We start from the raw sequence: 54,922 nt of genomic DNA, 5'->3' as shown, positions 1-54,922 counted from the left end.
GACCGATCTCGCCACCTTGCGTATCGCGGCGACACACGATTTCGGATTTGCGCCGACGGAGCGCGCCATCGCCGAGACGTTCAGGAAAAAGCTCGCGACGTTTGGATCGGCCTTCCGCAGTCTCGAATGGACCCATCCGGATTGCAGCCATGCCGACGAGGTGTTCCGGGTTTTGCGCGCGGTCGCATTTCTGGGGCGTCACCGGGAGCTTGCCGAGAAATATCCGGACAAGGTGGGGCCCAATATTCGCGACAACGTGGCCGAGGGGCTCGGCTATTCCGCCCTCGACGTGGCGCGTGCGCTTTCGCTGCAGACCGCGCTCTACCGGAGTTGGCAACAATTCTTCGGCGAACATGATTTTGTCATTGCGCCTGCGGTCACGATCAGCCCGCGGCCGTGGTCGGAGCTCTACCCGGCCACGATCGACGGCACGCCGACCAAAAGCTATTTCCACTGGCTGGCGCTGGCCTATGCCGTGACCAATGCCGGACACCCGGTGGTGGCGGTACCGGCCGGCCGCGACAGCGCCGGATTGCCGTTCGGTATCCAGATCATCGGCCCGCGCGGCGGCGATGTCGTGACGCTTTCAGTTGCCCGAGAGATCGAGGCGCTGCTTGGCGCCAATCCGGAGACGGCCCGCCCCGTCCCCGATCTCACCTGGCTGCGCCGCCAGCCACCGATGTCCTCCCGGCCGGGTTTCCTGGATTTCGACTGAGGCCGCAAAGCGAGCTCGACCGCTTCCTGCTTCCCCTCAACCCGCACGGGCACGGCAACGAGAGCGCCGTCGTCCGCCAGCTCCGCGTCCGCCTCTGCCCGGCTAGAGACCGGGACCGCGCCATCGCCATCCGGCCGCCGGCGGGTCGACCGGGACGTGCGATTTCCCCGGCAGTTTGGCAACGGTACAGGCTCACGGAGCCTTGAGTTCCAAACCTCGAAGAATTTGACGATCCTCACGGTCGGAACGGCCGCGTACGTCCGCGCCGTCCCTGGCACTTGTTCATGAAAGTTAAATCTGCGGGTGAAGCCGTCCGGAACCGGCACCTCTAGCAACGAACTTCACCCCAATGTGTTGAACGGATGTTGGTTTCAGGAAAGGAGTGGTCCATGAGGAAGGCACCTTTGGCTCTGGCCGCAGCGGCGGTCCTGGGCTTGACGGCAGTAGCAGCACCTTCGCCGGCGCATGCTTGGCGCGGAGGGGGCTGGGGCTGGGGCGGGGCTTTGGCTGGCGGATTGATCGCGGGCGCGGTGATCGGCGGCATTGCTTCGAACGCTTACGCCTATGGTCCGGGCTACGGTTACGGTTACGGCCCGGGTTACGGATACTATGGCGGCTATTCGCCGGCGTATTACGGAGGCTATGGAGGGTATTATGGCGGCGGGTATGCGCCGGCCTACTATGGCGGATATTACGGCGGCTCTTATCCCGTGGTTCGCTATCGCCGCGTAATTCGCCCAGCGTACGCCTACTATGGCGGTCCGCGATTCTATGGTCCGCGGTATTACGGCGGCTACTATCGTCGCTGGTGATCCAGCGAAATGAAAAGGGCCGCCCGACTGGCGGCCCTTTTTGCTTGGCGCCACGAGAGCACCTTAGTCGATTTCATGCACCACCGTGCGGGTGCCGGGATCGACCAGCATCACTCGGTTGCCTGAATAGACGTAGCGATACTTCGTCACCGACGGACCCCAATCCGAAGGCACTGCCGTGAGTTCGACGTCGGTCGGCACCTTGGCGCCAACCACAATTCTTTCCCGTGTCTCCACCGGGCGGATCTTCTGCTCGGTGACATAGCTCTTGATCCGGGTGCGATATTCCGGCTCGATCCGGACTGTCGCGCCGGCGGCGCCGGTCGTCGTCTCGACGGTCGTGGTCTGAGCGTTGGCCATCGTCGCAACCAGCGACGCTGCCGCCGTAATCATGAATAGCTTCTTCATCTGGTTCCTCCTCAAACCGCATCAGCGCGGCTGCAGGAAAAACAGATTTTTCACGCTCTTGTTCCGAGAAGAATTCAGCACCGCAGCACGTTGAATGCGCAACGATATGACGCGATGCTTTCTGCACGGCGTTCCATTGCAAGCTCAAACCGGCGCAACACCCTCAACGAAGATCAGCCGCCGATCCAGTGCAGTCCGCCGCAGTTTCAGCGCCTCAGCGTATTCCGGCGAGGCGTACCATTCGCGCAAACGTTCCATGGTCGGAAATTCGACGACGATGATGGTCTTCGGCGGCGGACCGCCTTCGATCACGCTTGCTGTGCCACCGCGAACCAGATAGCGACCGCCGTATTTCGCAATCGTCTCGGCTGCGATGGTGCGGTAGGCCTCGAACCCCGCGGCGTCGCGCATCTCGACTTCGGAAATGGCATAGGCCGACATCTCTCACCTCACGCGATGGTCTGAATCAGTCCGCCTTCTGCCCGCAGCGCGGCGCCGTTGGTGGCGGAAGCCTCTTTCGAACTGACGTAGATCACCATATTGGCGATCTCCTCGACGCTGGCAAAGCGCTGGATCAGCGATCCCGGGCGATGCTGCTTGATGAACTGCGCGGCCGCATCCTGCTCGGACTGGCCGTTCTGCCTGGCGAGATCGGCAACGAAAGTCTCGACGCCTTCGGACATGGTCGGCCCCGGCATCACTGAATTGACGGTAACAGCGGTACCCCGGGTCAATTCGGCAAGGCCGCGCGAAACTGCGAGCTGCGCCGTCTTGGTCATGCCGTAATGGATCATCTCCTTGGGAATCATCAGCGCCGACTCCGAGGCGATGAAAACGATACGGCCCCAATTGCGCTTCAGCATGCCCGGCATGTAGGCGCGCGACAAACGGATGCCGGACATCACGTTGACATCGAAAAAGCGGCTCCACTCCTCATCCGGAATATCGAAGAAGTTCTTGGGTTCGAAGATGCCGGCGTTATTGATGAGAATGTCGACATCAGGCAGCGCCGCAACCAGGGCCTTGCATCCTGCCGCCGTCGAGACATCAGCGGCAACACCCCGCACCTTGCCGCCGGCCTTATCAGCAGTCTTGCCGAGCGCGGCGGCCACGGCATCGACCTTGGCTTGCGTCCGGCCATTGATCACCACGTCCGCGCCTGCAGCAAAGAGGCCCTTGGCAATTGCGTGGCCGATACCGGAGGTGGAGCCAGTCACCAGCGCCGTCTTGCCCGAAAGATCGATTTTCATCCGTCATCTCCATCGTTGATGACAGCGATATCGGGAGCGGCGGGTACGACCACAATTGCAGCCAGCGCGCGTCAGATGCGCAAATAAAAAACGGCGCCCCCGGGGGCGCCGCTTTCGAAACGAACGTAGACGGAGCTTACGCCGCTTCGGCTTCCTTCTCCTGCACCGGGCCGGAATCCTTGCCCTTGGCATCGACGTCGCGGTCGACGAACTCGATCACGGCCATCGGCGCATTGTCGCCGTAGCGGAAGCCGGCCTTGATGATGCGGGTGTAGCCGCCCTGGCGGTCCTTGTAGCGGGGCGCCAGCGTATCGAACAGCTTCTTGACCTGATCCTTGTCGCGCATCTCGGAGATCGCCTGGCGACGCATGGCCAGCCCGCCCTTCTTGCCGAGGGTAACCAGCTTCTCCACGATCGGGCGAAGTTCCTTGGCCTTCGGCAGCGTGGTGACGATCTGCTCGTGCTTGATCAGCGCGGCGCACATGTTGGCGAACATCGCTTTGCGATGCTCGGCGGTGCGGTTGAGCTTACGATGAACCTTGCCGTGACGCATTGAACTATTCCTTCTATTCGTCGCGACGGTTCGTCGGACTTGTTGCTCAGGTGGGCTGCCTGCGTTCGCCCGTTAAAAAGCGCGATGAAACATCATCGCGCTCTGACTTGTTGTTCGATCAGTAGTGATCTTCGAAGCGCTTGGCGAGCTCGTCGATGTTCTCCGGCGGCCAGCCCGGCACTTCCATGCCGAGATGCAGACCCATCTGGGCCAGCACTTCCTTGATCTCGTTCAGCGACTTGCGGCCGAAGTTCGGGGTGCGGAGCATTTCCGCTTCCGACTTCTGCACGAGATCGCCGATGTAGACGATGTTGTCGTTCTTCAGGCAGTTGGCCGAACGCACCGACAGTTCGAGCTCGTCGACCTTCTTGAGGAACGCCGGGTTGAAGGCGAGATCGGGGATGATCTCCTGCGCGACTTCCTTGCGCGGCTCTTCGAAGTTCACGAACACGTTGAGCTGGTCCTGCAGGATGCGGGCGGCATAGGCCACCGCGTCTTCCGGCGAGATCGCGCCGTTGGTCTCGATCGTCATGGTCAGCTTGTCGTAGTCGAGGATCTGGCCCTCGCGGGTGTTCTCAACCTTGTAGGAGACCTTGCGCACGGGCGAGAACAGGCTGTCGACCGGGATCAGGCCGATCGGCGCGTCCTCGGGCCGGTTACGCTCGGCAGCGACATAGCCCTTGCCGGAAGCGACCGTGAACTCCATGCGGATTTCCGCACCCTCGTCCAGCGTGCAGATCTGCAGGTCGGGATTGAGCACCACGACGTCGCCGACAGTCTGGATGTCGCCGGCGGTGACGGCGCCCGGGCCGGACTTCTTCACGACCATGCGCTTGGGGCCTTCGCCCTGCATCTTGATCGCGATGTCCTTGATGTTGAGCACGATGTCGGTGACGTCCTCGCGAACGCCCGCGATGGAAGAGAACTCGTGCAGCACACCGTCGATGTGCACCGACTGCACGGCGGCGCCTTGCAGCGACGACAGCAGGATGCGGCGCAGCGCGTTACCGAGCGTCTGCCCGAAGCCGCGCTCGAGCGGTTCGGCGACCACGGTCGCAAACCGGGTCGCATCGGTGCCCGGCGTTACCTGCAGCTTGTTCGGTCGAATAAGTTCTTGCCAATTTTTCTGGATCGTCACTTTGTCACCCCTTCGGGTCAATAGACCGGCCAGTCGATTTGCCTTCAAATCACCGGCGTTGGAGATCCGCGGATCTGTCCGCGGCAGTCAAAATTCCAAAAACAATCGCTAAGGCGGCGCGAGCCGCCCGCGACCAGACGTCAGACGCGCCGGCGCTTGCGCGGACGGCAACCATTGTGCGGGATCGTCGTCACGTCACGGATCGACGTCACGGTGAAGCCCGCCGCCTGTAGCGCACGAAGCGCCGATTCACGGCCCGAACCGGGACCGGCAACTTCCACTTCCAGCGTGCGCATGCCGTGTTCCTGCGCCTTCTTGGAAACGTCTTCGGCCGCGACCTGCGCGGCATAGGGGGTCGACTTGCGCGAGCCCTTGAAGCCCATCGTGCCGGCCGAGGACCAGGCAATGGTGTTGCCCTGCGCGTCGGTGATGGTGATGGTCGTGTTGTTGAACGACGAATTGACGTGCGCGATGCCCGAGGCGATGTTCTTGCGTTCGCGACGGCGTACGCGGGTGGCTTCCTTGCCCATTCCAAAACCTTCCTGTGATCTCAAACGCCGCCGTACTGCCAGCGGCTACACCTGAGCAACGAGCGGCGTACATGGACGCCGCCCCTGCTCTCGAATCGAAAATTACTTCTTCTTGCCGGCGATCGACTTGGCCGGGCCCTTGCGCGTGCGCGCGTTGGTATGGGTGCGCTGGCCGCGCACCGGCAGGCCGCGGCGATGACGCAGGCCGCGATAGCAGCCGAGGTCCATCAGACGCTTGATGTTGATACCGGTCTCACGGCGAAGATCGCCTTCGACGAGGTAGTCGCGGTCGATCACTTCGCGGATCTGCAGGACTTCCTGGTCGCTCAGCTGGCTGACGCGACGATCCGTCGGGATCTTGACCTTCTCGACGATCTCGGCCGCGTTCTTCTGGCCGATGCCATGAATGTACTGGAGCGCGATCAGGACGCGCTTGTTGGTCGGGATATTCACGCCGGCAATACGGGCCACGGACTTCTCTCCTGTCGCCGATCCCTCATGGACGGCTCTAAGTTCTTGCTATCTCGGGCAGGTGTCCGCAAACGCGAACACGACGCCCTTCCCCTCATCTGCTTCGGGGCCCGGCATCGTCATAAAACTATCCGACTTGGATGCGGGGCTTATTAAAGGATTCAACTCGGTTTCGTCAACCGCCTCTATCGCTTAGCTCGCTTTTTCGTGACCTTTTTCGAGGCCTTCCGAACGGCCTTTTTTGCCGCCTTTTTGGCCGTGCCGGCAGCCCTGCCCTTGGCCGCCGGGGCGGCCTTCCGACCGGCCCCCGTCACCCTTCCGGCCTTGCTGGATGTGGTTTTCTTGCCCTTTGGAGCCGCTTTGGCGGCCTTCTTGGCGGTTTTGGCAACCTTTTTGCCCGCCGGCTTCGCGGTCTTCCTGGCGGCTCCCACGGCCTTTTTGGCCGAGACCACCTTGGGTTCCACCGCCCCGATCGCGGCCAGGATCCGGTTGATCTCCCGGGTGACGTGCTCGATGGTCATCATGCCGTCGACCGTCAGGAGCTTCCGCCGCTCCGAATAATAGTGAATCAGCGGCTCGGTCAGCGTGCGGTAGTTGGCCAGCCGCTTCGACAGCACCTCCGGGGTATCGTCGATTCGCACTTCCTCGCCGCGCGCCCGCATCTCGGCAACACGCGTCTCCACGCGGTCCAACAGCGCGCTCTCGTTGACGCGCAGTTCGACCACGGCGTCGAGCTTGATGTGCTTCTTCTTCAGGAGTTCGTCGAGGGCTGCCGCCTGCGGCACCGTGCGGGGAAAGCCGTCGAGGATGAATCCGTTCTTCATGTCGGGCTGGTCGAGGCGGTCGGAGATGATCCCGATCACAATCTCATCCGGAACCAGCGAGCCGCTGGCCATGACGTCCTTGGCCTGCAGGCCGACCGGCGTTTCGGCCGCAACCGCCGCGCGCAGCATCTCGCCGGTCGAGAGCTGGACGAGGCCGTACTTCTGAACCAGCCGCTGCGCCTGGGTCCCCTTGCCCGCGCCCGGCGGACCCAAAAGGATCAATCTCATGACTTTTCGCCCCCCGGCTTGGTGAGCGAAACGCCGCACACCCTGTATTGGATTTCAGGCCACAGCCTGCCGCCCGTCAGCGGCGGCGGCCCCTCAGCTTGGATTTCCTGATCAGCCCCTCATACTGATGGGCCAATAGATAGCCCTGCACCTGCGCCACCGTATCCATGGTCACGCTGACGACGATCAGGAGCGAGGTTCCGCCGAAGTAGAACGGCACCGAAGCATAGGAAATCAGGATCTCGGGAATCAGACAGACGATCGCCAGATAGATCGCGCCGAGCACGGTAACGCGCGACAGCACGTAATCGATATATTCGGCGGTGCGCTCGCCCGGGCGGATGCCCGGGATGAAGCCGCCATGCTTCTTTAGATTGTCGGCGGTCTCGGTCGGGTTGAACACGATCGCGGTGTAGAAGAATGCGAAGAACACGATCAGGCTCAGGTAGAGGATCAGGAACAGCGGACGGCCGTGGCTGAGCTGCGTGTTCAGCCACTGGAACCATTCCGGGCCCTGGCCGGCATTGAAGTTCGCGACGGTCGCCGGCAGCAGCAACAGCGACGAGGCGAAGATCGGCGGGATCACGCCCGAGGTGTTGAGCTTGAGCGGCAGATGCGAGGACTGGCCCTCGAACATCTTGTTGCCGACCTGTCGCTTCGGATACTGGATCAAAAGCCGCCGCTGCGCGCGCTCCATGAACACGATGAAGGCGATCACCACGACCGCCATCACGATCACGACCAGGATCAGGCCGGTCGAGAGCGCGCCCTGGCGTCCCAGTTCCAGCATATTGGCGAGAGCAGACGGCAGCTCGGCAACGATGCCGGCCAGAATGATCAGCGAAATACCGTTGCCAATGCCGCGCGAGGTGATCTGCTCGCCGAGCCACATCAGGAACATGGTGCCGCCGGTCAGCGTGACCGTCGTGGAGAGCAAGAAGAACATGCCGGGTTCGCTGACGACGTTGCCGGCGCCCTGGAGGCCAACGGCGATGCCGTAGGCCTGGAACGTGGCCAGGATTACCGTCAGATAGCGGGTGTACTGGTTCAGCGTCTTGCGGCCAGCCTCGCCTTCCTTCTTCAGCGCTTCGAGCTTGGGCGATACCGTGGTCAACAGCTGGATGATGATCGATGCCGAGATGTACGGCATAATGTTCAGCGCGAAGATCGCCATGCGGTTGATGCCGCCGCCGGCGAACATGTTGAACATGCCGAGGATGCCGCCGGCCTGCGACTTGAACACCTGCTCCCAGGCCGCGGGATCGATGCCGGGCAGCGGGATATAGGTGCCGAGCCGATAAACAAGCAGCGCACCCAGTGTGAACCAGATGCGCTTCTTCAGTTCGTCGGCTTTCGCCAGTGCGCCGAAGTTGAGGTTTGCCGCAAGTTGTTCTGCTGCTGAGACCATGTTCAGGCTTTCTCCCGCCGTCCCTCAGGCCGCCGCCCCTGGCGGGGCGATCGGCAGACGCCGGACATTATTTGGTGCTCGGCTACGATAAGTCCATCATCCTATCGTGCGGATTGCCCGCGACAAAACGGGCAATGACGCAGATGTTACGCCGCCTCGCCTTCGTCCTTCTTGGCCGGGGCCAGGATCTTCACCGTGCCGCCAGCCTTCTCGACCGCCGCGACCGCCGATTTCGAGGCGCCGTGCACCTCGATCGCGAGCTTGGCCTTGAGTTCGCCGCGGCCGAGCAGCCGCAGGCCGTCCTTGGCGCGACGGATCACGCCGGCCTTCACCAGCGATTCGACGGTGACGGTTTCCTTGGCGTCGACCAGCTTGGCGTCAATCGCCTCCTGCAGCCGGTCGAGATTGATCTCGGCGAAGTCGAGCCGGAAGATGTTGTTGAAGCCGCGCTTCGGCAGGCGACGATGCAGCGGCATCTGGCCGCCCTCGAAGCCCTTGATGCGCACGCCCGAACGCGCGGTCTGGCCCTTGCCGCCGCGGCCCGAAGTCTTGCCCTTGCCCGAACCGATGCCACGGCCGACGCGCATGCGCTTCTTGCGCGAGCCGGCGTTGTCGGCGATATCGCTGAGCTTCATCGTTAGTTTCCTTTATCCTTGGAGCATGATCTTGACCGAAAACCGGTACCCACTTTTCGGGATCATGCTCCGAACTTACTTCTCGCCGACGATGCGGACGAGATGTTGAACCTTGGCGATCATGCCGCGAATCGCAGGCGTGTCCTGCAACTCGGTGACACGACCGATCTTGTTGAGCTTGAGGCCGATCAGCGTCGCGCGCTGCGAGTGATGGCGGCGGATTGCGCTGCCGGTCTGCTCGACCTTGATCATCTTTGCGGCCTTGGCCATCGTCTTAACTCCAAAGAGCGCTTAAAAATCGCGCCGGTTATTCAGCCACCACTTCGGCATCGCCGCCGACGCGGCGCGACTGCAGCGTGGACACCTTGATGTTGCGGCGTGCGGCCACCGAACGCGGCGAATCCTGATGCTTCAGCGCGTCGAAGGTGGCGCGAACCATGTTGTAGGGATTCGACGAGCCGATCGACTTCGCCACCACGTCCTGGATGCCGAGCGTTTCGAACACCGCGCGCATCGGGCCGCCGGCGATGATGCCGGTACCGGCCGGAGCCGCGCGCAGGTAGACGCGGCCGGCGCCATGGCGGCCGGCGATGTCGTGATGCAGCGTGCGGCCTTCGCGCAGGGCGACGCGCGTCAGGTTGCGCTTGGCCGACTCGGTCGCCTTGCGGATCGCCTCGGGAACTTCGCGCGCCTTGCCGTGACCGAAACCGACCCGGCCCTTCTGGTCGCCGATCACGACCAGCGCCGCAAAGCCGAAGCGCTTGCCGCCCTTGACGACCTTCGCCACGCGATTGATGTGGACGAGCTTGTCGACGAACTCGCTGTCGCGCTCCTCGCGATCCCTACTCCGTTCGCGTCCGCCGCGTTCGCGTTCACCTGCCATGGTGTTTTCCAATCTTTAGGGGAGTAAAGCCCCTGTCCTCGTAATTATCCAAAACGGTTCGTTAGAAGCTGAGGCCGCTCTCGCGGGCCGCATCCGCAAGCGCCTTGACGCGCCCGTGGTAGAGATAGCTGCCGCGATCGAACACCACTTCCTTGACGCCGTTCTTCACGGCACGTTCCGCCAGCAGCTTGCCGACGGCCTTGGCCGCATCGATGTTGGCGCCAGTATTGCCGCCCTCGCGCATCGTCTTTTCCAGCGACGAGGCGGAAGCCAGCGTTTCGCCCTTCAGGTCGTCGATGACCTGGGCGTAGATGTGCTTCGACGAACGAAACACCGACAGACGCGGACGTCCATTGGCGGACCGGCGCAGCGAGTTGCGCACGCGCTGCTTGCGCCGGGCATTCGTGACCTTGAGTGACATGACCGGCTCCGTTACTTCTTCTTGCCTTCCTTGCGGAAGATGAATTCGTTGGCGTACTTCACGCCCTTGCCCTTGTAGGGCTCCGGCGGACGGTAGGCGCGGATTTCCGCGGCGACCTGGCCGACGCGCTGGGAATCGGTGCCCGTGATCGTGATCTCGGTCGGCTTCGGCACCACGATGGTGATGCCTTCCGGGATCGCGTAGACGACGTCGTGGCTGTAGCCGAGCGCGAGCTGCAGGTTCTTGCCCTGCAGCGCGGCACGGTAACCGACGCCGGTGATCTCGAGCTTCTTCTCGAAACCCTTGGTGACGCCCTCGACCAGGTTGGCGACCTGCGCGCGCGCAGTGCCGTACATCGCCTGGGCGCGATTGGTCTCGAGCTTCGGTGCGACCTTGACCGCGCCGTCCTCGAACTTCACTTCAACGTCGTCATGCACGACGAACTGAAGCTGGCCCTTCGGCCCCTTCATCTTGACGGTCTGTCCCTCGACGGTCGCCGTCACACCGGACGGGATCGCCACAGGCCGTTTGCCAACACGTGACATGGCTCTAAATCCTTCCTCAGAACACCGTGAAGAGAATTTCGCCGCCCACATTCGCGTCTCGCGCGGCGTGGTCAGCCATGATTCCCTTCGGCGTCGACAACACCGAAATGCCGAGACCGTTGTTCACCCGCGGCAGGTTCTTCACCGAGGCGTAAACCCGACGGCCCGGCTTGGAGACCCGCTCGATCTCGCGAATGACGGGCTCGCCGTCGAAATATTTCAGCTCGATCTCGAGCTCGCTGCGGCCCGAAGCATGTTCGACGCTGGCGTAGCCGCGGATGTAGCCCTCGGACTTCAGCACTTCGAGCACGCTGGCGCGCATCTTCGAGCCCGGGGTCGAGACCTTGGACTTCGAACGCATCTGCGCATTGCGGATGCGGGTGATGAGATCGGAAATCGGATCGTGCGTTGACATCTTGACGACCCTCCTTACCAGCTCGACTTCACGAGCCCGGGAACCAGGCCCTTGGAGCCGAGTTCACGCAGCGCGATACGGGAAAGCTTGTTCTTGCGGTAGTTCGAGCGCGGACGACCGGTCAGCTCGCAGCGGTTGCGGATGCGCGTCGCCGACGAATTGCGCGGCATCTGGGCGAGCTTCAGCGTCGCCGCGAACCGCTCTTCCATCGGCCGGGTCTTGTCGGCGATGATCGCCTTCAGCTTCGCACGCTGCGGGGCGGCGTTCTTCGTCATCCGCTTGCGCCGGTTGTTCTTCTCGATCGAACTCTTCTTTGCCATGCTTGGCTCCTGGGTTTCCGCGTTTGAGAGGCTTTAACTGCGTCTCACTGCCGGAACGGGAAATTGAATGCGGTCAACAAGGCACGCGCCTCGTCGTCGGTCTTCGCCGTGGTGCAGACCGTGATGTCCATGCCGCGGGCTTCCGAAACCTTGTCGAAATCGATTTCGGGGAAAATGATGTGCTCCTTGAGGCCGAGCGAATAGTTGCCGCGGCCATCGAAGCTCTTCGGATTGAGGCCACGGAAGTCACGCACGCGCGGCAGCGCCACGTTCACCAGGCGATCGATGAACTCGTACATCTTGGCCTTGCGCAGCGTGACCTTGCAGCCGATCGGCTGGTTTTCACGCAGCTTGAAGGTCGCGATCGCGACGCGCGAATAGGTCACGATCGCCTTCTGGCCGGCGATCTGCGTCAGTTCGCCAGCCGCGGTCTCGGCCTTCTTGCGGTCGTTGACGGCATCGCCGACGCCCATGTTGAGCACGACTTTTTCCAGCCGCGGCACCTGCATGACGTTGGCATAGCCGAACTTTTCAGTCAGCTGGCCACGAATGCTCTTGTCATACTCCGCGCGCAGGCGCGGTGTGTAAGCGGTATCAGCCATCGATCTCTGCTCCCGAGCTCTTGGCAATGCGTACCTTCTTGCCATCAGCCTGAATCTTGAAGCCCACGCGGGTCGGCTTGCCGTCCTTGCCGACATAGGCGACGTTGGACAGGTGGATCGGCGACTCCTTGGAGATGATGCCGCCTTCCTGGTTCTGGGTCTGCTTCTGGTGACGCTTCACCATGTTGACGCCGCGCACCAGCGCCTTGTTCTCGGCGGGGCGGACCTCGAATACTTCGCCGGTGCGGCCCTTGTCGCGGCCGTTCAGCACGATGACCTTGTCACCTTTCCGGATCTTGGCAGCCATCACAGCACCTCCGGCGCAAGCGAGATGATCTTCATGTGGTTCTTGGCGCGCAGCTCGCGCGGCACGGGCCCGAAGATACGGGTGCCGACCGGCTCCGACTGGTTGTTGATCAACACGGCGGCGTTGCGGTCGAAGCGGATGACCGAGCCGTCGGCGCGGCGGATGTCCTTGCGGACCCTCACCACGACGGCCTTCATCACGTCGCCCTTCTTCACCTTGCCGCGAGGAATCGCTTCCTTGATCGACACGACGATAACGTCGCCCACGGTTGCATAGCGGCGCTTGGAGCCCCCCAGCACCTTGATGCACATGACACGGCGTGCGCCTGAATTATCGGCCACGTCGAGGTTGGTCTGCATCTGAATCATTGATGCACCTCGTCCTCTTTCTGATGCGCTCGAATTAGCGCCTAAAATTATTCCTGATTACTCATCCGGCCAAGCCGAACGAATCTCAGGCCGTTTTCTTCTGCTCGCCCCGGACCACGGTCCAGCGCTTCAACTTGGAGATCGGCTTGCTCTCCTCGATCCACACCATGTCGCCCGGCTTGAACTCGTTGTTCTCATCGTGCGCGTGGTAGTTCTTGGAGCGGCGGATCGTCTTCTTGTAGATCGGATGGGTGAAGCGGCGATCGACGCGCACCACCACCGTCTTGGCTTGCTTGTCGCTCACGACCACGCCCTGAAGGGTTCGTTTCGGCATAATACGGCCTCTTACTTCTTCTTCGCGCGCGTTTGCGCGGCGATGGTCTTGATGCGGGCGATATCGCGGCGGGCTTCACGCAGCCGCGAGGTGTTCTCCAGCTGCCCGGTGGCGCGCTGGAAACGCAGGTTGAAACGCTCCTTCTTCAGATTGAGGACGGCGTCCTCCCTCTGGTCGTCGCTCATCGCGCGGATGTCTTCAACTTTCATCGGGGCCATGACGGTTACTCCGCAATGCGCGCGACGAAGCGCGTCTTGATCGGCAGCTTGGCGGCGGCGAGCGAAAGCGCTTCCTTCGCGGTCTGCACCGTGACGCCGTCGATCTCGAAAATCACGCGGCCGGGCTTGACCCGCGCCACCCACAATTCCGGCGTACCCTTGCCGGAGCCCATGCGGACTTCGGCGGGCTTCTTCGACACCGGCAGGTCCGGAAACACGCGGATCCAGACGCGGCCGGCGCGCTTCATGTGACGGGTCAGCGCGCGGCGCGCGGCTTCGATCTGGCGGGCGGTGATGCGCTCGGGCGCCATCGCCTTCAGGCCGAATTGACCGAACGACAACGTCGCACCCGAAGTCGCAACGCCGTGGATACGGCCCTTATGCGCCTTCCGGAACTTCGTTTTCTTTGGTTGCATCATGGCTTTAAGCCCTCAAACCTTCTCTAATGTCTCACGCAGCGTCGCGGCGCGGCCGTGTGTTGTCGCCTTCGGCCATCTTCTTGTCCTGGGCCATCGGATCGTGCTCGAGGATCTCGCCCTTGAAGATCCAGACCTTGACGCCGCAGGTGCCGAACGTCGTGAACGCGGTCGCCACGCCGTAGTCGATGTCGGCGCGCAGCGTGTGCAACGGCACGCGGCCCTCGCGGTACCACTCCATGCGCGCGATTTCGGCGCCGCCGAGACGGCCCGAGCAGTTGATACGAATGCCTTCGGCGCCGAGACGCATCGCCGACTGCACCGCCCGCTTCATGGCGCGGCGGAAAGCGACGCGGCGCTCGAGCTGCTGGGCGATCGATTCGGCGACCAGGGTAGCGTCGAGTTCGGGCTTGCGGATTTCGACGATGTTGATGACGACGTCGGAAGCCGTGATGTCGGCAACCCGCTTGCGCAGCTTGTCGATGTCGGCGCCCTTCTTGCCGATCACCACACCCGGACGCGCCGAATGGATCGTCACGCGGCACTTCTTGTGCGGACGCTCGATCACGATGCGGGCGACGGCCGCCTGCTTGAGTTCCTTGTGCAGGATCTCGCGGATCTTGACGTCTTCATGCAACAGCTTGCCGTACTCGTTCTTGCCGGCGAACCAACGGGAATCCCACGTGCGGTTGATGCCGAGACGCAGTCCGATTGGATTGATCTTTTGACCCATCGTTTTCTCCCGCGCCCTTAAGCGCCAGCCTCGGCCTCGACCTGACGAACCACGATGGTCAGGTGCGAGAACGGTTTATATATACGTCCCGAACGGCCGCGGCCGCGCGGTGAAAAACGCTTCATCACGATGCCGTTGCCGACATGCGCCTCGGCGACGACGAGATCGTCGACTTCGAGGTCGTGGTTGTTCTCGGCGTTCGCGATCGCCGATTCCAGGCACTTCTTGACGTCGACCGCGATCCGCTTGCGCGAGAACTGCAGGTCGGCGAGCGCAGCAGACGCCTTCCGGCCGCGGATCAGCTGCGCGACAAGATTGAGCTTCTGCGGGCTGACGCGCAGCATCCGGGCAACTGCCTTGGCCTCGTTGTCCGCGAGGACACGTTCGCGCTTTGGTTTGCTCATCGTCTATTCCTCAAGCCTTCTTGGCTTTCTTGTCGCCAGAATGGCCATGGAAGGTACGGGTCGGCGAGAACTCGCCGAACTTGTGACCCACCATTTCCTCGTTGATCGATACCGGCACATGCTTCTGGCCGTTGTAGACACCGAACGTCAGGCCGACGAACTGCGGCAGGATGGTCGAGCGGCGGCTCCAGATCTTGATGACGTCGTGACGGCCGGACGCGCGCGCAGTATCTGCCTTCTTGAGCAGAGACGCTTCGACGAACGGGCCTTTCCAGACTGAACGTACCATGTCCGGCGTTCCTTACTTCTTCCGCTTGTGGCGGCTTAGGAGGATGAATCGATTGGTCGACTTGTTCGAACGGGTCTTCTTGCCCTTGGTCGGCTTGCCCCACGGGGTGACCGGGTGGCGGCCGCCCGAGGTGCGGCCTTCGCCGCCGCCGTGCGGATGGTCGATCGGGTTCATGACGACGCCGCGGTTATGCGGACGCCAGCCCAGCCAGCGGGTGCGGCCGGCCTTGCCGATCGAGATGTTCATGTGGTCGGGGTTCGACACCGCACCGATGGTGCCGCGGCAACGGCCGTGCACCAGGCGCTGCTCGCCCGAGTTCAGGCGCAGAATGACGTAATCCTGGTCGCGGCCGACGATCTGGGCGTAGGTGCCGGCCGAACGCGCGATCTGGCCGCCCTTCCCGATCTTCATCTCGATGTTGTGGATGATGGTGCCGACCGGCATGTTGCCGAGCGGCATGACATTGCCGGGCTTGACGTCGACATAGTTGCCGGCAACCACGGTGTCGCCCGCAGCCAGACGCTGCGGCGCCAGGATGTAGGCCTGCTCGCCGTCCTGATACTTGATCAGCGCGATGAACGCGGTGCGGTTCGGATCGTACTCCAGCCGCTCGACGACGGCGGGAACGTCGACCTTGTTCCGCTTGAAGTCCACCAGGCGGTAGGACTTCTTGTGGCCGCCGCCGCGGAAACGCACGGTGATGCGGCCGGTGTTGTTGCGGCCACCATTGCCGAGCTTGCCCTCGGTCAGCGCCTTTACCGGCTTGCCCTTGTAGAGCGCCGAACGGTCGACCATCACCAGCTGGCGCTGGCCCGGCGTCGTCGGATTGTATGTTTTCAATGCCATCGCTGTGTCGCCTTATAGTCCGGTAGTGACGTCGATGCGGTGGCCCTCTTCGAGGGTCACGACAGCCCGCTTCACGTCCGACTGCGAACCGAAATTGCCGCGGAACACCTTGGTCTTGCCCTTGCGGACCAGCGTGTTCACGCGCTTCACCTTGACGTCGAACAGCTTTTCGACGGCTTCCTTGATTTGCGGCTTGGTCGCCTTGCTGGCGACCCTGAACACGACCTTGTTGTGCTCGGACGCCACCGTCGCCTTTTCGGTGACGACAGGAGCTACGATCACGTCGTAATGGCGCGGATCGATGTTCTTCATTTGAAGCGCGCCTCCAGCGCATCGACTGCCGCCTTCGTCAGCACGAGCTTCTGACGACGCAGAATGTCATAGACGTTGATGCCCTGGATCGGCAGCACGTCGATATTCGGAATGTTGCGCGCAGCGGTCGCGAAACCGGTGTGCAACTCGGCGCCATCGATGATCAGCGCATTGGTCAGGCCGAGACCCGAGAAATGACCGACCAGCGCCTTGGTCTTGGCGTCCTTGATCTGCGCATTGTCGATCACGATCAGGCCGCCGTCCTTGGCCTTCGCCGAGAGAGCGTGCTTGAGCGCCAGCGCGCGCACCTTCTTCGGCAGGTCGGTCGCGTGCGAGCGAACCACCGGACCGAACGCACGGCCACCGCCGCGGAACTGCGGCACGCGGGCCGAGCCGTGACGGGCGCCGCCGGTGCCCTTCTGCTTGTACATCTTCTTGCCGGTGCGCCAGACGTCGGCGCGGCCCTGCGTCTTGTGCGTTCCGGCCTGGCGCTTGTTGAGCTGCCATTGCACGCAACGTTGGATGATGTCGGCACGCGGCTCGAGACCGAAGATCGCGTCCGAGAGCTGGACCGAACCAGCTTCCTTGCCTTCAAGGGTCGTGACTTTCAGTTCCATCTCACGCGCCCTCCTGCTCGGCCGGAGCCTGAGCCTGCTCGCCGCCGGCGACCTTGAACTTGCCGGGCTTCGGAGCATCCTTCGGCAGCGGCTTCTTGACGGCGTCGCGCACCGAGATCCAGCCGCCCTTGGAGCCGGGAACGGCGCCTTCGACGAGGATCAGGCCGCGCTCGACGTCGGTCTGCACCACACGCAGATTGAGCGTGGTGATGCGATCGACACCCATGTGACCGGGCATCTTCTTGTTCTTGAAGGTCTTGCCGGGATCCTGACGTCCGCCGGTCGAACCGATCGAACGATGCGAAACCGACACACCGTGGGTGGCGCGCAGACCGCCGAAATTCCAGCGCTTCATGCCGCCGGCAAAACCCTTACCGACCGAGGTACCGGTGACGTCGACGAACTGGCCGACCACGAAATGGTCCGCCTGAATCTCGGCGCCAACCGGGATCAGCGCGTCTTCCGACACGCGGAACTCGGTGACCTTCCGCTTGGGCTCGACCTTGGACACCGCAAACTGGCCGCGTTCTGCCTTCGGCAGATAGACGGTCTTGCGGGTGCCCGAACCGAGCTGCAGCGCGACGTAACCGTTCTTCTCGGTCGTGCGGTGGCCCAGCACCTGGCAATTGCCCAGCTTCAGCACGGTCACAGGGATATGTTCGCCGGTCTCCGTAAAGACCCGCGTCATCCCGACCTTTTGTGCGATCACTCCGGAGCGCATCGGCGTGCTTCCTGTTCTTTCTGTCCGCTAACTTCGGACGATCCTGAAAATCTTAGAGCTTGATCTCGACGTCGACACCGGCGGCCAGATCGAGCTTCATGAGAGCATCGACGGTCTGCGGGGTCGGATCGACGATGTCGAGAAGGCGCTTGTGGGTGCGCATCTCGAATTGCTCGCGGCTCTTCTTGTCGACGTGCGGTGAACGGTTGACGGTGAACTTCTCGATGCGGGTGGGCAGCGGGATAGGTCCGCGAACCTGGGCACCGGTACGTTTCGCCGTGTTCACGATCTCGCGGGTCGACGTATCGAGGATACGATGGTCGAACGCCTTGAGACGGATGCGAATATTTTGGCCGTTCATTGCCGTTGTCTCTTTCTTCGTCGCTTGATGCGAGTAGTGAGCGGCGAATAGCGAATGAAACCATTCGCTATTCGCTTTTCGTTTTCTCTTTACTCGATGATGGAGGCGACGACGCCGGCGCCGACGGTGCGGCCGCCTTCACGGATCGCGAAGCGCAGCTTTTCTTCCATCGCGATCGGCACGATCAGGTGCACTTCCATCGCGATGTTGTCGCCCGGCATCACCATTTCGGTGCCTTCGGGCAGATGCACGACACCGGTCACGTCGGTGGTGCGGAAGTAGAACTGGGGCCGGTAGTTGGTGAAGAACGGGGTGTGACGACCGCCCTCTTCCTTGGTCAGGATGTAGGCCTCAGCCTTGAACTTGGTGTGCGGCTTGACCGAACCCGGCTTGCACAGCACCTGGCCACGCTCGACTTCCTCGCGCTTGGTGCCGCGGAGCAGCGCACCGATGTTGTCGCCAGCCTGGCCCTGATCGAGCAGCTTGCGGAACATTTCGACGCCGGTGACGATGGTCTTCTGGGTGTCGCGAAGTCCGACGATTTCGATTTCCTCGCCGACCTTGACGATGCCACGCTCGACACGGCCGGTCACAACCGTACCGCGGCCCGAGATCGAGAACACGTCTTCCACCGGCATCAGGAACGGCTGGTCGATCGGACGCTCCGGCTGCGGAATGTACGCGTCGACCTGCTTCATCAGCTCGAGGATCGCGTCATGGCCCAGCGCCTTGTCCTTGTCTTCGAGGGCGGCCAGCGCCGAGCCCTTGATGATCGGGATGGTGTCGCCCGGGAATTCGTACTTCGAGAGCAGTTCGCGGACTTCGAGCTCGACGAGTTCGAGCAGTTCCGGATCGTCGACCATGTCGCACTTGTTCAGGAACACGACGAGCGCGGGAACGCCAACCTGACGGGCGAGCAGGATGTGCTCGCGGGTCTGCGGCATTGGGCCGTCGGCTGCCGACACGACCAGGATCGCGCCGTCCATCTGGGCTGCGCCGGTGATCATGTTCTTCACGTAGTCGGCGTGGCCCGGACAGTCGACGTGGGCGTAGTGCCGGTTGGTGGTTTCGTATTCGACGTGGGCGGTCGAGATCGTGATGCCGCGCGCCTTCTCTTCCGGCGCCTTGTCGATCTGGTCGTACGCCGTGAACGTCGCACCGCCGGTTTCAGCCAGCACCTTGGTGATCGCTGCGGTCAGCGAGGTCTTGCCATGGTCGACGTGACCGATGGTTCCGATGTTGCAGTGCGGTTTATTACGTTCAAACTTTGCTTTGGCCATTTGACTCTCCGTTCAGTCGTTAGCTTTGAACCAACGACAATCAGGCAAACTTCTTCTGGACTTCTGCCGACACGTTCGCCGGCGCTTCAGCGTAGTGATCGAATTGCATCGTGAAGGTCGCGCGTCCCTGGCTCATCGAGCGCAGGTTATTCACGTACCCGAACATGTTCATGAGCGGCACCATCGCGTTGATGACGTTGGCATTGCCGCGCATGTCCTGGCCCTGGATCTGGCCGCGCCGCGAATTCAGGTCGCCGATGACGGAACCGGTGTAGTCTTCCGGGGTCACCACCTCGACCTTCATGATCGGCTCGAGCAGAACGGACTTACCCTTCTGCAGCGCTTCGCGGAAAGCCGCGCGCGATGCGATTTCGAAGGCCAGCGCCGAGGAGTCGACGTCGTGATACTTGCCGTCGACCAGCTGGACCTTGACGTCCACCACCGGGAAGCCGGCAACCACGCCCGAGCCCATCACGCTGTTGAGGCCCTTTTCGACGCCGGGGATGTATTCCTTCGGCACCGCGCCGCCGACGATCTTCGATTCGAATTCGTAGCCCTTGCCGGGCTCGTTCGGCTCGACGATGATCGACACTTCGGCGAACTGACCGGTACCGCCGGTCTGCTTCTTGTGCGTGTACTTGACTTCAGCGCGCTTGGTGACCCGCTCGCGGAACGCCACCTGCGGCGCGCCGATGTTGGCGTCGACCTTGTAGGTGCGCCTGAGGATGTCGACCTTGATGTCGAGATGGAGTTCGCCCATGCCCTTGAGAATGGTCTGGCCGGACTCCTGGTCGGTCGACACGCGGAACGACGGATCTTCGGCGGCAAGCTTTGCCAGCGCGACGCCGAGCTTTTCCTGGTCGGCCTTCGACTTCGGCTCGATCGCGATCTCGATCACCGGCTCCGGGAATTCCATCTTTTCCAGGATCACCTGCTTGTCGGGATCGCACAGCGTGTCACCGGTGCGCGCTTCCTTCAGGCCCGCCAGCGCGACGATATCGCCGGCATAGGCTTCCTTGATGTCTTCGCGGTTGTTCGCATGCATCAGCAGCATGCGGCCGATACGTTCTTTCTTCTCACGGGTCGAATTGACCACACCGGTGCCGCTGGCAAGAACGCCGGAGTAGATGCGGCAGAAGGTGATGGTGCCGACGAACGGGTCGTCCATGATCTTGAACGCGAGCAGAGCCAGCGGCTCCTTGTCGTCGGCCTTGCGCACGACCTCGTTGCCGTCATCGTCGGTGCCCTTGATCGCAGGCACGTCGACCGGCGACGGCAGATAGTCGACGACGGCGTCGAGCAGCGGCTGCACGCCCTTGTTCTTGAAGGCCGAGCCGCACAGCACCGGATAGAAGGCGCCGGTCAGAACGGCTTTGCGGATCAGCCGCTTCAGCGTCGCCTCATCGGGCTCCTTGCCATCGAGGTAGGCCGCAAGCGCGTCGTCATCGAGCTCGACGGCGGCTTCCAGCATCTTCTCGCGATATTCCTTCGCCTTGTCGGCGAGGTCGGCGGGAATATCGATGTCCTTGAAGTTGGCGCCGAGCGCCTCGTCTTCCCAAACCACGCCCTTCATGCGGACGAGGTCGACCAGACCCTTGAAGTTGTTCTCGGAGCCGATCGGAAGCTGGATCGCAATCGGCTTGGCGCCGAGGCGGTCGACGATATCGTCGAGACACTTATAGAAATCGGCGCCTGTCTTATCCATCTTGTTGGCGAAGACGATGCGCGGAACCTTGTACTTGTCGCCCTGACGCCAGACGGTTTCGGTCTGCGGTTCAACACCCTGGTTCGAATCGAGCACGCACACCGCGCCGTCGAGCACGCGCAGCGAACGCTCGACTTCGATGGTGAAGTCGACGTGGCCGGGGGTGTCGATGATGTTCAGACGCTTGCCGTTCCAGAACGCGGTGGTCGCGGCGGAGGTGATCGTGATGCCACGCTCCTGCTCCTGCTCCATCCAGTCCATCGTCGCGGCACCTTCGTGCACTTCGCCGATCTTGTGGCTCTTGCCGGTGTAATAAAGGATGCGCTCGGTGGTCGTGGTCTTACCGGCATCGATATGCGCCATAATACCGAAGTTGCGGTAGTTCTCGATGGCATGAACGCGGGGCATGGGCTGTTCCTTAAATCCGTTCTTCGCCGTTACCAGCGATAATGCGAGAAGGCACGGTTGGCTTCCGCCATCCGGTGCACGTCTTCACGCTTCTTGACGGCGTTACCCCGGTTGTTCGACGCGTCGAGCAGCTCGGCCGAGAGCCGCTCCGTCATCGTCTTTTCGTTACGATCGCGCGCTGCAGTGATGATCCAGCGAATACCCAGCGCCTGACGGCGAACCGAGCGAACTTCGACCGGCACCTGGTAGGTGGCGCCACCGACGCGGCGCGAACGCACTTCGATGGTCGGCATGACGTTTTCCAGCGCCTGCTCGAACACCGGCAGCGGGCCCTGCTTGGTCTTGGCTTCGATCATGGCGAGCGCACCGTAGACGATGCTCTCGGCGGCGGACTTCTTGCCGTCGTACATGATCGAGTTCATGAACTTCGTGATGATGATGTTCCCGAACTTCGGATCCGGGTTCACTTCACGCTTTTCAGCAGAATGGCGACGAGACATCTGATCTGTTCCCGCTTACTTCGGACGCTTCGCGCCGTACTTCGAACGACGCTGCTTACGGTTCTTGACGCCCTGGGTATCGAGGACGCCGCGGAGGATGTGGTAGCGAACGCCGGGCAAGTCCTTGACGCGGCCGCCGCGGATCATGACCACCGAGTGCTCCTGAAGGTTATGGCCTTCACCCGGGATGTAGCCGATCACTTCGAAGCCGTTGGTCAGGCGCACCTTGGCGACCTTACGAAGCGCCGAGTTCGGCTTCTTCGGGGTCGTGGTGTAGACGCGCGTGCAAACGCCGCGCTTCTGCGGCGACTGCTGCAGCGCCGGCACCTTCTTGCGTGACTTCTGCACCGCACGCGGATTTGCGATCAGCTGGTTGATCGTCGGCATGTCAGCCTTCACCCTTTAGTTCGCGCGAAACCTTGAATGGCTTTCGCAAATTCTTCTCGGAACTAGCCGTTCCGTTCGGCCCCGCCTTACGCGAAAAAACTTTCACGCAAAACGAAATCGCGCCAACCACTCATTGCTGAGCGGAAAGCGCTTCGACACCACAGAGGACCGCGAGCCAAGGCCGATCAGCGTTCGCTGTTCAGCCCGTCATCGAGGTCATGCATCCGAGTTCACTCTCAAGAGAACTTGCTCAAGAGAACTAATATCGCCCTGGCATTGCCTAGCTATATGATCGACAGCGTTTGAGCGGCATTCGTCGAGGTTGGTGCCCGTCCCGGTCCTTTAGGAAACTTCCGTAAGGATTTGAAAGGGTGTTCCGTTCCGACGCTGGCGTTGCTCACCGCCTGTCGTTAAGTGGCCGTCTTCTATAAGCGGTGGATAGTTAAGTCAAGCGAAACGAGAACGCTGGAAACGCCTATGGCGTCTGCGGATTCAGTGCTTCCTGCGAATTCGGGAAGTCCGAAATGGCATCTCCACCCCTCGCCCTAGGGGTTTGAGTCGCCAACTCGCTCACTAATTATACCCGGGTAAATACAATCAGAAACATAATTCCCCGGCTGAGCGCAACCCAGCTAAGCCTTTATTTGCCTTTCCGGGTGCAAAAGTGTCGCACCCCGGCTGAGATTCCACATGAAATACACCGACATTGCGATCATTGGCGGCGGCCTTGCCGGCTCGACCGCGGCCGCCATGCTCGGGCGGGCGGGAATTCCGACGATCCTGATCGACCCGCACCAGGTCTATCCGTTCGATTTCCGCGTCGAAAAAATCAGCGGCGACGAGCAGCTCGGCCGCTTCTACCGAACCAGAATCGCCGATTCGGTACTTCGCTCGGCCACCCATGACGGCGAAAACTGGATCGCACGATTCGGCTACCTCCTCGACAAGAAGCCAAGCCGCCAATACGGCATCATGTACGACGCACTGATCGGCGCGGTCCGGGCGGAAATCGTAGCCCCCGCCGAGATCATCTACGCCAAGGTGACCGATGTCTCGACCAGCGCGGAACGGCAGAAACTCACGCTGTCCGACGGCGAAACCATCTCGGCGCGCCTGGTGGTGCTGGCCAATGGACTGAGTGTCGGGCTGCGGCGCAATCTCGGCATCGAGCGCCAGGTCCTTAGCGTCAGCCATTCCATCTCGATCGGATTTGACATGGTGCCGGTCGGCCGCCCGGCCTTCGAATTCCCTGCCCTTACCTATTTTTCGGAACGAGCCAAGGAGCGCGTCGCCTATGTAACGCTGTTCCCTGTCGGAAACCGGATGCGGGCCAACCTTTTCGTCTACCGCGAGGTCGACGATCCCTGGCTGCGCGAGATGCGGCGCAGGCCGGTCGAGACCATGAATGCCGCGCTGCCCAGGCTGCGCCGGATCACCGGCGAATACGGCGTTGCCGGCGACGTCAAGATCAGGCCTGCCGATCTCTATGTCTCAACCGGCCATCGCCAACCCGGCGTCGTTCTGGTCGGCGACGCCTTTGCGGCCACCTGCCCGGTTACCGGCACCGGCACCGACAAGGTGTTCACCGACGTAGCCCAACTCTGCAACGTCCATATCCCCGCCTGGCTTGCGACCGAGGGCATGGATGCGGACAAAATCGCTTCCTTTTACGACGATCCGGTCAAGCAGGCTTGCGACGCATGGTCGATGGCAAAAGCCGTCAGCTTCCGCAAGGTCACGATCGAGAACGGGCTATACTGGCGTGCGCAGCGCTGGGCGCGCTTCCTGGCGTGGTTCGGCGAAGGCTGCTTGCGGCGGATACGAAACGGGATCAGCGCGGGGTCAAACCACAGCGCTCACTCCTCGTCGTCATCCTCCTCATCATCGTCGTCTTCATTGTCGTCGTCGGCCTGACCGGCAGCGTTGTGCAGCGTGCGGCCCTGATCGTCCCAGAGCTTGCGATAGACGCCGTTGGCCGCGAGCAACTGCGCATGCGAGCCGCGCTCGATCGCCTTGCCGCCTGAAATCACGATGATCTCGTCCATCTCGACCACCGACGTCAGGCGGTGGGTCGACCAGATCATGGTGCGCCCCTCTGCAACGTTGAGAAGCGTGCGGTTGATCGCGGCTTCCGTGGTCTGGTCGAGCGCCGACGTCGCCTCATCGAGTAGCAGCAGCGAGGGATTGCGGATGATCGCGCGCGCGATCGCGATGCGCTGGCGCTGCCCACCCGACAGCGTGTCGCCACGCTCGCCGACCGGCGTGTCGTATTTCTGCGGCAGGCTCATGATGTAGCTGTGGATCTCGGCCTTGCGCGCCGCTTCCTCGACCTCCTCGTCGCTGGCGCCTTCCTTGCCAAGCCGGATGTTTTCCCGGAGCGACATGTTGAACAGCATGTTCTCCTGGAACACGACCGCCATGCCGCTGCGCAGGGATTCGCGGGTCACACGGCGGATGTCGACGCCGTCGATGGCCACCCTCCCCTCGTCCGGCGTGTAAAGGCGCAGGATCAGGTTGAGCAGCGTGCTCTTGCCCGAGCCGCTGGGACCGACGATCGCGATACGCTTGCCGACGCCTAGCTTGAGGGTGAAATTGTCGAGCACCGGCGTCTCGCTGCCTTCGTAGGCGAAGGTGACGCGGTCGAAGGTGATGTCGTTGGTGATGCGCGGTAAATCGGGCGCGCCCGGACGATCGGCGCCGCGCGTCGGCTCATCGAGCAGCTCCTGCATATGCCGCACCGCCGCCGCCGACTGGATCGACACCGGAATGAAATGCATCAGATGGGCGATGTTGTAGGACACCTCCCAGAACGCGCTCTCGAAGGTGACGAAGGTGCCGATGGTGATCTGGCCCTTGGTGGCGAGATACGCGCCGATCGCCAGCACCACGAGGTGCAGCAGCAATACCGAGATGGTGACGGTGCGCTCCACCATCGTGGAAAGGAAGACAGCCGATGCGGTCTTGATGCGCACATCCTGATTGCGCATGGTGAACCAGCCGAACGTGCGGCGCTGCAGGCTGAACGCCTTGATCACCGCCTGCGCCGCCACGTTTTCCTGCACCGTGCCGAGCAGCGCCGCTTCGTTGAGCTTCTGCTCGTAATTCGCCTGCACCGCCTTCGGCGTCAGAATCCGCGGCCCGATCAGGGTGATCGGGAATACCAGCAGGGCGACCGCCGCGAGCTGCCAGTTCAAAAACAGCATCAGAATGATGCCGGCGATCAGTTCCAGGAACGGCAGCGCTGCGCTGTTGGCGAAGGTTTTGACCGAGTTTTCGAAGGCCGCAAGGTCGATCGAGAAGCGCGAGAGAATCTCACCGCGCTTGGTGCGGGCGAAATACGACGCCGGCAGGTTCTGGACGTGTTCGAACAGCCGGCTCCGCACATCGGCAATGATGCCCGCCGCCAGCCGCGCATCCCAGCGCTCATACCAGACCGCGATAATCGAGGTGATGATGCCGGCGACCGCGAGCACGCCGAGGATCTTGTAGAGCGCCTGAAAGTCCTCTTCGCCGAGCGCGTCGTCGATCAGGAATTTCAGGCTGAGCGGCATGATGACGTTGAACAGCGTCTCAACGAGAACGCCGAAGGTCACGAAGGCGAGCAGCTTCCTGTAATTGCCCAGATACGGCCTGACGAAGCCGTAGATGGTCGCCATCGCGCCGGCGGCTTCCTTGGCGGTGAAGACGACGAGGTCCTCGTCATCATCATCGTCGTCAAGCTCGATCTCGTCCTTTTTGTCGTCCTTGGCATCGTCGGGGGGCGCGCCGGTCGCCTTGCCGCCGGAAAGCGGCGCGACAGCCTCCAGCACGCGCTTCTTCGTCAGCTCAGGATCGTCCGCTGGCGCGGGATTCTGATCATCCGAGGAAGGAGGCTTGGGCGCCATGAAACCAACCGATGCTGCACGGCCGGCATGACCGCAAATCGAACGCGGCAGCGGCGAGCGCTACCGCCTAGGATTCTATGCGATCGGGATGAATTCGGCAAACATTTGGCGCGACCGGCCCTGATTCATCGGAGCCGGTCACGCCTCATTACAACCGGTCGGACCTCAATCGTCCGATTCGACCTTGTCAAAGAACGAATAGCGCAGGCTGTCGGCGTCGGCGTACCACTGCCCCGGCCCCTTGTTGGCAGCCAATGTCGCCGCCCACACCGCGTCGGTGCAGTCGCGGCGGTGCATCGAGAGGTCGAATCCGTTGCCGAAGAACAATTCAGACCATTCCCACCAGGTGCCGAGCTTCTTCACGCCACGCAACAGGTCGTAACGGTCGATCAGTGCGGGAGCCATGTCCGACGTCACCGACCCGAACACCAGCCCGGTCTTCACGACGCGGTTGAGTTCGCGCACCGCCCGCGGGACCTGCTTTTCGGCGACATGACACAGGCTCGTCTCGAACACGAAATCGAATTCGTCGTCCTTGAACGGCATGTCGGCGATGGAGCCGAGCTTGTTGTACTTTTTCAGCGCCTTCGGCGTTTTGGCGTGGATCGCCTTGTTGTTTTCGATACCCCAGGCATCGATGCCGCGCTCGCGCAGCGCACCGACCAGTTCACCGCTGGCGGAGCCGGCGACGAGCAGCTTGTAGCCCCTGGCCCTGTTCCAGACGATCTTGATCAGGTCCGTCAGATAGGCCGGATCGGTAAACCGGCTCCAGACTTCGCTGTAGGGCCCGATGCCACGGTAATTCTCGAAATAGCTGCGGTCGATCTTGTCGGACGATACCTCACCCTGTTGCGCACGGGCGCGGCGCAGCCGCATCATCTCGGTCAGAATGATATCGGTGGCGGCGTCGGAGGAGTCGAGCAGACCGTTCAGCGTCGAATCGAACAGATAGTCGCCGACCACGACGATCCCCGGATGCTGCTTCGGATCCGGCCGGTGGTTGGTCATGACGTCACGCACCGGCAGGCCGCCCGGCAGCGCATTGACTGAAGACAGCCAGCGGTGGATCTTGCCTTCCAAGAAATGATCGCGCGCGTTGCCGAACGAAGCCGGCAGCGACTTGAGCGCGGCGTCGATCAGTTCCTGGTCGCTGAGATTGGCAAACGCCAGCGCGTCCGAGCCGGCGATCAGCCAGTTGAGCACGCCGTGCTTGCCGACGTCGTGGCGGGCGCCCTCGTTGTAGACGCAGCAGCCGCCGAACGCCTCCGACATGAACCAGGCGCCGGGGATCTTCTCGCCCCAGAACGGCTCGTCGAACAGGATCGAAACCCTCAGGTAATGCGCCGGACGGTCGAAATAAGAGACGTGCTTGACCATCGACTTGCGCAGTTCTTCGCCATCCCAGCGCATGGTGGCGAGCCAGGAATGTGGCAGGCACATCAGCACCAGATCGAAATCCCGCGTCTCCGGCCCCTTCCCGTTCATCATATTGAGCTGGTAGCGGCCAGAGTCGGTCTTGCCGACCTTGAGCACGCGATGGTTGAGCTGGATATCAGCATCGACTTCCGAGCGAAGGCACTCGACCAACTGCTCGTTGCCGTTCTGGATCGAGTACAGGCCGATATAGCCCTCGACATCCATCACGAAGTTCTTCAGCGCGTTCAGCCCGTTGGTGTTGTGGGCTTCGGTCGCGATATCGGAGCGGGCCATTACCTTGAAGAAGCGCTTGGCGGTGGGATCGTCGACCTCCTCGTCGAGCACTTCCTCGCAGGTCATGTAGGCCCAGGGGTGCTCATTGTCGTGGGCGCCGACGCCCTCGTAATATTCGATCGGCGACACCATGTCGGAACAGCGCTTGCGGAACGCCTCGATCGCAGCCGCGGTCTTCTCACCATACCTGCGGCGCATGCCCGGCACGTCGTTGAGCAGCTCGCCGTCGAGGTGCACCTGCTCGGCGTCCATCGGTATCGTCTGCAGGCCGAAATGCTGGATCAGTTCCCGCAGCGGATCCGGGCCGGTCATCGAATAATCGTAGATTTCGGCGACGCCTGCCTCGTACATCGCCGGCGCGGAATCGAATTTGCGCGAGACGATCTTGCCTCCGACGCGGTCGGACGCCTCGTAGATCGTAACGCGGCAGAGATCGCCGAGCTTTTTCTTCAAATACCAGGCACTCATCAGCCCGCCCGGGCCGCCGCCTACGATTGCAAGATCCAACATGTCTTTTCCGTCGCCCTCCCGGCCCCCCTGCCTTCGGGAAGCAGCCGGTCTAATCCACACTAGCAAAAGCGCTTTTCACCCTGAAGGGAAGATGAACAAAGCGGGTCCTCGCAACGCAGCAACGAAAGAAAGCAGCAAAATGGCCGGCTTGTGCCGGCCTTTTGTCTTCGCACCGTATTCTTGCGGAAGCCCTATTCCGCCCGCAGGGACCCAGCGTTCCGCCCTCGTAAACCGTAGGTTTGGTTGTCTAACTGTTACGGAACGCCTTGCCGGCGAGCAGGCTGACCAGCTCCTGCTGGCGAGACAGGCCGGTCTTGGACAGCACGGCCTTGAGCTGGCTGCGCACCGTCTCCCGATTGACGCCCGTCGCGCCGGCAAGTGCATCGATGGTTTCGGCCTGGCTGATGCCCCGCGCCACGCGTGCTTCCGCCGGCGTCAGGTCGAACAGACCTTGCAGGACCTCCGCGGTCGGCACCGCGGCGCGATCGACCGGCGTCACCACCAAGAGCGCGGTGGCATGCGTGAAGATATCGCGCGCGGAACCGCGTACGGGGATGACATGCAGCACCATCGGCACATGACCGACCGTCGCCGCGACCGGTATGGATTTCACGGTCCGGCTACCGGCAACAGGCAGAGTGCCGAGCGCTTCGGCGAGCAGCGCATCCGCCGCAACGTCCGTCATCGTCACGCGCTGGGCGCGATCCTGAAACAGCGAAGGCATCAGCGCATCGAACAAGCCGTTCGCCGCGAACACCCGGCCGGGCCCGCGCAGCACCGCGCCCGGCAGACCCAGCGCCTGCAATGCGTCGACCTGAGCAAGTGCGCGCTCGAAGCCAAGGCGGTTTGCTGCAAGGGAGGCCCGGGCCAGATGCGGCCGCAGTCCATCCAGGAGATTGACGACCTCTTGCGGCACCGGGCCGTGATCCTGATGCCGCGGAATCACGATTGCGATTGAATCGCCGCTCGGCATCGGAATGATCGTTCCGGCCCGATAGCCAATGCCGTGTTTGCGGTAAAAGTTGCAATAGACTTCGTTGGTCGCAATCTCCTCCTCCGAGAGGAGATCATAATCAGTGACGAAGCCCGCACGGTTCAGGGCGATGGCGCGCGGCAGATTCGGATCGCGCTCGCTCCATCCGTCTTTCATGAAAATAGGCATGAGCTGGTCATATTCGAGAGAATTGACCGCGCTTGTGTATCCATCCCGCACGCCGAACAGAAAGCCGCCGTTGCCGCCGACCGCCGCACCGAGTTCGCCAAGCAGCGCTGGCCAAAGGGAAGGAACGAGCCCCGCCTCGTAGATGCGGTCGATCAAGGATTCGAAATCAGCCAACTGATATTACCGTTGTGGCGCGACATCATTCCCTGACTTGATAGCAGGCGTCACCCGTCCGGGTGAAGCGCCAGATTCCCGTTCGAAAAAAGAAAAAGCCGGCTTCGCAGCCGGCTTTTTTGTTGATCGGAATGGAACCCTTACTCCGCCGGCGGCAGAGCCAGCGGCTCCGCTTCCGGAGCGGTCGGCACGATCGCGGTCTGCTTCTCGCGCTCGTCGAGAATCAGCTTGTCGCGCTTGACCGCGACTTCGCGGATCTTGGCCATCGAGGCGCCGGTGCCCGCCGGGATCAACCGGCCGACAATGACGTTCTCCTTGAGGCCTTCCAGCGGGTCCACCTTGCCGTTGACGGCGGCTTCGGTGAGCACGCGGGTGGTCTCCTGGAACGAGGCCGCCGAGAAGAACGAGCGGGTCTGCAGGCTCGCCTTGGTGATGCCGAGCAGAACCGGCGTTCCCGTGGCGGGCTTCTTGCCCTCTTCCTTGGCCTTCACGTTGAGCGCGTCGAACTCGATCTTGTCGACCTGCTCGCCCGAGATCATGTCGGTGTCGCCCTGGTCGGTGACCTCGACCTTCTGCAGCATCTGACGGACAATCACCTCGATGTGCTTGTCGTTGATGAGCACGCCCTGCAACCGGTAGACTTCCTGGATTTCGTTGACCAGATAGGCAGCGAGTTCCTCGATGCCCTTGATCGCCAGGATGTCGTGCGGCGCCGGATTGCCTTCGACGATGAAATCGCCCTTTTCGACAATGTCGCCGTCCTGCAGATGGATGTGCTTGCCCTTCGGGATCAGGTACTCGCGCGGCTCCTCGGTCTTGTCCATCGGCTCGATCGAGATGCGGCGCTTGTTCTTGTAGTCGCGGCCGAAGCGGATCGTGCCCGCGATTTCCGCGATGATCGCCGCGTCCTTTGGCTTGCGGGCCTCGAACAGTTCGGCCACCCGCGGCAGACCGCCGGTGATGTCACGGGTCTTGGCGCTTTCCGTTGAGATACGCGCCAGGATGTCGCCGGCCTTGACCTTGGCACCGATGTCTACCGACAGAATGCCGTCGACCGACAGCATGTAGCGGGCATCGCCGCCACGTGCGAGCTTCAGCACCTTGCCGTCCTTGCCCTTGACCACGATCGCGGGCCGCAGGTCCGCCCCGCCGCGCGACGCGCGCCAGTCGATGACGACGCGCTTGGCGATACCGGTGGATTCGTCGAGCGTTTCCGAGATCGACTGCCCCTCGACCAGGTCCTCGAACCCGATGGTGCCTTCGACTTCGGTGAGCACCGGACGGCTGTACGGGTCCCATTCCGCGATGCGCTGGCCGCGCTTGACCATATCGCCTTCGTCGACGTGCATGCGCGCGCCGTACTGAATGCGGTGGGTCGCACGCTCGGTTCCGTCGGCATCGGTGATCGCAACGACCATGTTGCGGACCATCGCGACCAGATGACCTTCGCTGTTCCTCGCGATGGCCTTGTTCTTGATGGTGACCTTGCCTTCGAAATTCGACTCGACGAACGACTGCTCGTTGATCTGCGCCGCGCCGCCGATGTGGAACGTGCGCATCGTCAGCTGCGTGCCGGGTTCACCGATCGACTGGGCGGCGATGACGCCGACCGCTTCACCGTGGTTGACCGGCGTGCCGCGGGCGAGGTCGCGGCCGTAGCACTTGCCGCAGATGCCGTTGACGAGTTCGCAGGTCAGGGCCGAACGGATCTTCACTTCCTGAATGCCGGCCTGCTGGATGGCGTCGACATGCGTCTCTTCCATCAGCGTGCCGCGCTTGACCACGACCTTGTTGGTCGCGGGATCGCGCAGGTCCTCGCCCGTGGTGCGGCCGAGGATACGCGACGCCAGCGAAGCGACGACGGTGCCGGCATCGACGATGGCGCGCATCTTGATGCCGAGCTTGGTGCCGCAATCGTCCTGCGTGATGATGCAGTCCTGCGCCACGTCGACCAGACGGCGGGTCAGGTAACCGGAGTTCGCGGTCTTCAACGCGGTGTCCGCGAGGCCCTTGCGGGCGCCGTGGGTCGAGTTGAAGTATTCGAGCACCGACAGACCTTCCTTGAAGTTGGAAATGATCGGCGTCTCGATGATTTCACCCGACGGCTTCGCCATCAGGCCGCGCATACCGGCAAGCTGACGCATCTGGGCCGGCGAACCGCGCGCGCCCGAATGCGCCATCATGTAGATCGAGTTGATGTCGGCGTCGGCGCCCTTCGCCGTCTTCTTGGTCGAAGAGATTTCCTTCATCATCTCCTTGGCGATTTCTTCGGTCGCCTTCGACCAGGCGTCGACCACCTTGTTGTACTTCTCGCCATGGGTGATCAGGCCGTCATTGTACTGCTGCTCGAAATCCTTCGCCAGCGTACGGGTGGTGTCGACGATCTTCCACTTTGAGTGCGGCACCACCATGTCGTCCTTGCCGAACGAGATGCCGGCCTTGAACGCGTTGTAGAAGCCGAGCGCCATGATGCGGTCGCAGAAGATCACCGTCTCCTTCTGACCGCAGTGACGGTAGACCTGGTCGATCACGCCGGAGATTTCGCGCTTGGTCATCAGCTTGTTGATGATGTCGTACGAGATCTTCTGGTTCTTCGGCAGCAAAGTGCCGAGCATGACGCGGCCCGCGGTGGTTTCGATCCAGCGCTTGGTGATCTTGCCGCTCTCGTCGATGCCCTCCCACCGGTACTTGATCTTGGTGTGGAGGTGGATGACCTTCGAATGCAGCGCGTGCTCGAGTTCGGCCATGTCGCCGAAGATCTTGCCCTCGCCGGGCAGGCCTTCGCGCATGATCGACACGTAATAGAGGCCGAGCACGATGTCCTGCGACGGCACGATGATCGGCTGGCCGTTCGCCGGGTGCAGGATGTTGTTGGTCGACATCATCAGGACGCGCGCTTCCAACTGCGCTTCCAGCGACAGCGGAACGTGCACGGCCATCTGGTCGCCGTCGAAGTCGGCGTTGAACGCCGCGCAAACCAGCGGATGCAGCTGGATCGCCTTGCCCTCGATCAGCACCGGCTCAAACGCCTGAATGCCGAGACGATGCAGCGTCGGCGCGCGGTTGAGCAGCACCGGATGCTCGCGGATCACCTCGTCCAGGATATCCCAAACCTCGGGACGCTCCTTCTCGACGAGCTTCTTCGCCTGCTTCACGGTGGTGGACAGACCCTTGGCGTCGAGCCGCGAATAGATGAACGGCTTGAACAGTTCGAGCGCCATCTTCTTCGGCAGACCGCACTGATGCAGCCGCAGTTCGGGACCGACCACGATCACGGAACGGCCCGAATAGTCGACGCGCTTGCCGAGCAGGTTCTGCCGGAAGCGGCCCTGCTTGCCCTTGAGCATGTCGGCCAGCGACTTCAGCGGACGCTTGTTGGCGCCGGTGATGACACGGCCGCGGCGGCCGTTGTCGAACAGTGCGTCGACCGCCTCCTGCAGCATGCGCTTTTCGTTGCGGATGATGATGTCGGGCGCGCGCAGTTCCATCAGCCGCTTCAGGCGGTTGTTGCGGTTGATGACGCGGCGGTAGAGGTCGTTGAGGTCCGACGTCGCAAAGCGGCCGCCGTCGAGCGGCACCAGCGGACGCAGGTCCGGCGGAATCACCGGCACCACGGTCAGGATCATCCACTCCGGCTTGTTGCCGGAATAGCGGAACGCCTCGACGATCTTCAGCCGCTTGGCAAGCTTCTTGTGCTTGATGTCGGATTCGGTCTCGTGCATCTCCGCGCGCAGGGACTGCTCGAGCTTTTCGAGCTCAAGCCCCTTCAACAGCTCGCGGATCGCTTCGGCGCCGATCATGGCGGTGAACGAATCCTGGCCGTATTCGTCCTGCGCCTTCAGGTACTCGTCTTCCGAGAGCAACTGACGGTCCTTGAGCGCGGTCAGGCCCGGCTCCAGCACGACGTAATATTCGAAGTACAGAATCCGCTCGAGATCCTTCAGCGTCATGTCGAGCAGAAGGCCGATGCGGGACGGCAGCGACTTCAGGAACCAGATGTGCGCAACGGGCGCGGCCAGCTCGATGTGGCCCATGCGCTCGCGCCGGACGCGGGACAGCGTCACTTCGACCGAGCACTTTTCGCAGATGATGCCCTTGTACTTCATCCGCTTGTACTTGCCGCACAAGCACTCGTAATCCTTGATCGGCCCGAAGATGCGGGCGCAGAACAGGCCGTCGCGCTCCGGCTTGAAGGTCCGGTAGTTGATGGTCTCCGGCTTTTTGATCTCGCCGTAGGACCAGGACAGAATCTTCTCCGGGGACGCAATCGAGATCCGGATCTGGTCGAAGACCTGGGCCGGGGTCGTCGGATTGAAGAGATTCATAATTTCTTGGTTCATCGTCTTCTCCTCGCGTGCCGATCGTCACCGGCAGCAAATTCGAAATTCTTCTTTGGCCCGCGCCCGCTCAACGTCCGAGCGGAGCGCGAATGTCCGGCCCTCTTGCGAAGTTGTCTTCGCGCTTTGGGCCGGACATGGAATCTTTGCCGTTACTCGGCCGCCTCGGACGTCGGCGCCGGTCCGACCTTGGAATTGTGCAGGTCGACGTTGAGGCCGAGCGAGCGCATTTCCTTGACCAGCACGTTGAACGATTCCGGAATACCCGCCTCGAACGTGTCGTCGCCGCGAACGATCGCCTCGTACACCTTGGTACGGCCGGCGACGTCGTCCGACTTCACGGTCAGCATTTCCTGCAGCGTGTAGGCCGCGCCGTAAGCTTCCAGCGCCCACACCTCCATTTCGCCGAAACGCTGCCCGCCGAACTGCGCCTTGCCGCCCAGCGGCTGCTGGGTAACGAGCGAGTACGGTCCGATCGAACGCGCGTGGATCTTGTCGTCGACCAGATGGTGCAGCTTGAGCATGTAGATGTAGCCCACCGTCACCTTGCGGTCGAAGGCGTCGCCGGTACGGCCGTCATAGACGGTCGACTGGCCGGAGGCGTCGAAGCCCGCGAGCTTCAGCATCTCCTCGATGTCGGCTTCCTTGGCGCCGTCGAACACCGGCGTCGCAATCGGCACGCCGTGGCTCAGGTTCTTGCCAAGCTCCATCAGCTCGTTGTCGTTCAGCGTCTTGATGGTCTCATCGTCGCCATAGATCTTCTTCAGGGTCTCGCGCAGCGGCTTGAGGTCCTGCTTCTGATAATAGCTGTCGATGGTCTGGCCGATGCGCTTGCCGAGGCCTGCGCAGGCCCAGCCGAGATGCGTCTCCAGAATCTGGCCGACGTTCATGCGCGAGGGCACACCGAGCGGATTGAGCACGATGTCGGCATGGGTGCCGTCCTCGAGGAACGGCATGTCCTCGATCGGAACGATCTTGGACACCACACCCTTGTTGCCGTGACGGCCGGCCATCTTGTCGCCGGGCTGAATCTTGCGCTTCACCGCGACGAAGACCTTGACCATCTTCATCACGCCGGGCGGCAATTCGTCGCCACGCTGCAGCTTTTCGACCTTGTCGAGGAAGCGCTGTTCAAGGCCCTTCTTCGATTCGTCGTACTGCTTCCGCATCGCCTCGATTTCGCTCATCAGCTTGTCGTTCGGCGAAGCAAACATCCACCACTGCGACTTCGGATACTCCTCGAGCACGGCGCGCGTGATCTTGGTGTCCTTCTTGAAGCCCTTGGGACCCGCGATGCCCTGGCGGTTTTCCAGGAGCTCCGCGAGGCGGCCGTAGACGTTGCGGTCGAGGATCGCCTGTTCGTCGTCGCGGTCCTTGGCCAGACGTTCGATCTCTTCCCGCTCGATCGCCAGCGCACGCTCGTCCTTGTCAACGCCGTGACGGTTGAACACGCGCACTTCCACGATCGTGCCCTGCACGCCCGGGGGCACGCGGAGCGAGGTATCGCGGACGTCGGAAGCCTTTTCGCCGAAGATGGCGCGCAGCAGCTTTTCTTCCGGCGTCATCGGGCTTTCGCCCTTTGGCGTGATCTTGCCGACCAGGATGTCGCCGGCGCGGACTTCGGCGCCGATATAGACGATGCCGGCTTCGTCGAGGTTCTTCAGCGCTTCTTCCGAAACGTTCGGAATGTCGCGGGTGATTTCCTCAGGTCCGAGCTTGGTATCGCGGGCCATCACCTCGAACTCCTCGATGTGGATCGAGGTGAAGACGTCGTCCTTCACGATCCGCTCGGAGAGCAGGATCGAGTCTTCGAAGTTGTAGCCATTCCACGGCATGAACGCGACCAGCACGTTACGGCCGAGCGCGAGTTCGCCGAGATCGGTCGAGGGACCGTCGGCGATGATGTCGCCCTTCCTGACGATGTCGCCGACCTTCACCAGCGGACGCTGGTTGATGCAGGTCGACTGGTTGGAGCGCTGGTACTTCATCAGCCGGTAGATATCGACGCCCGACTTGGTGGGATCGAGATCTTCGGTGGCGCGGATAACGACGCGGGTGGCGTCGATCTGGTCGATCACGCCTGAACGACGCGCGGCGATCGCCGCACCCGAGTCACGGGCAACCACGCCTTCCATGCCGGTGCCGACGAACGGCGCCTCGGCACGAACCAGCGGCACTGCCTGGCGCTGCATGTTCGAGCCCATCAGCGCGCGGTTGGCGTCGTCGTTCTCGAGGAACGGGATCAGCGCCGCGGCAACCGAAACCAGCTGCTTCGGCGACACGTCCATATAGTCGACCTTGTCGGGCGTGATCGGGAGCACTTCGCCGGCGTGACGGCAGACGATCAGGTCTTCGGTGAAGCGGCCCTTGGCGTCGAGCGGCACGTTGGCTTGCGCCACGCGATAACGGCCCTCCTCCATCGCCGAGAGGTACACGACCTCGTCGGTGACGCGGCCGTCCTTCACCTTGCGATAGGGCGTTTCGACGAAGCCGTACTTGTTGACGCGCGCGAACGTCGCCAGCGAGTTGATCAGGCCGATGTTCGGACCTTCCGGCGTTTCGATCGGGCAGATGCGGCCGTAATGCGTCGGATGCACGTCGCGCACTTCGAAGCCGGCGCGCTCGCGGGTCAGACCGCCCGGTCCAAGCGCCGAGAGACGACGCTTGTGGGTGATTTCCGACAGCGGGTTGGTCTGGTCCATGAACTGCGACAGCTGCGAGGAGCCGAAGAATTCGCGCACCGCGGCGGCCGCCGGCTTGGCGTTGATCAGGTCCTGCGGCATCACGGTGTCGATGTCGACACTGGACATGCGCTCCTTGATCGCGCGCTCCATGCGCAAGAGGCCGATGCGGTACTGGTTCTCCATCAGCTCGCCGACCGAACGCACGCGGCGGTTACCGAGATGGTCGATGTCGTCGATCTCGCCCTTGCCGTCGCGCAGGTCGACCAGCGTCTTGATGACGGCCAGGATGTCTTCCTTGCGCAGCGTGCGATGGGTATCGGGCGCGTCGAGTTCGAGGCGCATGTTCATCTTGACGCGGCCGACCGCGGACAGGTCATAGCGCTCGCTGTCGAAGAACAGCGACTGGAACATGGTCTGGGCCGAATCGATCGTCGGCGGCTCGCCCGGACGCATCACGCGGTAGATGTCGAACAGCGCGTCTTCACGCGTCATGTTCTTGTCGGCGTGCAGCGTGTTGCGGATGTAGGCGCCGACATTGACGTGGTCGATGTCGAGCAGCGGCAGCTCCTTGTAGCCCTGCTCGTTGAGCGCCTTCAGCGACTTCTCGGTGAGTTCCTCGCCGGCTTCGGCGTAGATTTCACCGGTCTTCGGATTGACGAGATCTTCGGCGAGATAGTTGCCGACCAGTTCTTCGTCCGACAGACGCAGCGCCTTGAGGCCCTTTTCCTGCAACTGGCGCGCCGCGCGCACCGTCAGCTTCTTGCCGGCCTCGAGCACGACCTTGCCGGTATCGGCGTCGATCAGGTCGTTGATGGTCGAGTAGCCGCGGAAACGAGCGGCGTCGAACGGCACGCGCCAGCCTTCCTTGGCGCGCTTGAAATTGATCTTCTTGTAGAAGGTGGACAGGATCGTCTCGCCGTCGAGACCGAGCGCGTACATCAGCGAGGTCACGGGAATCTTGCGGCGGCGGTCGATGCGCGCGAACACGATGTCCTTGGCGTCGAACTCGATGTCGAGCCAAGAACCGCGATACGGAATCACGCGCGCGGCAAACAGCAGCTTGCCGGACGAGTGGGTCTTGCCCTTGTCGTGGTCGAAGAACACACCGGGCGAACGGTGCATCTGGGAGACGATGACGCGCTCGGTGCCGTTGACGACGAAGGTGCCGTTCATGGTCATGAGCGGGATATCGCCCATGTAGACGTCCTGCTCCTTGATGTCCTTCACCGACTTGGCGCCGGTTTCCTCGTCGATATCGAACACGATCAGGCGCAGCGTCACCTTCAGCGGCGCAGCATAGGTCATGCCGCGCTGGCGGCACTCGTCGACGTCATACTTCGGCGGCTCGAATTCGTAGCGGACGAATTCCAGCATCGAGGTGCCCGAGAAATCCGAAATCGGGAACACCGAGCGGAACACCGCCTGCAGTCCCTCGTCCAACCGGCCGCCCTGGGGTTCCTCGACCATCAGAAACTGGTCGTAGGACGCCTTCTGAACCTCGATGAGGTTCGGCATCTCGGCGACTTCCTTGATGTGTCCAAAGAACTTGCGAACGCGTTTGCGACCGGTGAATGTCTGCTGCGCCATCGTGGCCTCTCATTTTCGTCGCCCTTGTGGGCGAACCTTCCGAAGCGCGACTGCCATCGCCCTCGGGTTGAATTTCGAATCGCTCAAAGGAACAAAGCTGAATTTCAGGAATTAAGTCCTGAACCCGCACTTTAGACCTTCAAAACGCAAAACGACGCGCGGGGCGCATGACTGCACCCGCCCGTCTCAAGTTGCCGCTTCACGGACTGAAAAAGCCCGAAATCTGACTGTCTCCCAACGGCTTACGCCAGGAACCCTGCCGTCCCCACCGCCTACCGCGTTTTCCTGCTGCCGCTCCGATATGGGGCGGAATAGTGGAGATTCGAGGGGCTAACCCCGCGAATCCCCACACTTTTCTGTGTAGTACGCTTACTTCAATTCGACCTTGGCGCCAGCCTTTTCGAGCTGGGCCTTGAGCTTGTCGGCCTCTTCCTTGTTCACGCCTTCCTTGACCGGCTTGGGCGCGCCTTCGACGAGGTCCTTGGCTTCCTTGAGGCCCAGGCCGGTGATGGCGCGGACTTCCTTGATGACTTCGATCTTCTTTTCGCCGGCGGCAGCGAGAACGACCGTGAACTCGGTCTTCTCTTCAGCCGGAGCAGCGGCAGCGCCGCCACCCGCAGGCCCGGCAACCGCAACGGCGGCCGCGGCGGACACGCCCCACTTTTCTTCGAGGAGCTTGGCGAGTTCGGCAGCTTCGAGCACGGTCAGGCTCGAGAGGTCGTCGACGATTTTCTGTAGGTCAGCCATTGATCTATTTCCTTAAACGTTTGGTTCGAACCAGTTTGATTTGCGAAGGGTCAGGCCGCTTCGCTCTTTGAGGCATAGGCCTGGACGACGCGCGCGAGCTTGGCCGCGGGCGCTGTCGAGAGCTGAGCGATCTTGGTCGCCGGCGCCACCAGGAGGCCGACAAGCTTTCCGCGCAGTTCATCGAGTGACGGCAGCGAGGCAAGCGCCTTCACACCGTTCACGTCCAGGACGGTTTTACCCATGGAGCCGCCGAGAATGACGAACTGCTCGTTCGCCTTGGCGAATTCCATGGCAACCTTCGGCGCCGCTACCGGATCGTTTGAAGTCGCGATCACGGTCGGTCCCTTCAGCAGGGAGCCGATGGCAACGACATCCGTGCCTTCAAGAGCAATTTTGGCGAGACGGTTCTTCGAGACCTTCACCGACGCACCCGCCTGCTTCATCTGCATGCGCAGCTTCTGCATCTGGGCCACGGTGAGGCCGGAATAGTGGGCGACGACTGCGACGCTGGTGGTCTTGAAGACCTCGTTCAGCGCTTCAACCGCGTCCTTTTTTGCCGCTCTTTCCACAGCAAGCTCTCTCCGGTTGGCGGCCTTCGCTTAAGAGCGAGACCGCCGGGTTGCACCCATCGTCTCACCCAAAACCTGACCTCTAGACACCAGTCTCAAGGACACGCCGGGCAAGACGACATTGATAAGCCTGCCCTCCCGAACCAGATGGCGCGGGGTGTCGAGGTTCGAACCAAATCAGCCATGACGCCGCGCGAGGCGGCGTTGAAGCAAAATCCGGTCTTCACCCGTCTATGCAGGCTGTGAAATTAAGCCGTTGAAGAAACTTGCGTTTCTTTGCGGGCGCCTGCAGTCTCGGACAGGATCGAGGCCATCCGGCAAGCCGAAAGACCCCTGCCGCAATCCACCGAAGCGATGAGTTTTCCTTCCTTTCGAGCAATCCATGCGGATGTCCTGAAAGGAATGTTCTCCTACCGTATCGGGTTTTCGGAATGCGCGCACGGACGTGCCAGCAAGGGCCAGCACGCCCGGAGGCCCATTGTTTACCGAGTCTCAGCCGGCTTGCCAAGGGCAAAATTCACACCAATTCGCTGACCGGCGGAGCAAAAATTTTCGCCCCGGAACCCCGGAAATTCTTTGACGGGTTCTGTCACACCGGAGCCGCCCGGCTCGTCTTGGCTGCAGGAGGTTCCCATGCGGCGTCAGTTGGCAGCCATTCTAGCAATACCCACGGTCCTGAACGGGCTCGCCATGCTCGTGGCCGGGGACCGTTGGTACGAAAGCGTGCCCGGGGTGCCGGACACCGGCCCGTTCAACCCCCATTTCGTTCAGGACATCGGTGCCGCCTTCCTCGTGGCCGGTCTCGCACTGGCCGCGCGGGCATGGCGGCCACGGTACTGGCCGGCCGCCGTCGCGGGCGCCGGCTTCCTCGCCGTCCACGCCCTGCTCCACCTCGTGATCCTGGCGGGCGGCCATACCCATCACCCCGCCTTCGACCTCCTCGCTATCGTGCTGCCGTCGGCAGCCGCGCTCTATTCCGCCTTCCCCAGCCAAGGAGAAAATCATGCGTAGTTGGATCGCGCGCCGCACGCTGCGCGCATTTGCCAAGCGTTATGGGTACGACGTCAGCTATCTCGAGATGATGCTGAACGCTTCCCCTTCCGCCTTCTTCAAGTTCGCACCCCTCATGAAGGCGGCCGCCCACCGCGAGGCGGTCCCGATCGACGCGAGTTTCGCAGCCAAGATCGTCGGCGCCCTGGCCGAGGATTGCGGCCCCTGCACGCAACTGGTCGTCGACATGGCGCTGGAAGCGGGCATGCCCAAGGACCAGATCGAGGCGGTTCTCCGCCGCGATCCCCGGGCGATGAATGAGGCGACCACGCTTGGATTCCGGTTCGCCGACGCCGTGGTGCGCCGGGCCGCCGAGCAGGAGGACGAGTTTCGCGACGCCGTCCGGGCCGAATGGGGCCAGAAAGGCGTGATAGATCTGACGCTGGCGCTGCAAATGGGCCGCATGTTCCCGATGGTGAAGGCGGGCCTCGGCTATGCCAAGGAGTGCCGGCGCGTCGCCGTGGGTGGAAACAATGTCGATGTCGTCAAACAGGCCGCGTGACAGCGACCCGCTGGCGCCCCATCGCGGGCGCCTGCTCGGGCTAGCCTATCGCATGCTCGGCAGCCGCAGTGATGCGGAAGATGTCGTGCAGGACGCCTATCTCCGCTTTGCCGGAGCGCAGGACGTGCACAACCCCGAGGCCTTTCTCGTCACCATCGTCACGCGGCTCTGTCTCGACCGGCTGAAGAGCGCGAAGGCCCAACGGGAGGTCTATGTCGGCCCCTGGCTCCCCGAGCCCGTGTTCGACGCGGAAGGCCTTTCCGCCGAATCCGCCACCGAACTGGCCGACGATCTCTCGTTCGCCTTGTTGCTGGCGCTGGACCGGCTGTCTCCGATGGAGCGTGCCGCCTTCCTGCTTCACGACGTGTTCGACACGCCGTTTTCCGAGGTCGCTGCCATGCTCGACCGCACCGAGGCGGCCTGTCGGCAACTGGCCTCAAGGGCCCGCCGCGCGGTGCGCGACGAACGACCCGCGCCCACGGCGACACCGGACAGTCACGCGCGCCTGCTGCAGGCTTTCAGCGACGCGGTTGCCAGCGGCAATGTCAGGCAGCTGGCCGAATTGCTGCGCGAGGATGCAGTGGCGCTCACGGATGGCGGCGGCCGCAAGTTCGCGGCGCGCAATCCGATCATCGGCGCCGACAAGGTCGCGCGCTTCTTCATCGGCCTTGCCGGCAAGATCGCCGGCCAGGACGTCCGGATCGAACCGGCTGTTATCAACGGCGCCGTCGGCGCCCTGCTCTATCTGGACGGCGAACTCGATCTCACCCTGAGCATGGCGATCGACGGCGAGAAAATCGCCGCGATCTATATCGTCCGCAATCCCGACAAGCTGCGCCATCTGCCGGCTGCCGGGATGCACTGAAGCCGTCAGCCGAGCGGCACCGGGTAAGGCAGCGGCTTGCCGGCGAAGAACGCGTCGAGATTGGCCAGCACGCAATCCTGCATCGCGACGTGCGATTCCAGGGTGTGGCCGCCAATATGTGGGGACAGCACGACGTTCGGCAGCGCCGTCAGCGCATCGGGCGCATGTGGCTCCTTCGCGTACACGTCGAGGCCTGCGCCCGCGATGGTCTGGTCGGCCAGCGCCGCGATCAAAGCCTGCTGGTCGATCACCGAACCGCGCGAGATGTTGACGACGTAGCCGTCCTTGCCGAGTTTCTTCAGGATATTGGCATCGACGGCATGCTCGGTGTCAGCCCCTGCCCGGACCGCAATCATCAGGACACTGCACCACTCTGCCAGCGCATCGAGCGTCGGAAAATATCGATACGGCACGTCGTGCCGGCTGCGGCTGAAATAGCCGACCTCGGCTTCGAACGCGGCGACGCGTGCCGCAATCTTGCGGCCGATCTCGCCCATGCCGTAGACGCCGATTTTGCGGCCGAGCATCCCGGCTTGCGGGCGCATCATCGGCGACGGCTTTGCAGCCGCCCAGCTCCCGCCCCGCACATAATCATCGGCGACAAGTAACCGCCGCGTGGCTGCCAGCATCAAGGTGACCGCGATATCCGCAACGGATGCCGCATTCGCTCCCGGGCTGTGACCGACCGCGATCCGGCGCTTGGCCGCCGCCGTGAGATCGACGCCGTCATAGCCGGTGCCGTAGCAGATGATCGCGCCGAGCTTGGGAAGGAGGTCCATCGCATTGCCGCCGAGCGGCGTGCCGCCGGCGGTGATCATCGCGCGGATGTCCGAGAGTTGTTCGGCGGAGAACACGTCATTGGGCGGCTTGCCGGCGGCGTTCAGAAGTTCAAACCGTTCGCCGAAACGCTCCATCTGGGCCTTTGGAAAACGCGAATAGATCAGGACCTTCTCGGGCATTGTTGTTCCTTCTTGGCAAGTCCGGCGCTGCGACGATTACGCAAATGCCACATCAAACGCAAAGGGCGGAATCGGTCACCCGATTCCGCCCTTTTCTATTCACGTAAATCGCAACGAACTAGCCGAGCAGCGTGCCCGGCTCGACCTTGACGCCCGGGCCCATGGTGGAGGAGACCGCCACGCGCTGGATATAAGTGCCCTTGGCACCGGCGGGCTTGGCCTTCGACACCGCATCCGCAAGCGCCTTCACGTTCTGCACGAGCTTTTCCTCGGAGAACGAGGCCTTGCCGACGCCGGCCTGCACGATGCCGGCCTTTTCGACGCGGAATTCGACCGAGCCGCCCTTGGCGCCCTTCACGGCAGTGGCGACGTCCATCGTCACGGTGCCGATCTTCGGGTTCGGCATCATGCCGCGCGGGCCGAGCACCTTACCGAGGCGACCGACCAGCGGCATCATGTCGGGGGTGGCGATACAACGATCGAAATCGATGTTGCCACCCTGCACCTTCTCGACCAGGTCTTCGGCGCCGACGACGTCAGCACCCGCCGCCTTGGCTTCGTCCGCCTTGGCGCCGCGGGCGAACACGCCGACGCGCAGCGTGCGGCCGGTGCCGTTCGGCAGGTTGACGACGCCGCGAACCATCTGGTCGGCGTGACGCGGGTCGACGCCGAGATTGATCGCGATCTCGATCGTCTCGTCGAACTTCGACTTGGCGCGTTCCTTGACCATCTTGATGGCATCCGCGAGCGGATAGAGCTTCTCGCGGTCGACACCCTCGCGGGCCTTCTTCAAACGTTTTCCGATTGCCATGGCCCGTTACCCCGCAACTTCCAGACCCATCGAACGGGCGGAGCCCTCGACCATCTTCATGGCCGATTCGATGGAATCACAATTGAGATCCTTCATCTTCTTCTCGGCGATCTCGCGCACCTGCGCGCGTGTCACCTGACCGGCCTTGTCGCGGCCCGGAGCTTTCGAACCGGACTGGATCTTGGCAGCCTGCTTGAGGAAGTGGGACATCGGCGGCGTCTTCATCTCGAAGGTGAAGGAACGGTCCGCATAGATGGTGATGATCACCGGGATCGGGGTGTTCTTTTCTTCCTTCTGCGTCTGCGCGTTGAACGCCTTGCAGAATTCCATGATGTTGAGACCGCGCTGACCAAGCGCGGGACCGATCGGGGGCGAAGGATTCGCCGCACCGGCCGGCACCTGAAGCTTCAGGTATCCGGTCACTTTCTTTGCCATGTATCACTCCTGTTGTGCCGGGTTTTGAAGCCGGCGGTTTCAGGTTCGTGGTTCGGATCAAGGACGGTTGGCCACCACCCTCTTCCTCCCACGGCCTCTTGATACGCGAAGACTAAGCTTCGCGCTCTCCGATCAGACCTTCTCGACCTGACCGAATTCCAGTTCGACGGGCGTGGCGCGGCCGAAGATCGACACCGCGACCTTCACGCGCGAACGCGCCTCGTCAATTTCTTCAACCACGCCGGAGAACGACGCGAACGGGCCATCGGCCACCCGGACGTTCTCGCCGATTTCGAACGACACCGACGCCTTCGGACGTTCGACGCCTTCCTGCACCTGGTGCAGGATCCGCATCGCCTCGGATTCGGAGATCGGCATCGGCTTGTTTTCGGCGCCGAGGAAGCCAGTCACCTTCGGCGTGTTCTTGATCAGATGAAACGCTTCGTCGGTCAGCTTCATCTTCACCAGCACATAGCCCGGGAAGAACTTGCGCTCGGCGTCGATCTTGCGGCCGCGGCGCACCTCGGTGACCTTTTCGGTCGGCACCAGCACCTGCTCGAACAGTTCCTCAAGCCCGCGCTGCTTCGCCTGTTCCCGGATCGATTCCGACACCTTCTTCTCGAAGTTCGAATAGGCGTGAACGATATACCAGCGCTTGTCCATGGATTGGGTTCCGGTGCTCATCAGCGAACGCCCAGCAGGAAGGTAACGAGATAGCGGATGATCATATCCGAGGCGAAAAAGAAGATCGACGCCAGCGCAACCATGACGAACACCATGATCGTGGTGATCGTCGTCTCGCGGCGCGTCGGCCAGGTGACCTTGGCGGTCTCCGAGCGCACTTCCTGCAGGAATTTGAACGGGCTGAAAGCCATCGTTGGTTACCGCGTCCTTCGTGAGACGATTGTGATCTAAAGCGAATCCGAACAGCCCTCTCGCGCCCAGCCCTCTCTCGAAGGATGAGCCGCCAAGCGGGCTCGATTGTTCGGGGGAATTCAAAGCCGCGCCGGATATCCGCATCTAGCGGGCCGGCTGCAGGTGGCGGGTATCTACTGCCGGCCGGGCAAAAGGTCAAGGTACGGGGTGCCGCGGGCTCCAAATCGACCCCTTTTGGGGGCCCGACGGAAACGACCGCCAGCCATTGATTGGTTAATCCCCGGGTACAGCCTTCCCTCAAATGCTCACAAGCCCGCGATCTGGATTTTAAAAGCTCCTTTCTATCCTGCACGCTCCATAGGAGAGCGAGACGACCATGGCTCTGTTAGGCCAAGACCTGGAAAGCCCCTCGGGCGAGACGGCCTGGACCGTCCTCGACGCAGCGAACGACCTCGGCGACACGACCACCATCGATGCCTGTCGGCGGGTCATCGACGCCGATCTGCGGGGCGAGGCTCCAGCGCGATCGGACATGGCGGTCCTCACCGCGTTCTTCGCGTAAGTTCCGGGCAAATGGCAGGAATTTCGGCCAAGTCTTTGATTGGGCTGACTTAGCTGGCAGGAGTGGCAGGGCTCGAACCTGCGACCCCCGGTTTTGGAGACCGGTGCTCTACCAATTGAGCTACACTCCTGCATGGAACCGACGCGTGCGCCGGTTCGCGCCGTTTCAAGCATAGGGCATACCCCGATTGCAAGGGCGAAGCGATTGCCCCCACATCAACATGCCTACCCAAGGCAAGGCTTCTGCGCCAAACTTCCTGTCTGTTACAAGCAACAAGAGCAAACGGGAGAAACTATGAACGCGCAGACCGCCGCCCGGCAGACAACCGCCCCCCAGACCCCTTCTCTCCCGCAGGCCAAGCCGGAAACCATCGGGCTGTCGAGCGTCCGCCTGCAGCGGATGTCGGATGCCTTCAGGCGCGAGGTCGACAAGGGAACCCTCCCCGGGGCCACGGTGATGGTGGCGCGGCGCGGCCAGATCGGCTGGTTCGATGCGATCGGCCGGCAGAACCCGGCGGCAGCCACCCCGATGGCGCATGACAGCATCTTCCGCATCTTCTCGATGACCAAGCCGATCGTTTCCGTCGGCATCCTGATGCTGGTCGAGGACGGCCACTTCATCCTGGGCGATCCCGTCGCAAAATTCATTCCGGAATTTGCCGACCAGAAGGTCGGCGTCGAGAACAACGGCAAGCTCGACCTCGTGCCGTTGAAGCGGCAGATGACCGTGCAGGATCTGCTGCGGCATACGTCCGGCCTGACCTACGACCACACCGGCAACGGTCCCGTCCAGCAGCTCTACCAGCAGTCGCGGCTGCGCAGCCGCAAGATCACCAACGCCGAGCACGCGACCATCATCGCCGGCATGCCGCTGATGTGTCAGCCGGGCGCGGAATGGAATTACAGCCGCTCGACCGACGTGCTCGGCCGCATCATCGAAGTCGTCTCCGGCAAATCGCTCGGTGCGTTCCTCACCGAACGCATCCTGGCGCCGCTGCAAATGGCCGAGACCGCATTCCATACGCCGGAAGCAAATGCCGGCCGCCTCGCCGAGCCGTTCCCGACCGATCCCTGGACCGGCGACAAGGTGCAGCTCTTCAACATGCTGGAGAAGCCCGCGATGGAATCCGGCGGCGGCGGGCTGGTCTCGACCACCATGGACTATGCGCGGTTCTGCCAGATGCTGCTCAACGGCGGCGCGCTCGACGGCAACAGGATCATCGGCCGCAAGACGCTGGAACTGATGGCCTCGGATCACCTCGCCCCTAGCGTGAAGGTCGACTCGCCGCTGATGCCGCCCGGTCACGGTTTTGGATTAGGCTTCGCCGTCCGCACCCATCGGGGTATCGCGCCGTTCCCGGGCTCGCTCGGCCAGTTCTTCTGGAGCGGGATGGCCGGCACGTTCTTCTTCATCGATCCCGCAGAGGACCTGTTCACGGTGTTCATGATGCAGGGCCCCGGCCAGCGCGAATATATCCGGAATATGCTGCGGGATCTGGTCTACGCCGCGGTGGATTGAGCGCGAGGCGTTATTCCCGGCCTAGCGCCCCATCACAACCGTCATGCCCCGCGAAGGCGGGGCATCCAGTACGCCGGGACATCAACGAGAATCGAGACGTCCGCGTTTACTGGATCGTCCGCCCCAGTGCGCAATTGCGCACAAGGCGGACGATGACACCGAGTAAAAACGCGCGCACCGCTCTAACTCACCCTCAACTGATCGTAGCCCCACCGTCGATCACGATGGTCTGGCCGGTCATGAAGTCACCCGCCTTCGAGCCCATCAGCACCGCGGCGCCCGCGATCTCGTCCGGCACGCCGATGCGGAGCAGCGGCGAGCGCGCGGTGGAGGCCTTCAGCGTCTCCGGATTGTCCCACAGCGCTTTCGCAAAATCGGTCTTGATCAGGCCGGGCGCGATGCAGTTCACGCGGATATTGTGCTTGCCGTATTCGCAGGCGAGGTTGCGCGCGAGCTGCATGTCGGCCGCCTTCGAGATCGCATAGGCGCCGAGCACGGTCGAACCCTTCAGGCCGCCGATCGAGGACACGATCACGATCGAGCCGTCCTTGCGCTCGATCATCTGCGGCACCACCATGTTGATCAGCCAGTTGTTGGCGACGATGTTATTGTCGAGGATTTTTCGGAACTGATCGTCGGAAATGCCGCCGAGCGGACCGTAATAGGGATTGGACGCGGCGTTGCAGACCAGCACGTCGATCTTGCCGAACGCACGGTTGGATTCGTCGACCAGGTTCTGCAAATTTTCCTTGCTGGAAATGTTCGCCGCGATCGCAACCGCGGTGCCCTTGCCGAATTTTTCGTTGACCTCCTTGGTCACCTGATCGCAGACGTCCTGCTTGCGCGAGGAGATCACCACCTTGGCGCCGTGTTCGGCCATGCGCTCGGCAATGGCGCGGCCGATGCCGCGCGTCGAGCCGGTGATGACAGCGACTTTCCCGGTCATATCGAACAAGCTCATGTCTCTCTCCCCGATGTTGATCCAGCGCGATGCCGGTTTGGTCTTGAATTTCGAACTAAGCAGCCTTTGCGGTCCTCGACAACTCAAGGCTCAAGCGAGCTTCGTCTCCGGCGGCTTCACCTCGGGCCCTGCCGGTTGATGCATCGCGTTATGCGAAGCGTCCGCGATCCATGGCTGCTGGTTGACCATCGGCAGCCGCCAGCCGTCGTAATTGGCGCTTGAGAGATGATCGAGCCGCGTCACCGAACAATTGTCGATATCGAAGGCAAGACCTTTCTCCGGCTGACCGCCGAGTGCAAGCCCGACAGCGGCCCTGATCGTGCCGCCATGCGCGACGACGATGACGTCCCTGCCCGCCTGCTCGGCGTTGATGCGCTCGATGGCGCCGCATGTGCGATTATACAGGTCCATGAAACTCTCGCCGCCGGGCGCGGGTTCGTCGATCTCAGTAAGCCAGTGGCTGCCGACCGGACGGCTGGCGAGGAACGCCGCGCGATTCAGGCCTTGCCACTCACCGAGATGTTGTTCGGCGAACGCATTCACGTGCGGCATGTCTGATGGTTTCGGAAAACCAGCGGCCCAGATCGCGCTTGCGGTCTGATGCGTGCGCTTCAGATTGCTTGCATACCAGACCGCATTGCGCGGCAGGATTTTTCCGACCGCCTCGAACACGACGCGGTCGCTGGTATCGCAGCCCAGATCCTTCTGCCCGTAAATGCAGCCGTTATCTTCGCGCACCGGCGCATGTCGGATCCACCACCAGCGTGTGGAGACCGTCAACGGTTTGCCTGGATTGGACATCATCAAAGCCCTTCAATACTGTTCGTTGTCGCTGTACGTCAGAGCACGCATCGTCTCAAGTGACTTTGCTAGCCAAAGATTCTTGGGCGTTTGAAATCTTGTTTGAATTCCGCAAGGCGGCAGACGCCTGCGCGCATAACTATCAGGGAGAAACTCATGGGCCGCCTCGAAGGCAAATCCGTCGTCATCACAGGTGCTGGCAGTGGCATCGGACGCGCCGCGTCGGTGCTGTTCTCCAGGGAGGGCGCGAAGCTCATCATCGTCGACCGCGCCGAGGGCGTGAAGGAAACCGCAAAACTCGTCAGCGATGCCGGCGGCACCGTCGAGGCCGTGATGGCGGATGCGGGTTCGGAAGCCGACGTGAAGGCGTTCATCGACAAGGCGGTGGCGAAATACGGCAGGCTCGATGCGATCTGGGCTAATGCCGGCGTCAGCGGCGGGCTGGTGCCGCTGGCCGAGCAGACCGTGGACCACTGGCAGGAAGTTTTGCGCATTAACCTGATCGGGCCGTTCCTCGCGATCAAGCATTCGATGCCGCACATGATCAAGCAGAAGTCCGGCTCGATCGTCTGCACCGCCTCCGTCGCGGGCCTCAAGGCCGGCGCCAGCGGACATCCGTACGGCGCGAGCAAGGCCGGCGTCATCAGCCTGGTGCAGACCACCGCCTACTCGCTGTCCGGCACCGGCGTTCGCATCAACGCGGTTTGCCCCGGCCTGATCGAAACCGGCATGACCAAGCCGGTGTTCGACCGCGCCAAGGAGCGCGGCACCCAGGACAAGATCGGCCAGCTCAATCCGCTGAAGCGCGCCGGCCAGCCGCACGAACTCGCCGCGATGGGATTGTTCCTCGCCAGCGACGACGCTTCCTATGTCAACGGCCAGGCGATCCCGGTCGACGGCGGCCTCACCGCGTCGATGCCGTATACGGGCAAGCCGGTCTAGCGACGATCTCGTGTCCCGGACGCGGTGCAGCGTGTAACGCTGCTCCGCAGAGCCGGGACCCAAACACGTCGTGTTCCGTGCAAGCAATGGGTCCCAGCTCTGCGGCGCGTCACTTCGTGCCGCACCGCGTCCGGGACACGAAACTGATTTTCTACGCTGATGCCGCAAGAAGGCTCCTGCTTTTCGCCGGCGAATAGTCTGTTGGCGCCAGCAAGCGGTCCTCGATCTGGCCAACCATCACGCCATGTTCCCCATGCGTCACGCGCTTGATGTCGGACCATTCAGCATCGGCCATGAAGGCCGACCATGCGGCGGTCTTGGTTGCCTCGTCCGGCCATTCCAGCAGATAGGCAAACTCGGTCCTGTCGCCGAATCTTGTTTCCCACATCGCGACGATCCGGAAACCGTATCTGGTTTGCATGATGCGCGCGGCGTGATCGCGAAAGCGGGCGTGGAACGCAGCCTTGTTCTTTTCGAATATTTCGTAGATGCGCAGTTGCTGAATCATGACCATCTCCAATCAGCTTCGGAGATATGGGCTCCCGCGAGGCGATCACAACCCGTCGGGCGGCAGGCCGGATGATTCCGCGGCCAGCGCGCGGTGACGGATGCGCTCACGGTAGAAGGCGTAGAGGCCGGAGGCTACGATGATCGCAGCGCCCGTCACCATCATGACGTCGGGCACGTCGCCGAACACGAGATAGCCGAGCAGCATCGCCCACAGCAGCGCGGAATAGCGGAACGGGGCCACCGCCGAGATGTCGCCCGAGCGCAGCGCCGTGATGATGCATTGATAGCCGATCAGGAGCAGCACGGCGGCCAGCGCCTGCAGGCCAAGCGCGCTTGCGGATGGTGGCGTCCAGCCGCCGAGCGGAACGATGATGGCGCCGCCGGCCGACGTGACCGTCACGGTCGTCAACAGGGTGATGAACAGCGAGGGAATCTTCGCCGGAATTTTCCGGGTTGCGAGGTCGCGGAGCGCGCAGAACGCAACCGACAACAGGGCGAACAGCGAGTATTGGCTGAAGCCCGCAAGCCCCGGCCGCACGATGATGAGCACCCCGATGAAGCCTGCTGCGATCGCCGACCAGCGCCGCCAGCCGACCGGTTCGCGGAAGATCACCGCGGCGCCAAGCGTGATGGCCAAGGGCAGCGCCTGGAGGATCGCCGAGGTGTTGGCGAGCGGCAAATGCACGAGCGCGGCCATGAACGAGATCGTTCCGCCGATTTCGCCGAACACCCGCAGCGCCACCGGTTTGACCATCAGCGTGCGCAGCGGCCGCAGCGCGCCCTGGTGCCACGCGAACGCCGCGACCAGCACGATCGCGAACAGCCCGCGCACCAGTATCACCTGGCCGAAGTTCATTTCGGACGACACCACCTTGGTGATGGAGTCGTTCGTGGTGAACGCCGCCATGGACACCGCCATGAGCAGGCTGCCGCGAATGTTCGGAGACAGGGCCAAGTAAACAACGACGCGGCTTAGATCGCGCCGGCCTTCTGAGCGTATTCCCAGGAAGATTTCGACAGCGGCACCGTGCGCGCCGCCGACTCCAGCGCCTTGGCGTTCGCCGCGGTGCCGTCGCGGATACGGCCCGCAATACCCTGCGTGATGCCCGCCAGGCGAAACATGTTGTAGGCGAAGTACCAGTTGAGGTCGGGCACTTCCATGCCGGTGACGGCGCAATAGATCTGCGCGGCTTCGTCCACGCTCGGAATGTTCAACGCCTTGATATCGGCATTGGCCAGGCCCGGCATGGTCCACTGCATCAACAGATAGGTGAAGTCGGCCATGGGATCGCCGAGCGTCGACAACTCCCAATCCAGCACCGCCTGCACGCGCGGTTCCGTCGCGTGGAAAATCATGTTGTCGAGGCGATAGTCGCCGTGAACGATCGAAACGCGCTTCTGTTCAGGTACGGTTCGCGGCAGCCATTCGGCCACCTTCTCGAATTCCGGAATGTGCTGGGTTTCCGATGCGCGGTACTGCTTGGTCCAGCGATCGATCTGGCGCGCGAAATAGTTGCCGGGCTTGCCGAAATCGCCGAGCCCGATCGCTTCCGGATTGAAAACGTGGAGGTTGGCCAGCGTCTCGATCTTGCTGGTGAAAATCTTGCGCCGCGCATCCGGCGTCTGGCTCGGCAGCGTCGGATCCCAGAACACCCGGCCCTCTTCCATCGACATGATGTAGAAGGCGGCGCCGATCACGGCATCGTCGGTGCAGAGCGCATAGGCTTTCGCGACCGGAAAGCCCTGCTTGCCCAATGCTGCGATGACGCGGAACTCGCGATCGACCGCATGCGCCGACGGCAGCAATTTGCCGAACGGTTTTCGGCGCATCACGTAGGACTGGCCAGGCGTCTCGAGCTTGTAAGTCGGGTTGGACTGGCCGCCCTTGAACTGCAGGACGGTCAGCGGCCCCTGATAGCCTTCGACATGCTCGCGCATCCAGCCGTCGAGGCTCGTCTCGTTGATACGATGACGCTCCTCGACTTCCTTGGTGCCCGAGAACTCTTCGTCTTTCCTGACGCCGTCCGCCACGATGACGCTCCCTTAATTCTTCTTAGACTTTGGGGAGCGCCATCGCTAGCGGCTCCCGTTATTGCGTAGCGTTTGCATACTTCCGAAGTTCAAGTCTGGCAATGGCACGATTGTGCACCTCGTCCGGACCGTCCGCCAGCCGGAGCGTACGGATATGGGCGTAATCCCGCGCCAGGCCGGCTTCGTCGGAGACGCCGCCGCCGCCATAGGCCTGGATGGCATTGTCGATGATCTTCAGCGCCATGTTGGGGGCCGTGACCTTGATCATCGCGATCTCGGCCTGCGCGGTCTTGTTGCCGACCTTGTCCATCATGTCGGCGGCCTTCAGGCACAGCAAGCGATTCATCTCGATATCGGCGCGCGCTTCGCCGATGCGCTGTTCCCACACCGAGTGCTCGATGATCTTCTTGCCGAACGCGGTGCGCGAGGCCAGCCGCTTCACCATCTTCTCCAGCGCCTCCTCGGCCTTGCCGATGGTGCGCATGCAGTGATGGATACGGCCCGGACCGAGACGGCCCTGCGCGATCTCGAAGCCGCGGCCTTCGCCGAGCAGGATGTTTTCCTTCGGCACGCGAACGTTTTCCAGCAAAACCTGAGCGTGGCCGTGCGGCGCATCGTCGAAGCCGAACACCGGCAGCATCTTCTCCACCTTGATGCCGGGAGTGTCGAGCGGCACCAGGATCTGCGACTGCTGCTGGTGCTTCGCCGCCTTCGGATCGGTCTTGCCCATCAGGATCGCGATCTTGCAGCGGGGATCGCCGACGCCCGACGACCACCATTTACGGCCGTTGATGACGTAGTGATCGCCATCCTTTTCAATACGCGTTTCGATGTTGGTGGCGTCCGATGACGCAACCGCGGGCTCGGTCATTAGGAAGGCGGAGCGGATCTCGCCGTCCATCAGCGGCCGCAGCCACTTCCGCTTTTGTTCCTTGGTGCCGTAGCGGATGAACACTTCCATGTTGCCGGTATCGGGTGCGGAGCAGTTGAACACCTCCGATGCCCAGGAGATGTGGCCCATTTCTTCCGACAGCAACGCATATTCGAGGTTAGTCAATCCCGCACCACGGAATTCGTCGTCTTCATGCGCGTTCGGCGGCATGAACATGTTCCAGAGGCCTTCGGCCTTCGCCTTTTTCTTCAGTTCCTCGAGGATCGGGATCACCTTCCAGCGCGGGCCCTCCGCATCCTGCTTGTCGTAGATCGGAACTGCGGGGCGGACATGCGTCTTCATGAACGCCTGCACGCGGTTCAGCCATTCCTTTTGCTTTTCGGACATATCGAAGTTCATGGGGCGCTCCTCGGCTCTGGGCTTTTCGAATTCGTTGGGCTGCACTGTCCGCCCGCCTCCCATTCGCCGCAAGGTATTTTGCGCTTCGCAATGAGGCGACGGATTGACATTTCCGGCTCTTCAAACGATAGTTTCATACAACTGTTTGAATTGCAACTCCGCAAACGGGGACCAGATATGTCGAGCGATCGGACCCGGTCTGCCATCCTTGCCGCCGCCGAACGGCTTTACGCCGATCGCGGCTTCGGCGACGTGACGCTGCGCGACATCGTCGCCGAAGCGAACGTCAATCTCGCCGCGGTGAACTATCATTTCGGCTCCAAGGACGAATTGATCGCGGAACTGTTCGTCACCCGCAGCCTCGCCACCAACCGCGAGCGGCTCAACGAGTTGAAGGCTGCCGAGGAAACGGGCGGCGGCCGCGCCCCGATCGACGCCATCCTGCATGCGCTGGTGGGCCCTACCCTGCGCGGCTGCCTCGGCCCCGACCGCGAAGGCTCGACGGCGGCGCGCTTCATGATCCGCGCCTCGATTGAATCGGTGCCGCCGATCCGCCGCATCAAGAACCGCGAGGTCGATCATTTGCGGAAATTCATCGCCGCGATGCGCCGTGCGATGCCCGGCCGCGACGACGCCGATCTCTATTGGGGCCTGCACTTCGCGCTCGCGATGGCGCATCACACCATCCGGGAAAAAGAGCGGCTGACGAAATTGTCGGAAGGACAATGCGATCTCAACGACGTGGATGCCATCGTCGATCGCGTGGTCTCGGTCTCGGTGACGGCGCTCACGGGTGGCGAGACGCCGGCGAAGAAAGCGCCCGTCCGGCCGGCGGTGCCGCATGGCAGACTGACGCGGCAGGACTTGTAAGCCAGGCGGCAACGGGCTGAATAGCCGAATGAACCAGCGGAGGACGACGGCTCTCTCCGCGTCATTGCGAGCGCAGCGAAGCAATCCATTCTTTCTTTATGCCGGGACATGGATTGCTTCGCTTCGCTCGCAATGACGGTGGATACAGTTTCGCGTTCTCGCGGCGCTGATCGCCCGAGGTTTGCTGGGTAACTTCCCGCCCTCTTTGTT

Annotated in this window: 62 protein-coding genes and 1 tRNA gene (1 of these 63 cut by a window edge); 10 read left to right on the top strand and 53 right to left on the bottom strand. The window is 62.4% G+C overall.

The window, feature by feature from the left end; translation table 11 throughout:
• Both KIP88_RS27225 and KIP88_RS27220 read left to right on the top strand, forming a co-directional pair.
• Positions 1-715, top strand: the 3' end of a protein-coding gene (locus KIP88_RS27225; RefSeq protein ID WP_214491148.1) for an amidase. 779 nt of this gene lie to the left of the window's left edge; 715 of the gene's 1,494 nt are visible here — the last part of the coding sequence; its start codon lies off the left edge, out of view; its stop codon occupies positions 713-715.
• Positions 716-1,104: 389 nt separating this feature from the next.
• Entirely contained in the window at positions 1,105-1,527 is a 423-nt protein-coding gene (locus tag KIP88_RS27220) for a hypothetical protein (RefSeq protein ID WP_214491147.1), read from the top strand.
• A 63-nt stretch (positions 1,528-1,590) separates the two neighbouring features.
• On the opposite strand, the gene KIP88_RS27215 is transcribed toward KIP88_RS27220, so the two are convergent.
• The 34 genes from KIP88_RS27215 to rpsL form a co-directional block, all read right to left on the bottom strand.
• Positions 1,591-1,935, bottom strand: a complete 345-nt coding sequence (locus KIP88_RS27215) for a DUF1236 domain-containing protein (protein WP_214491146.1) — start codon at positions 1,933-1,935, stop codon at positions 1,591-1,593.
• A 144-nt stretch (positions 1,936-2,079) separates the two neighbouring features.
• Positions 2,080-2,376: a DUF1330 domain-containing protein gene (locus KIP88_RS27210; protein ID WP_214491145.1), complete on the bottom strand. Its 297-nt coding sequence runs from the start codon at positions 2,374-2,376 to the stop codon at positions 2,080-2,082.
• Between the two features lie 8 nt (positions 2,377-2,384).
• Positions 2,385-3,185, bottom strand: coding sequence for an SDR family NAD(P)-dependent oxidoreductase (locus KIP88_RS27205; protein WP_214491144.1), 801 nt, complete (start codon positions 3,183-3,185; stop codon positions 2,385-2,387).
• 136 nt (positions 3,186-3,321) lie between these two features.
• Positions 3,322-3,738 (bottom strand): 50S ribosomal protein L17, encoded by a 417-nt coding sequence (rplQ, locus tag KIP88_RS27200; protein WP_214491143.1) that lies wholly within the window; start codon positions 3,736-3,738, stop codon positions 3,322-3,324.
• 118 nt (positions 3,739-3,856) lie between these two features.
• Positions 3,857-4,897, bottom strand: coding sequence for a DNA-directed RNA polymerase subunit alpha (locus tag KIP88_RS27195; RefSeq protein ID WP_214491142.1), 1,041 nt, complete (start codon positions 4,895-4,897; stop codon positions 3,857-3,859).
• A gap of 119 nt (positions 4,898-5,016) precedes the next feature.
• Positions 5,017-5,406, bottom strand: a complete 390-nt coding sequence (gene rpsK, locus KIP88_RS27190; RefSeq protein WP_006021048.1) for a 30S ribosomal protein S11 — start codon at positions 5,404-5,406, stop codon at positions 5,017-5,019.
• Positions 5,407-5,508: 102 nt separating this feature from the next.
• Positions 5,509-5,877, bottom strand: coding sequence for a 30S ribosomal protein S13 (gene rpsM / locus KIP88_RS27185; RefSeq protein ID WP_214491141.1), 369 nt, complete (start codon positions 5,875-5,877; stop codon positions 5,509-5,511).
• A 185-nt stretch (positions 5,878-6,062) separates the two neighbouring features.
• Complete coding sequence (locus KIP88_RS27180; protein WP_214491140.1) at positions 6,063-6,929, bottom strand: adenylate kinase; 867 nt, start codon at positions 6,927-6,929, stop codon at positions 6,063-6,065.
• A 76-nt stretch (positions 6,930-7,005) separates the two neighbouring features.
• Entirely contained in the window at positions 7,006-8,337 is a 1,332-nt protein-coding gene (secY, locus tag KIP88_RS27175) for a preprotein translocase subunit SecY (RefSeq protein ID WP_214491139.1), read from the bottom strand.
• Between the two features lie 146 nt (positions 8,338-8,483).
• Complete coding sequence (rplO, locus tag KIP88_RS27170) at positions 8,484-8,972, bottom strand: 50S ribosomal protein L15 (protein WP_108518109.1); 489 nt, start codon at positions 8,970-8,972, stop codon at positions 8,484-8,486.
• Positions 8,973-9,047: 75 nt separating this feature from the next.
• On the bottom strand, positions 9,048-9,242 hold the full coding sequence (gene rpmD, locus KIP88_RS27165; protein ID WP_214491138.1) for a 50S ribosomal protein L30: 195 nt from the start codon (positions 9,240-9,242) through the stop codon (positions 9,048-9,050).
• 37 nt (positions 9,243-9,279) lie between these two features.
• On the bottom strand, positions 9,280-9,855 hold the full coding sequence (gene rpsE, locus KIP88_RS27160; protein WP_028349043.1) for a 30S ribosomal protein S5: 576 nt from the start codon (positions 9,853-9,855) through the stop codon (positions 9,280-9,282).
• A gap of 61 nt (positions 9,856-9,916) precedes the next feature.
• Positions 9,917-10,276: a 50S ribosomal protein L18 gene (gene rplR / locus KIP88_RS27155; protein ID WP_214491137.1), complete on the bottom strand. Its 360-nt coding sequence runs from the start codon at positions 10,274-10,276 to the stop codon at positions 9,917-9,919.
• An 11-nt stretch (positions 10,277-10,287) separates the two neighbouring features.
• Positions 10,288-10,821: a 50S ribosomal protein L6 gene (gene rplF / locus KIP88_RS27150; protein ID WP_214491136.1), complete on the bottom strand. Its 534-nt coding sequence runs from the start codon at positions 10,819-10,821 to the stop codon at positions 10,288-10,290.
• Positions 10,822-10,837: 16 nt separating this feature from the next.
• A complete protein-coding gene (gene rpsH, locus KIP88_RS27145; protein WP_057834252.1) occupies positions 10,838-11,236 on the bottom strand; it encodes a 30S ribosomal protein S8 in 399 nt (132 codons plus the stop codon).
• A 14-nt stretch (positions 11,237-11,250) separates the two neighbouring features.
• Positions 11,251-11,556: a 30S ribosomal protein S14 gene (gene rpsN, locus KIP88_RS27140; RefSeq protein WP_025588640.1), complete on the bottom strand. Its 306-nt coding sequence runs from the start codon at positions 11,554-11,556 to the stop codon at positions 11,251-11,253.
• A gap of 44 nt (positions 11,557-11,600) precedes the next feature.
• A complete protein-coding gene (gene rplE / locus KIP88_RS27135) occupies positions 11,601-12,158 on the bottom strand; it encodes a 50S ribosomal protein L5 (RefSeq protein WP_214491135.1) in 558 nt (185 codons plus the stop codon).
• Positions 12,151-12,465, bottom strand: coding sequence for a 50S ribosomal protein L24 (gene rplX, locus KIP88_RS27130; protein ID WP_214491134.1), 315 nt, complete (start codon positions 12,463-12,465; stop codon positions 12,151-12,153). The genes rplE and rplX overlap by 8 nt, the downstream gene beginning before the upstream one ends.
• Complete coding sequence (gene rplN, locus KIP88_RS27125; protein WP_011473865.1) at positions 12,465-12,833, bottom strand: 50S ribosomal protein L14; 369 nt, start codon at positions 12,831-12,833, stop codon at positions 12,465-12,467. Before rplN ends, rplX begins: the two co-directional genes overlap by 1 nt.
• Before the next feature lie 85 nt (positions 12,834-12,918).
• Positions 12,919-13,167, bottom strand: a complete 249-nt coding sequence (gene rpsQ / locus KIP88_RS27120; RefSeq protein WP_009797129.1) for a 30S ribosomal protein S17 — start codon at positions 13,165-13,167, stop codon at positions 12,919-12,921.
• A gap of 11 nt (positions 13,168-13,178) precedes the next feature.
• Positions 13,179-13,385 carry a 50S ribosomal protein L29 gene (gene rpmC / locus KIP88_RS27115; protein ID WP_108518096.1) on the bottom strand — a complete coding sequence of 69 codons (207 nt, stop codon included), beginning with the start codon at positions 13,383-13,385 and terminating at the stop codon, positions 13,179-13,181.
• A 5-nt stretch (positions 13,386-13,390) separates the two neighbouring features.
• Positions 13,391-13,804, bottom strand: a complete 414-nt coding sequence (rplP, locus tag KIP88_RS27110) for a 50S ribosomal protein L16 (RefSeq protein ID WP_025588649.1) — start codon at positions 13,802-13,804, stop codon at positions 13,391-13,393.
• Positions 13,805-13,835: 31 nt separating this feature from the next.
• A complete protein-coding gene (rpsC, locus tag KIP88_RS27105) occupies positions 13,836-14,534 on the bottom strand; it encodes a 30S ribosomal protein S3 (protein WP_074828492.1) in 699 nt (232 codons plus the stop codon).
• A gap of 17 nt (positions 14,535-14,551) precedes the next feature.
• Positions 14,552-14,938: a 50S ribosomal protein L22 gene (rplV, locus tag KIP88_RS27100; protein WP_192733864.1), complete on the bottom strand. Its 387-nt coding sequence runs from the start codon at positions 14,936-14,938 to the stop codon at positions 14,552-14,554.
• A 10-nt stretch (positions 14,939-14,948) separates the two neighbouring features.
• Positions 14,949-15,227, bottom strand: coding sequence for a 30S ribosomal protein S19 (gene rpsS, locus KIP88_RS27095; RefSeq protein ID WP_214491133.1), 279 nt, complete (start codon positions 15,225-15,227; stop codon positions 14,949-14,951).
• A 12-nt stretch (positions 15,228-15,239) separates the two neighbouring features.
• Positions 15,240-16,073 carry a 50S ribosomal protein L2 gene (gene rplB / locus KIP88_RS27090; RefSeq protein ID WP_212420848.1) on the bottom strand — a complete coding sequence of 278 codons (834 nt, stop codon included), beginning with the start codon at positions 16,071-16,073 and terminating at the stop codon, positions 15,240-15,242.
• A gap of 12 nt (positions 16,074-16,085) precedes the next feature.
• Complete coding sequence (locus KIP88_RS27085; protein WP_108518085.1) at positions 16,086-16,385, bottom strand: 50S ribosomal protein L23; 300 nt, start codon at positions 16,383-16,385, stop codon at positions 16,086-16,088.
• Entirely contained in the window at positions 16,382-17,002 is a 621-nt protein-coding gene (gene rplD, locus KIP88_RS27080) for a 50S ribosomal protein L4 (RefSeq protein ID WP_214491132.1), read from the bottom strand. Before rplD ends, KIP88_RS27085 begins: the two co-directional genes overlap by 4 nt.
• A gap of 1 nt (position 17,003) precedes the next feature.
• Entirely contained in the window at positions 17,004-17,723 is a 720-nt protein-coding gene (rplC, locus tag KIP88_RS27075; RefSeq protein WP_025588659.1) for a 50S ribosomal protein L3, read from the bottom strand.
• A 52-nt stretch (positions 17,724-17,775) separates the two neighbouring features.
• Positions 17,776-18,084: a 30S ribosomal protein S10 gene (gene rpsJ / locus KIP88_RS27070; protein ID WP_002712302.1), complete on the bottom strand. Its 309-nt coding sequence runs from the start codon at positions 18,082-18,084 to the stop codon at positions 17,776-17,778.
• Positions 18,085-18,173: 89 nt separating this feature from the next.
• A complete protein-coding gene (tuf, locus tag KIP88_RS27065) occupies positions 18,174-19,364 on the bottom strand; it encodes an elongation factor Tu (protein ID WP_108518078.1) in 1,191 nt (396 codons plus the stop codon).
• 40 nt (positions 19,365-19,404) lie between these two features.
• Positions 19,405-21,477 (bottom strand): elongation factor G, encoded by a 2,073-nt coding sequence (gene fusA / locus KIP88_RS27060; protein WP_214491131.1) that lies wholly within the window; start codon positions 21,475-21,477, stop codon positions 19,405-19,407.
• A gap of 29 nt (positions 21,478-21,506) precedes the next feature.
• Positions 21,507-21,977, bottom strand: a complete 471-nt coding sequence (rpsG, locus tag KIP88_RS27055; RefSeq protein WP_192733871.1) for a 30S ribosomal protein S7 — start codon at positions 21,975-21,977, stop codon at positions 21,507-21,509.
• Between the two features lie 15 nt (positions 21,978-21,992).
• Positions 21,993-22,364, bottom strand: coding sequence for a 30S ribosomal protein S12 (gene rpsL / locus KIP88_RS27050; protein WP_025588683.1), 372 nt, complete (start codon positions 22,362-22,364; stop codon positions 21,993-21,995).
• 690 nt (positions 22,365-23,054) lie between these two features.
• Here rpsL and KIP88_RS27045 point away from each other — a divergent pair.
• Positions 23,055-24,278, top strand: a complete 1,224-nt coding sequence (locus KIP88_RS27045; protein WP_214491130.1) for an NAD(P)/FAD-dependent oxidoreductase — start codon at positions 23,055-23,057, stop codon at positions 24,276-24,278.
• Here the strand turns inward: KIP88_RS27045 and KIP88_RS27040 are convergent.
• The 7 genes from KIP88_RS27040 to rplJ all read right to left on the bottom strand — a co-directional run bounded on the left by KIP88_RS27040 (position 24,221) and on the right by rplJ (position 39,728).
• Entirely contained in the window at positions 24,221-26,248 is a 2,028-nt protein-coding gene (locus tag KIP88_RS27040; RefSeq protein ID WP_214491129.1) for an ABC transporter ATP-binding protein, read from the bottom strand. The genes KIP88_RS27045 and KIP88_RS27040 overlap by 58 nt on opposite strands.
• A gap of 165 nt (positions 26,249-26,413) precedes the next feature.
• Complete coding sequence (locus KIP88_RS27035) at positions 26,414-28,468, bottom strand: FAD-dependent oxidoreductase (RefSeq protein WP_214491128.1); 2,055 nt, start codon at positions 28,466-28,468, stop codon at positions 26,414-26,416.
• Between the two features lie 247 nt (positions 28,469-28,715).
• Entirely contained in the window at positions 28,716-29,804 is a 1,089-nt protein-coding gene (locus KIP88_RS27030) for a helix-turn-helix transcriptional regulator (protein ID WP_214491127.1), read from the bottom strand.
• A 140-nt stretch (positions 29,805-29,944) separates the two neighbouring features.
• A complete protein-coding gene (rpoC, locus tag KIP88_RS27025; RefSeq protein WP_214491126.1) occupies positions 29,945-34,144 on the bottom strand; it encodes a DNA-directed RNA polymerase subunit beta' in 4,200 nt (1,399 codons plus the stop codon).
• A gap of 149 nt (positions 34,145-34,293) precedes the next feature.
• A complete protein-coding gene (gene rpoB, locus KIP88_RS27020) occupies positions 34,294-38,412 on the bottom strand; it encodes a DNA-directed RNA polymerase subunit beta (RefSeq protein ID WP_214491125.1) in 4,119 nt (1,372 codons plus the stop codon).
• Between the two features lie 369 nt (positions 38,413-38,781).
• Positions 38,782-39,159: a 50S ribosomal protein L7/L12 gene (gene rplL, locus KIP88_RS27015; RefSeq protein ID WP_214491124.1), complete on the bottom strand. Its 378-nt coding sequence runs from the start codon at positions 39,157-39,159 to the stop codon at positions 38,782-38,784.
• A 50-nt stretch (positions 39,160-39,209) separates the two neighbouring features.
• Positions 39,210-39,728: a 50S ribosomal protein L10 gene (gene rplJ, locus KIP88_RS27010; protein WP_214491123.1), complete on the bottom strand. Its 519-nt coding sequence runs from the start codon at positions 39,726-39,728 to the stop codon at positions 39,210-39,212.
• Between the two features lie 633 nt (positions 39,729-40,361).
• On the opposite strand from rplJ, the gene KIP88_RS27005 reads away from it, so the two are divergent.
• Genes KIP88_RS27005 through sigJ form a run of 3 tightly spaced genes read left to right on the top strand, consistent with a single transcriptional unit; the run spans position 40,362 to position 42,145 of the window.
• Entirely contained in the window at positions 40,362-40,739 is a 378-nt protein-coding gene (locus KIP88_RS27005; protein ID WP_214491122.1) for a hypothetical protein, read from the top strand.
• A complete protein-coding gene (locus KIP88_RS27000; RefSeq protein WP_214491121.1) occupies positions 40,732-41,280 on the top strand; it encodes a hypothetical protein in 549 nt (182 codons plus the stop codon). The genes KIP88_RS27005 and KIP88_RS27000 overlap by 8 nt, the downstream gene beginning before the upstream one ends.
• A complete protein-coding gene (gene sigJ, locus KIP88_RS26995; RefSeq protein WP_214491120.1) occupies positions 41,258-42,145 on the top strand; it encodes an RNA polymerase sigma factor SigJ in 888 nt (295 codons plus the stop codon). Before KIP88_RS27000 ends, sigJ begins: the two co-directional genes overlap by 23 nt.
• A 5-nt stretch (positions 42,146-42,150) precedes the next feature.
• Here sigJ and KIP88_RS26990 read toward each other — a convergent pair whose 3' ends face one another.
• The 5 genes from KIP88_RS26990 to secE form a co-directional block, all read right to left on the bottom strand.
• A complete protein-coding gene (locus KIP88_RS26990) occupies positions 42,151-43,104 on the bottom strand; it encodes a 2-hydroxyacid dehydrogenase (RefSeq protein ID WP_214491119.1) in 954 nt (317 codons plus the stop codon).
• Between the two features lie 118 nt (positions 43,105-43,222).
• Positions 43,223-43,915 (bottom strand): 50S ribosomal protein L1, encoded by a 693-nt coding sequence (gene rplA, locus KIP88_RS26985; protein WP_214491118.1) that lies wholly within the window; start codon positions 43,913-43,915, stop codon positions 43,223-43,225.
• A 6-nt stretch (positions 43,916-43,921) separates the two neighbouring features.
• Positions 43,922-44,350 (bottom strand): 50S ribosomal protein L11, encoded by a 429-nt coding sequence (rplK, locus tag KIP88_RS26980; protein WP_025588714.1) that lies wholly within the window; start codon positions 44,348-44,350, stop codon positions 43,922-43,924.
• Between the two features lie 132 nt (positions 44,351-44,482).
• Positions 44,483-45,013, bottom strand: coding sequence for a transcription termination/antitermination protein NusG (nusG, locus tag KIP88_RS26975; protein ID WP_108518403.1), 531 nt, complete (start codon positions 45,011-45,013; stop codon positions 44,483-44,485).
• Between the two features lie 20 nt (positions 45,014-45,033).
• Positions 45,034-45,225, bottom strand: coding sequence for a preprotein translocase subunit SecE (secE, locus tag KIP88_RS26970; RefSeq protein ID WP_214491117.1), 192 nt, complete (start codon positions 45,223-45,225; stop codon positions 45,034-45,036).
• A 377-nt stretch (positions 45,226-45,602) separates the two neighbouring features.
• Between secE and KIP88_RS26965 the strand changes: the two genes are divergently transcribed.
• On the top strand, positions 45,603-45,788 hold the full coding sequence (locus KIP88_RS26965) for a hypothetical protein (RefSeq protein ID WP_214491116.1): 186 nt from the start codon (positions 45,603-45,605) through the stop codon (positions 45,786-45,788).
• Positions 45,789-45,842: 54 nt separating this feature from the next.
• Here KIP88_RS26965 and KIP88_RS26960 read toward each other — a convergent pair.
• Positions 45,843-45,918 (bottom strand) — tRNA-Trp (locus tag KIP88_RS26960).
• Between the two features lie 164 nt (positions 45,919-46,082).
• Here KIP88_RS26960 and KIP88_RS26955 point away from each other — a divergent pair.
• Positions 46,083-47,306 carry a serine hydrolase gene (locus tag KIP88_RS26955; RefSeq protein ID WP_214491115.1) on the top strand — a complete coding sequence of 408 codons (1,224 nt, stop codon included), beginning with the start codon at positions 46,083-46,085 and terminating at the stop codon, positions 47,304-47,306.
• A gap of 193 nt (positions 47,307-47,499) precedes the next feature.
• Here the strand turns inward: KIP88_RS26955 and KIP88_RS26950 are convergent, their stop codons facing one another.
• Positions 47,500-48,267, bottom strand: a complete 768-nt coding sequence (locus tag KIP88_RS26950; protein WP_214491114.1) for an SDR family NAD(P)-dependent oxidoreductase — start codon at positions 48,265-48,267, stop codon at positions 47,500-47,502.
• Positions 48,268-48,357: 90 nt separating this feature from the next.
• On the bottom strand, positions 48,358-49,071 hold the full coding sequence (locus tag KIP88_RS26945; protein ID WP_374226520.1) for a histidine phosphatase family protein: 714 nt from the start codon (positions 49,069-49,071) through the stop codon (positions 48,358-48,360).
• A 153-nt stretch (positions 49,072-49,224) separates the two neighbouring features.
• On the opposite strand from KIP88_RS26945, the gene KIP88_RS26940 reads away from it, so the two are divergent.
• Positions 49,225-50,010, top strand: coding sequence for an SDR family NAD(P)-dependent oxidoreductase (locus tag KIP88_RS26940; protein WP_214491113.1), 786 nt, complete (start codon positions 49,225-49,227; stop codon positions 50,008-50,010).
• A gap of 151 nt (positions 50,011-50,161) precedes the next feature.
• Here KIP88_RS26940 and KIP88_RS26935 read toward each other — a convergent pair whose 3' ends face one another.
• From KIP88_RS26935 to KIP88_RS26920, 4 genes are read right to left on the bottom strand one after another with little or no spacing between them, the layout of a single operon-like run.
• The gene (locus KIP88_RS26935) at positions 50,162-50,518 is read right to left on the bottom strand and encodes an NIPSNAP family protein (protein WP_214491112.1); all 357 of its coding nucleotides are present in this window, start codon (positions 50,516-50,518) and stop codon (positions 50,162-50,164) included.
• A gap of 45 nt (positions 50,519-50,563) precedes the next feature.
• A complete protein-coding gene (locus tag KIP88_RS26930; RefSeq protein ID WP_214491111.1) occupies positions 50,564-51,475 on the bottom strand; it encodes a DMT family transporter in 912 nt (303 codons plus the stop codon).
• A gap of 17 nt (positions 51,476-51,492) precedes the next feature.
• A complete protein-coding gene (locus KIP88_RS26925) occupies positions 51,493-52,551 on the bottom strand; it encodes a phosphotransferase family protein (RefSeq protein WP_214491110.1) in 1,059 nt (352 codons plus the stop codon).
• A 58-nt stretch (positions 52,552-52,609) separates the two neighbouring features.
• A complete protein-coding gene (locus tag KIP88_RS26920) occupies positions 52,610-53,842 on the bottom strand; it encodes an acyl-CoA dehydrogenase family protein (protein ID WP_214491109.1) in 1,233 nt (410 codons plus the stop codon).
• Between the two features lie 177 nt (positions 53,843-54,019).
• Between KIP88_RS26920 and KIP88_RS26915 the strand changes: the two genes are divergently transcribed.
• Positions 54,020-54,712 carry a TetR/AcrR family transcriptional regulator gene (locus KIP88_RS26915; protein WP_214491108.1) on the top strand — a complete coding sequence of 231 codons (693 nt, stop codon included), beginning with the start codon at positions 54,020-54,022 and terminating at the stop codon, positions 54,710-54,712.
• The last annotated feature ends 210 nt before the right edge of the window (positions 54,713-54,922 follow it).

Origin of the sequence: Bradyrhizobium sp. SRL28, from assembly GCF_018596315.1 — a bacterium.
Classification (GTDB): Bacteria; Pseudomonadota; Alphaproteobacteria; order Rhizobiales; family Xanthobacteraceae; genus Bradyrhizobium.
This window is presented reverse-complemented; position numbering and strand designations above follow the sequence as displayed.

Excerpts from the sequence above, each read along its gene's own strand:
- KIP88_RS27220 (WP_214491147.1), top strand. The coding sequence starts at position 1,105 with ATGAGGAAGGCACCTTTGGCTCTGGCCGCAGCGGCGGTCCTGGGCTTG.
- KIP88_RS27215 (WP_214491146.1), bottom strand. The coding sequence starts at position 1,935 with ATGAAGAAGCTATTCATGATTACGGCGGCAGCGTCGCTGGTTGCGACG.
- KIP88_RS27210 (WP_214491145.1), bottom strand. The coding sequence starts at position 2,376 with ATGTCGGCCTATGCCATTTCCGAAGTCGAGATGCGCGACGCCGCGGGG.
- KIP88_RS27205 (WP_214491144.1), bottom strand. The coding sequence starts at position 3,185 with ATGAAAATCGATCTTTCGGGCAAGACGGCGCTGGTGACTGGCTCCACC.
- rplQ (WP_214491143.1), bottom strand. The coding sequence starts at position 3,738 with ATGCGTCACGGCAAGGTTCATCGTAAGCTCAACCGCACCGCCGAGCAT.
- rpsK (WP_006021048.1), bottom strand. The coding sequence starts at position 5,406 with ATGGGCAAGGAAGCCACCCGCGTACGCCGTCGCGAACGCAAGAACATC.
- KIP88_RS27180 (WP_214491140.1), bottom strand. The coding sequence starts at position 6,929 with ATGAGATTGATCCTTTTGGGTCCGCCGGGCGCGGGCAAGGGGACCCAG.
- secY (WP_214491139.1), bottom strand. The coding sequence starts at position 8,337 with ATGGTCTCAGCAGCAGAACAACTTGCGGCAAACCTCAACTTCGGCGCA.
- rplO (WP_108518109.1), bottom strand. The coding sequence starts at position 8,972 with ATGAAGCTCAGCGATATCGCCGACAACGCCGGCTCGCGCAAGAAGCGC.
- rpmD (WP_214491138.1), bottom strand. The coding sequence starts at position 9,242 with ATGGCCAAGGCCGCAAAGATGATCAAGGTCGAGCAGACCGGCAGCGCA.
- rpsE (WP_028349043.1), bottom strand. The coding sequence starts at position 9,855 with ATGGCAGGTGAACGCGAACGCGGCGGACGCGAACGGAGTAGGGATCGC.
- rplR (WP_214491137.1), bottom strand. The coding sequence starts at position 10,276 with ATGTCACTCAAGGTCACGAATGCCCGGCGCAAGCAGCGCGTGCGCAAC.
- rplF (WP_214491136.1), bottom strand. The coding sequence starts at position 10,821 with ATGTCACGTGTTGGCAAACGGCCTGTGGCGATCCCGTCCGGTGTGACG.
- rpsH (WP_057834252.1), bottom strand. The coding sequence starts at position 11,236 with ATGTCAACGCACGATCCGATTTCCGATCTCATCACCCGCATCCGCAAT.
- rpsN (WP_025588640.1), bottom strand. The coding sequence starts at position 11,556 with ATGGCAAAGAAGAGTTCGATCGAGAAGAACAACCGGCGCAAGCGGATG.
- rplE (WP_214491135.1), bottom strand. The coding sequence starts at position 12,158 with ATGGCTGATACCGCTTACACACCGCGCCTGCGCGCGGAGTATGACAAG.
- rplX (WP_214491134.1), bottom strand. The coding sequence starts at position 12,465 with ATGGCTGCCAAGATCCGGAAAGGTGACAAGGTCATCGTGCTGAACGGC.
- rplN (WP_011473865.1), bottom strand. The coding sequence starts at position 12,833 with ATGATTCAGATGCAGACCAACCTCGACGTGGCCGATAATTCAGGCGCA.
- rpsQ (WP_009797129.1), bottom strand. The coding sequence starts at position 13,167 with ATGCCGAAACGAACCCTTCAGGGCGTGGTCGTGAGCGACAAGCAAGCC.
- rpmC (WP_108518096.1), bottom strand. The coding sequence starts at position 13,385 with ATGGCCCCGATGAAAGTTGAAGACATCCGCGCGATGAGCGACGACCAG.
- rplP (WP_025588649.1), bottom strand. The coding sequence starts at position 13,804 with ATGATGCAACCAAAGAAAACGAAGTTCCGGAAGGCGCATAAGGGCCGT.
- rpsC (WP_074828492.1), bottom strand. The coding sequence starts at position 14,534 with ATGGGTCAAAAGATCAATCCAATCGGACTGCGTCTCGGCATCAACCGC.
- rplV (WP_192733864.1), bottom strand. The coding sequence starts at position 14,938 with ATGAGCAAACCAAAGCGCGAACGTGTCCTCGCGGACAACGAGGCCAAG.
- rpsS (WP_214491133.1), bottom strand. The coding sequence starts at position 15,227 with ATGGTACGTTCAGTCTGGAAAGGCCCGTTCGTCGAAGCGTCTCTGCTC.
- rplB (WP_212420848.1), bottom strand. The coding sequence starts at position 16,073 with ATGGCATTGAAAACATACAATCCGACGACGCCGGGCCAGCGCCAGCTG.
- KIP88_RS27085 (WP_108518085.1), bottom strand. The coding sequence starts at position 16,385 with ATGAAGAACATCGATCCGCGCCATTACGACGTGATCGTAGCTCCTGTC.
- rplD (WP_214491132.1), bottom strand. The coding sequence starts at position 17,002 with ATGGAACTGAAAGTCACGACCCTTGAAGGCAAGGAAGCTGGTTCGGTC.
- rplC (WP_025588659.1), bottom strand. The coding sequence starts at position 17,723 with ATGCGCTCCGGAGTGATCGCACAAAAGGTCGGGATGACGCGGGTCTTT.
- rpsJ (WP_002712302.1), bottom strand. The coding sequence starts at position 18,084 with ATGAACGGCCAAAATATTCGCATCCGTCTCAAGGCGTTCGACCATCGT.
- tuf (WP_108518078.1), bottom strand. The coding sequence starts at position 19,364 with ATGGCCAAAGCAAAGTTTGAACGTAATAAACCGCACTGCAACATCGGA.
- fusA (WP_214491131.1), bottom strand. The coding sequence starts at position 21,477 with ATGCCCCGCGTTCATGCCATCGAGAACTACCGCAACTTCGGTATTATG.
- rpsG (WP_192733871.1), bottom strand. The coding sequence starts at position 21,977 with ATGTCTCGTCGCCATTCTGCTGAAAAGCGTGAAGTGAACCCGGATCCG.
- rpsL (WP_025588683.1), bottom strand. The coding sequence starts at position 22,364 with ATGCCGACGATCAACCAGCTGATCGCAAATCCGCGTGCGGTGCAGAAG.
- KIP88_RS27045 (WP_214491130.1), top strand. The coding sequence starts at position 23,055 with ATGAAATACACCGACATTGCGATCATTGGCGGCGGCCTTGCCGGCTCG.
- KIP88_RS27040 (WP_214491129.1), bottom strand. The coding sequence starts at position 26,248 with ATGGCGCCCAAGCCTCCTTCCTCGGATGATCAGAATCCCGCGCCAGCG.
- KIP88_RS27035 (WP_214491128.1), bottom strand. The coding sequence starts at position 28,468 with ATGTTGGATCTTGCAATCGTAGGCGGCGGCCCGGGCGGGCTGATGAGT.
- rpoC (WP_214491126.1), bottom strand. The coding sequence starts at position 34,144 with ATGAACCAAGAAATTATGAATCTCTTCAATCCGACGACCCCGGCCCAG.
- rpoB (WP_214491125.1), bottom strand. The coding sequence starts at position 38,412 with ATGGCGCAGCAGACATTCACCGGTCGCAAACGCGTTCGCAAGTTCTTT.
- rplL (WP_214491124.1), bottom strand. The coding sequence starts at position 39,159 with ATGGCTGACCTACAGAAAATCGTCGACGACCTCTCGAGCCTGACCGTG.
- KIP88_RS27005 (WP_214491122.1), top strand. The coding sequence starts at position 40,362 with ATGCGGCGTCAGTTGGCAGCCATTCTAGCAATACCCACGGTCCTGAAC.
- KIP88_RS27000 (WP_214491121.1), top strand. The coding sequence starts at position 40,732 with ATGCGTAGTTGGATCGCGCGCCGCACGCTGCGCGCATTTGCCAAGCGT.
- sigJ (WP_214491120.1), top strand. The coding sequence starts at position 41,258 with ATGTCGTCAAACAGGCCGCGTGACAGCGACCCGCTGGCGCCCCATCGC.
- KIP88_RS26990 (WP_214491119.1), bottom strand. The coding sequence starts at position 43,104 with ATGCCCGAGAAGGTCCTGATCTATTCGCGTTTTCCAAAGGCCCAGATG.
- rplA (WP_214491118.1), bottom strand. The coding sequence starts at position 43,915 with ATGGCAATCGGAAAACGTTTGAAGAAGGCCCGCGAGGGTGTCGACCGC.
- rplK (WP_025588714.1), bottom strand. The coding sequence starts at position 44,350 with ATGGCAAAGAAAGTGACCGGATACCTGAAGCTTCAGGTGCCGGCCGGT.
- nusG (WP_108518403.1), bottom strand. The coding sequence starts at position 45,013 with ATGGACAAGCGCTGGTATATCGTTCACGCCTATTCGAACTTCGAGAAG.
- secE (WP_214491117.1), bottom strand. The coding sequence starts at position 45,225 with ATGGCTTTCAGCCCGTTCAAATTCCTGCAGGAAGTGCGCTCGGAGACC.
- KIP88_RS26965 (WP_214491116.1), top strand. The coding sequence starts at position 45,603 with ATGGCTCTGTTAGGCCAAGACCTGGAAAGCCCCTCGGGCGAGACGGCC.
- KIP88_RS26955 (WP_214491115.1), top strand. The coding sequence starts at position 46,083 with ATGAACGCGCAGACCGCCGCCCGGCAGACAACCGCCCCCCAGACCCCT.
- KIP88_RS26950 (WP_214491114.1), bottom strand. The coding sequence starts at position 48,267 with ATGAGCTTGTTCGATATGACCGGGAAAGTCGCTGTCATCACCGGCTCG.
- KIP88_RS26945 (WP_374226520.1), bottom strand. The coding sequence starts at position 49,071 with ATGATGTCCAATCCAGGCAAACCGTTGACGGTCTCCACACGCTGGTGG.
- KIP88_RS26940 (WP_214491113.1), top strand. The coding sequence starts at position 49,225 with ATGGGCCGCCTCGAAGGCAAATCCGTCGTCATCACAGGTGCTGGCAGT.
- KIP88_RS26935 (WP_214491112.1), bottom strand. The coding sequence starts at position 50,518 with ATGATTCAGCAACTGCGCATCTACGAAATATTCGAAAAGAACAAGGCT.
- KIP88_RS26920 (WP_214491109.1), bottom strand. The coding sequence starts at position 53,842 with ATGAACTTCGATATGTCCGAAAAGCAAAAGGAATGGCTGAACCGCGTG.
- KIP88_RS26915 (WP_214491108.1), top strand. The coding sequence starts at position 54,020 with ATGTCGAGCGATCGGACCCGGTCTGCCATCCTTGCCGCCGCCGAACGG.